Below are 57,671 nucleotides of genomic sequence, written 5' to 3'. Positions count from 1 at the left end.
AATCAAAGAAGCGATGGAAGGCCGTCATCACCTTCCGAACTACTTGGAATTCAACGAGGCTGCTCTTGAAGGCAAGTACATCCGCCTGCCAGAGCGCGGAGAATTGTCCCAAGAGATCGACGAGAAGCAAATCGTCGAGTTCTACAGCCGTTAAGATTCTCATCTTGAGGCAGCGAATCGCCGTTCCTTATGGACGGCGATTTTTTGTTGTCTTTTTTTCTTGGCGCTGCGGAATTGCCCATCGAAGCCACATAGAAAGCTTTTCAACAAGTGCAAAACTGCAGCAATTTCAACTATATCATTTCAAATAGGAAAAAACAGGCGAAAAGGATGCAGGTTTCAGGCTGTTGAGAAAGAAGTTTTGAGTAGGAAAATGGATATTTCCACCATCCTGAAAACTGCACCATTTCCCTAGACACGCCCATCCGGCAGGCGAAATCCGCAAACTCCACGATTTTTCCAGGCACGCCGATTCGGTAAGCGAAATCCTGCAGAAATACAGCAATTCGATATGGACGACGATTCCAGAAAGGGAATCCTGCAAAATTACAGGAATTTCCCCCGTTTCGCTTCGGTTTGAAGCAAAAGGGCCTAAAATGATGTAGATTTGCAGCAATTCCTCGGGATGGGGACTCATTAAGCTGAAATTCCTGTAAAATAGCAGCAATTTCCTCCGCACGTCCAAGCCCCAGGAGGCAGCGATGCTTCCAGCAGGCCGGATAATGCTTCCAGCAGGCCGATAGTGCTTCCAGCAGGCTGATAGTGCTTCCTGAAGGCGATGATGCCCCCAGCATCCGACGCGGTCGGTTGGATCCCGTAAAATCAGGCCATTGAGTAGTCTATGGGACTTTTCACCTGTGATGTGGATCTCTTCTCCCGGTAGAAAAAAATCGATTTAAAACGCTCTAAGAGCCAAAGTTTGGATGAGGAAAATGGACCTTCTCCACCCCTTCACAAAAAACAGGGGTTTTCCAACAGCCTGAGGTTTGCAGCAATTTCATCTAAAATGATCCCGGCAGGCAGAACATACTGTATAAACGCAGGATTCCGCCTAACCTATAGAAGATGGGAACCTCATTCCATGGAGAAGCAAGAAAAAGCCTCCAACACTACTCTCTTCGCGGCCATCTGCTGATTCTGTCATCGTTTTATCATATTCGTGCTTTGGCGAGATAAATTAACTAATAACAAAACCGCTCCCGGTGTCAAAATCATTTGCTTCGCCTTCCTCCTATTATCTACTTTCATTTTGTAAGCGGCTAAGAAAAGTAGCATCTACCAAATCAACTTTTGTGGTATAATGGAAAGCGCTGCAATATAAGGAGGAAAAAATGCATGGTAGATGAGAAACTGACGGAAAAGGACGATAAACCGAGGCCGAAAAAGTCGGTTGGACGTCGAATCTGGACCGTCACGAAGTGGCTCATGCTGCTCGGTATTCTATGTTGCTTATTCGTAGGCGGTGCTGGCATCGGCTACGTCACTTCCCTTGTGAAGGATGAACCGATTCGTTCCCGGGAATACATCGAGCAGAAGATTCAGGAAAATGCATTCACAGGTTTTGTATATTTTAATGACGGCTCTCCTATCGGCCAGCTTCGCACCGACGAAGACAGGCGGCCGGTCACGATGGACGAGATTCCGCAGACTGTTATCGACGCGCTTATCGCAACGGAAGACAACCGTTTTTTCGAGCATATGGGCATTGATATCCGAGGGCTGTCCCGGGCTGTTATGCAAAAAGTGCTGAACAAGCCGGTGCAGACAGGCGGGAGCACCTTGACCCAGCAGTTGGCGAGACAAGTGTTTTTGACCTTGGATCGAACCGACAGCCGGAAAGCCAAAGAAATTTTTCTCTCTCTGCGCATTGAGCGCATGCTGTCGAAGGAAGAAATATTGACCGCCTACTTGAACAAGGTCTCGTTCGGCAACGGCTCAAGCGGTTATAATCTGTATGGCATCAAGGCCGCGGCCAAAGGAATCTTCAATATCGACAAGCTGGATAAGCTGAATATCGCCCAATCGGCGTATTTGGCCGGTCTTCCCCAGCTTCCTTCCGCCTACTCCGCGTTCACGGGCAAGGGAGAAGTCAATGAGGAAGGCATCGAAAGAGCCATCAAGCGCCAGAAGCTGGTTCTGAAACGAATGCTCGAAGAGCATAAAATTACGCAGCAGCAATATGACGAAGCATTGGCATTTGACATCCGGGGCTCCATCGCCAAGCCAAATGCAAAGGCATATGCGATTTATCCATACCTGATGCTGGAAGCCGAACGGGCTGCCGCGGAAGTGCTTGTCCTGCAGAAGTATCCGGAGTTCACGAGGGCGGATCTGCGCAAGCGCGAGAATGCGGAATTGCTGCAGAATGCCCGGGAGCAGCTGCTCCACGGCGGGTATAAAGTCTATACCACAATCGACAAGAAAATTTACAAGGCCATGAAGAACGTGGCGAACAACAAGGACAACTTCTCTCCTTACAGCGAGACGAAGGGCTTGGAGCAAGTCGCCGCAATGATGATCGACCATCGTACCGGGGCGATCCTTGGCATGATCGAAGGCCGGGATTTCTATGAGGAGCAGATGAACTTCGCCACGCAGATGCTGCGCCAGCCTGGCTCGACGATGAAGCCGTTGGCCGCTTATTTGCCAGCTCTGGATCAAGGCTTGATTCAGCCGGCCTCTATCCTGGATGACGCGCCGATGGTGTTGAAGGACGGTTCCAAGGGCTACCATATTCCCGGCAACGCGAATATGAGATACCAGGGGCTCGTAACCGCTAGAAAAGCGCTCAATGAATCGCTTAACTTGCCGGCGCTCAAGATTTACATAGAAAAGCTGGGCGTCAAGCAGGCGCTTGACTTCGTCCAGAAGCTCGGAATCACGACGATTCAGCCGGAGGATTATTATGCTCAGACCGGGGTCATCGGCGGCCTCCGCTATGGCGTTACCGTCGAGGAGATTACCAATGCCTTCGGTGTTATCGCGAACGGCGGGAAGTATAACGATCCGTATATGATATCCAAGATTGTCGATTCGAACGGCAAAATCATATACCAGCACAAAGTCGATCCGAAGCCGGTCGTGTCCGAGCAGAGCGCGTATCTGATGACGGATATGCTGAAAACCGTCATTACCGATTCACGCGGTACCGGACGCCGGGTGCAGTGGGAGTTCGATCTGTTCGGCAAGGTGGAAGTGGCCGCCAAGACCGGTTCGACCCAGAACTATGCCGACACCTGGTTCATCGGCTACACGCCGGATGTGACGATGGGCGTATGGGTCGGCTACGACCAGCAGATTCACGTCTTGAATCGGGATGCTTATTCCCGTTCCACCGAGATCTGGTCCAAAGTCATGAACGAAGTGAATAAGCTGAAGCCGGAATTGTTCGAGACGAAGCAGTTCAGCCAGCCTGACGGCATCGTGCGGATGACCGTCTCCGGATTGAGCGGGAAGCTTCCGAACGAGCTGACGAAGCAGGCCGGCCGCTACGTAACGGATCTGTTCAACCGCAAATTCGTGCCGACAGAGACCGAAGACGGGCTGCAAAAGATGAAGTACATCACCTATGACGGCGTCAACTATATCCCGCAGGATACGACGCCAGACGATATGACCCGCGAGAAAGTGGTCATCAAGCGCGAGAAGCCGATCCAGGAGCTGATCGAGGAGCTGAAGCAAGCGCTGAACCATCTGTCTTCCAGCAGCCAGCGGCGTTCGCTGTCCTCCTATTTGCCGGAGGACGCCAACACCGATGCGCCTGCGAAGGTCGATCCGCGCAAGGATGACGGCAAGCCGCCGGCTCCGCCTTCCGGCGTAAGTCTGGAGGAAGTGGGCGATACGGCGCTGCGCATTTCGTTCGGTCGGAACGGCGAAGCGGATGTCGTCGGTTATCGTCTGTACCGCTCCTTGGACGGCGGTCCGTTCAAGCGTGAAGAAGGAACGGTTCTCACGGGAGAGGAGCTTCAATTCAAGACGTATTTCTCCAATTCGCATCAGTACGCTTACTATGTGACGGCTGTCGATGTGGCCGGCAATGAATCGGCCCCATCTCAGACCGTGACGCTGGGGGGCGCGAACGTGGAGCCCGTTCCGGATGGTTCCGGCACCGATGCCCCCGATGCCCAGAACCCCGGCTCGACGGGAGAAGGCAGCGCGGGAGAGGGCGGACAGGATCAAGGAACAGAGACGGATGCTCCGGATGAGGCGGACAGTCCGCCGAGCACGCCGGGCAATCCGCAAGCTTCCTTGACGGACATGGGCTTGAAGCTGACCTGGAGCGCCTCGTCCAACAATCCGAGCGAGTACGCAGTTTACTATAGCTCTGACGGCGGTTCGTACGAACGCATCGGCACGACGCCGACGGCACAATTCGAACTGATCACGATCTCGCCGGCAGGCTGGTACCGGGTCACGGCCGTGAACAGCGCCGGAGAATCGAGCCCGACCTCCGCCGTTCAAGTCAAAAATCCATAACGCATCGCGCGAAGCCTTGCACGATGCGAACGAACAACAGCGATGGCATGCGTAGCCATCGCTGTTGTCTTCTATGATCCGCCCAGCATAAGAGGAGGCCCTCCACGGCCTCCTCTTCGTTATGCGGCATCAATCTTCAATTGTCGACAGATCGCCTGTCGGGAGATTCAGCTCCCATGCCTTCAAGACACGGCGCATAATTTTCCCGGAACGCGTCTTCGGCAGCTTATCCTTGAATTCAATCTCGCGCGGCGCGGCGTGCGCAGACAAGTTCTCTTTCACGTAGCGGGAAATATCGGCCTTCAACTCGTCCGAAGGGCTATAGCCTTCTCGCAGCGAGATGAATGCCTTAATAATCTCGCCGCGGACCGGATCCGGCTTGCCGATGACGCCCGCTTCCGCGACCGCCGGATGCTCGACCAGCTTGCTCTCGACCTCGAACGGCCCGACCCGCTCGCCGGACGTATTAATGACATCGTCGATGCGCCCCTGGAACCAGAAATAACCATCCTCGTCCCGATAGGCCGAGTCGCCTGAGATATACCATCCGTCCACGCGGAAATACTCCTGGAACTTGGCAGGGTTGTTCCATACTTGGCGCATCATTGAAGGCCATGGCGTACGGATGGCCAGATTGCCCATCCGGTATGGCGGCAGCTCGTTCCCCTGATCGTCGATAATGGAAGCCTCGACGCCGGGGACCGGACGTCCCATCGATCCCGGCTTCAGCGGCATCGCCGGATAATTGCAGATCAACTGTCCGCCCGTCTCCGTCATCCACCACGTATCATGAATTCGCTGACCATATACTTTCATGCCCCAGCGGACAACCTCCGGATTCAGCGGCTCCCCGACGGACAAGACGTGCCGCAGGCTGGACAGGTCATATTGGGCGATGACATCGTTCCCCGCGCTCATCAGCATGCGGAACGCCGTCGGCGCGCTGTACCATACCGTAACTTTGTATTTCTGAATCGTGCTGTACCAATCCTGCGGGCTGAACCGTCCCCCGCGGACTACATTCGTTACGCCGTGCAGCCACGGCGCAAAAATACCGTACGATGTTCCGGTAACCCAGCCCGGATCGGCCGTGCACCAGTAGATGTCATCTTCCTTCAAATCCAGCACGACATTGCCTGTATGATAATGTTGAATCATTGCATTTTGCACATGGTAGACGCCCTTCGGCTTCCCGGTCGATCCGGATGTGTAGTGAATAATGAGGCCGTCTTCGCGCCCCAGCCACTCCAGCTCCGCTTCCTCGGACGCTTCCGCCATCTCGGCGTGGAAATCGATATAGCCATCCTGCGTATTCACGTCTTCGCCGACGAGAATGACATGCTTCAGCTTCGGAAGGTCGGCCCGCGGAACCCGGTGCGCCAGGGCCGGGGTCGTCACGATCGCTACAGCCTCGCTGTCCTGCAGGCGATCCTTGACCGCCGTCTCCATGAACGCTTCGAACAGCGGTCCCACGACCGCTCCCGCCTTCAGGATGCCGAACACGCTCATATAGAGCTCCGGCGTCCGCGGCATAAAAATAAAGACCCGCTCCCCCTTCTGAATGCCGAGCGAGCGAAGCACATTGGCGAATTGGTTGGACTTGCGCTTCAGGTCCGCGAACGTGTATGACTCGTCGCGCTGCGCGTCGCTATAGAGCAGAGCCACCTTGTCTCCCCGGCCCTGATCGACATGCCGGTCAATCGCCTCGTAAGCCATATTGATCCGGCCCGTCTCCGCCCAGGAGAAGCTCTGCTCCACGCTCTCCCAATTGAAGTTGGCAACCGCTTCTTCGTAATTTTTCAAGTTCGGATTGGTTGCTGATGGGGTAATGATTTCTCCTTGCACGTTACTCATTGTCGCTTCATCCTCCTGTTTCCTAACTTCATGAATGTTCATGATTGGTTGCTTGGTCATGCCAGCATTTGCCTCATCCGCAAATAAAACCGTTTTCAGGAGCTCGCAAAAAATTTTGACTTTGATGTGAATCGTGCTGTCAAGGGGAGATTTCATGAATTATTTAAAAGCTTGATTTATTATAGCATATGTTTTTCTTTTAGCCTATTCTTTTCCTTTTCAAACCGGCCTTTTTTTGCTATAACCAAGGGAAGAGACGAAAGGAGCTGCTGGGTGTGGAGCATCGAAAATGTTATCACGCGCAAATCATCCCTTACGAAGATCGCGTCATCGTCGTGGAAGGGCCTGTCAAGCCGGAGCTGCTTAGCACATGGGACATGCACCCGAACCTGAATGCGTTCCGAAGGCCGAAGGAACAGCAGGAAGCGCTGATTGAGATCGCCGGGCTGCCGGAAGGGCGAATTATTGCGGCCCGGGACGGCCAGACCATCGTCGGATACGTTACCTTTCACTATCCGGACGAACTGGAGCGCTGGTCGGAGGGCGGCATGGAGGATCTCATCGAGCTGGGCGCCATCGAGGTCGCCAACGAGTACCGTTCGCTGGGGCTCGGCAAAAAAATGATTACGACCGCGTTTGAAGACGATCAGATGGAGAGCTATATCGTATTTACGACCGAATATTACTGGCATTGGGATTTGGAAGGCACCCGGCTCAATGTGTGGGATTATCGGAAAATGATGGAGCGGCTGATGGAATCGGTCGGCATGGTATGGTATGCGACGGACGATCCGGAGATCTGCTCGCACCCCGCCAACTGCCTGATGGTCCGCATCGGCAAGGACGTTCCGCTCGCCTCGCGCGAGCAATTCGATCGCGTGCGCTTCCGCCAGCGGTTCATGTACTGAATCATTCAATTCATTTCAATATGGCAAAAGGGAGGGATGGTGCTCGAATGGCCGACACAGCCCTATATTTCATGCATGATGATGCGCTTCGGTACCGGTTCAACGCCGATCACCCGTTCGATCAGCGCCGCCTCGTCATGACCAACGATTTATTGACGCGCATCGGCGCCCTCTCCGACGATCTCATCGTTCGGCCTGCCACCTCGATGGCAGATTGGGAGGCGTGGATCCGGTACATACACAGGGAGGACTACATCGAAGCCGTGAAGGGGTTAAGCGAAGCCGCTCCCGCGGAGGAATGGGTCGCCCGCTCGGATCAGTACGGCCTCCATACGGAAGACACCCCCTACTTCGCGGGGATGCATCAGGCCGCCAGCGCGATTGTAGGGGGCTCCGTCGCAGCCTGCGAGGCCGTCATGAGCGGCCGCTCTCTCCACGCTCTGCATCTGGGCGGCGGGCTGCACCACGCCTTCAGCGAGAAAGGGGCCGGCTTCTGCGTATATAACGACGCCTCTGTCGCCATCTCCTGGCTGCGGAGGCACTATAATGTCCGCATTCTCTATATCGATACCGACGTCCATCACGGCGACGGCGTCCAGTGGAGCTTCTATACCGACCCGAATGTGTTCACCTATTCCATTCATGAGACGGGCAAATTCCTGTTCCCCGGAACCGGCTTCGTGAACGAGCGCGGCGCCGGGGAAGGATTCGGCTCTTGCGTGAACGTGCCTTTGGAACCGTATACAGAGGACGAATCGTGGCTGCGCTGCTTCGAGGAGACGATCGGCCAGGTCGCGCGAAGCTTCCGTCCGGACATCATCATCAGCCAGCACGGCTGTGACGCCCATGCGTTCGATCCGCTGTCTCACATGCATTGCAGCATGCGTATTTATGTGGAGATGCCGAAAATGATCCACCGGCTCGCGCATGCGTGCTGCGAAGGAAGATGGGTGGCGCTCGGCGGGGGCGGCTATGACATCTGGCGAGTCGTGCCGCGTGCCTGGAGCATGCTGTGGCTGGAGATGAGCGAGCATCCCATGAAGGACAAGCTGGCCCGGGAGCCGCTGACCCCTCTGCCCGACGCCTGGGTTGCGCGGTGGTCCGGGGAGGCTCCGGTCCCGCTTCCGTCCACCTGGCTCGATGACGTGGGGCGATGGGCCCCGATGCCCCGGCGATCCATTATCGAAGCGAAGAACGCGCAAGTGAAGGAGATGGCGCTGGAGTATGTGAGGTAAATCAGCAAGCCGGACGGGAACGCGCCGCCTTCCCGCCCGGAACATCGCTGCGGACATGCATGATCACGAGGATTGGCTGACCATCCGCTCAATAATTTGATAGGAGTGCAAGGCGGCTTCGACCGTGAATTCCGCGAAATTGACATGCGCCGAACCGTCTGCCTTGTCCGACATCGACCGGATAACGAGGAACGGGATCGCATGGATATGGCATACTTGCGCCACGGCCGCGCCTTCCATTTCCGTGCAGGCCGATCCAGGGAACGTCTCGTACAGCGCCTTGACCTTGTCGCGGCTGGCAATGAATTGATCCCCGGACAGCACCCCGCCCTTCAGATATCGCCCCGGGAACAATTCGGCGCATACCTGCTCGGCCAGCTGAATCAGGGCGCTATCCGCCTCGAAGCGGGAGGTCTCCTGGAATGGAATGACCCCTGGCTCGAAGCCAAGCGCAGTCACATCCATATCATGATGCATGCAGTACGTCGAGATGACGATATCGCCGATATTCAGCTCGGGGTGAATCGCGCCGGCGACCCCGGTAAAGAGCACCTGCTTGGCCCCGAAGCGGTCAATCAGCACTTGTGTCGTGACGGCGGCGTTCACTTTGCCGACGCCCGATTTGCATATGACGACCGGACGCCCCTCGAGCTGCCCCTTATAAAAAGTCATTCCCGTTACATTCACTTCTTCAACGTCCTGTGCAGCCTGCAGCAGGCGCTCAATCTCTTCGTCCATCGCGCCAATAATTCCGATTACGGCTTCGTGTGCCATATCGCCTTCCTCCTTCATTCCTTCATGATCGGATATGTTGCGCCACGGCAGGCTCGGCACACAAAAAGCCCCAAAAATAGGGGCTCTTCATATGCCGCCGGCATGCTGCGGCTTACTCATTCACCTGGCTGACCGACAAGCGAAGAATCGTCTCGTGAGGCAGAACGACCTGCGAATTCTCGACGTTCTCCTTCTTCATCAGCTTGGTCAGCAAGCGCATCGCCACCGCGCCGATATCATACATTGGCTGGGCTACCGTCGTCAGCTGAGGACGAACCATCGAAGCCATGCGGATATTGTCAACGCTGATGACCGAGAAGTCGTCAGGCACCTTCAACCCGGCGTCCTGAATGCAATGAATCGCGCCGATCGCCATTTCATCGGTGGCCGCAAAAATCGCCGTCGGGCGCTTCTTCAGACCGAGGAAATATTTCATGGCTTCCACGCCGGATTCATACCGGTAATTCCCGATACGGACCAAGTCTTCCTTGTATTCGATGCCTGCTCCCTCTAAAGCCTTCTTATAGCCTTGGAAACGCGCGAATCCGTTCGCCGGATCCTGAAGCGTGCCGCTAATCATCGCAATATCGCGGTGACCATGGCGAATCAGGGTGTTGACCGCATCGAATGCGGCCCCTTCATGATCAATGTCTACCGAAGGAATGGAGGCATGCTCGTCCGTCGTCGCGCACAGCACGATCGGAACGGATGCGGTACGGAACGCCTGGATATGATCCTCCGTTACGACACCGCCCATGAACACGAGCCCGTCCACTTGCTTCTCCAGCAGCGTATTGATGACGCGAATTTCCTTCTCTTTCTTCTTGTCTGCGTTGCACAAAATGATATTGTAGTGGTACATGTTCGCAATATCTTCAATTCCTCGTGCGACCTCAGCAAAAATAGAATTGGAAATATCCGGAATGACGACCCCAACGGTTGTCGTCTTTTTGCTCGCAAGTCCGCGTGCGACTGCATTCGGGCGATAACCTAAACGCTCAATCGCTTCATACACCTTTTTTCGCGTTTGCGGCTTCACGTTCGGGTTGTTGTTCACAACCCGGGAAACGGTGGCCATCGAGACGCCCGCTTCTCTCGCTACATCATAAATAGTTACCGTCACGAATCTTCTCTCCAATTACCGAAAATTTGTTACGACCCTTTTATTACATTTCATGATACGATATTTTCAGAAAATTCGCAATGTTACAACTGCAATCGTCTGAAAATGAGTCATTTAGCGGGTGGAAGACGTCAACTCCGTGCTTACATTGTCAAATGTTATCGCATGATGGGAGTCGTGCCAGACGACCTGCCCCTCTTTCATTACAATGACTTGAGGCGATTCATGGCGGATGCCCAGCTTGTCTGCGCAGGCAAGCGACACATCGCGATGCTCGACGACAAGAATTCGTCCCATGGCGATTCCCCGGGGCTCGAATTCCTCCGCCACCTTGCCCATCTCTTCGTTCGCCCGGGCGCTAATCGGACAGCGGGTGCTGTGCTTGAATAAGACGGCGGTCTGCTCCGTGGTGGAATCTATCCATTCCTGCAGCGCTTGCTCCGTATCTATCGATCTCAATCGGGAATCCTCCTTGTTCCCGCCGGAATCTTTTTCCGAGGGAGTGCAGTAGGCAAAGAGCCTCTTAACTTATTTTAACCCGATCCGGATAGAAACTAAAACCGGAAATCTGTTTTAAGCGCTCCTGGAGCTCGGACATCCACTCCTCATCCTCCAGCGTCTTGGCCAGCAGGTACATGTCCAGAAGCTTATTAATCCGGTCGTTCATCACTTCCTCAGCGTACGGAAGCAGATCGCCGGGCCCGATCGCGTCCGCGCATTCGGCCAGCACGCTCGCCGCCTCGTTCATTTCCTCGAAAAAATAATGCCGCGGCACGAAATCGCCCTCCTGCTCCCCGCCGTGCAGGTCCTTGCTCTGCCCGGCCTTGCGGCAGCGAATCATATCCGTGATCTCCTGCTTGATCGCCGGGTACAGCTCCGAGCGTTCACAACGCGGGCACGTCAACACAGGCACATGGTGAATGTGTATCGTCCGGTCGTGGATAACCGTGCGCAAAGCAAGCCGCATCTCATGGCCACACTTACATTGTTTGTTCATACAACCACCCCTACATCACAGTTTCTCTCTGTCTGACCCCTATGCCGGACCTGGTGCCATATCGCATGGAATGCGCTTCGATATGTATCATTAGTCTCTATCTGCCCTCACGTTCCGTCCGGGCGCTTCCGCCCCTGCTGCCGGGCCGGGCTGGAGAGCAGGCCGCGGCCGGAGGGCCGCTATCGTTTGACAGCTTCATCCGAATGACGTTATGGTAATGAATAGATAAGGATCTATTCCATCCGCAGAACGAATTTCCCTCTTAAAATCGTAGGCCATTCCGCCCCAAGACTCAATAGGCTTCATTATGGAAATAGAGCCGTTATGATGCAATCCGGGCCGGTTCGCGTTCGATTGCGCGGGAGGTTTGTTCTTCGATACACCGTACGAAGGAGTTGAGATATTTATGCGTTTAAGCGGCAAGCGCGTCATCGCGCTCGTTGATGACGAATTCGAGGATTTGGAATTATGGTATCCGGTTCACCGCGTCCGCGAAGAGGGAGCGGAGGTGCATCTGGTTGGCGATAAGGCCGGCAAGACGTATATCGGGAAATACGGCGTTCCCGCCACGTCCGACTTTGCTTTCGAGGACATCGATGCCGAATCGTACGACGGCGTGCTCGTACCGGGGGGCTGGGCTCCCGACAAGCTCCGCCGCTATGAAGGCGTCCTCTCGATAATCCGCGGCATAGATAAGGCGGCCAAGCCGATCGGCCAGATTTGCCACGCAGGCTGGGTGCTTATCTCCGCCAAAATTCTTCAGGGCCGGACCGTAACATCGACGCCGGGCATCCGCGACGACATGGAGAACGCGGGCGCGACGTGGCTCGATCAGGAGGTCGTCGTCGACGGCCACCTCGTATCGGCCCGCAGACCGCCGGATCTTCCCGCTTACGGGAAAGCATTTTGCGACAAGCTGGCGGAACGCTGAGCAAGTCCAGAGCAAGCAGAAAGGCATGGCCCCGTATCCGGGGGCCATGCTTCAGACTGTCGACAAAGTCCTGTCGACAGTCTTTTCTTTTTGTTAGGGATGGCGGGGGCTGGGAAGGCAGGACAGCTTAGGTTAGGGCAAGCTGGTCTGCGCTTGCAGCGAGCTGGTCTCGCATGAGCTGCTCTCGCATGAGTTGGTCCCGCATGAGCTGGTCCTGTATGAGCTGGTCCTGTATGAGCTGGTCCCGCATGAAAATGCTGCACAGGTGCAGCATTTTTAGCCTCAAGAGGCGAAATTTCGAGAAAATCCTGCAAAACTGCAGCATTTCACCACTTTACACGCTCTCTACGCCTTGCCGTATAGGAATTGCTGTATTTTTGCAGCAATCCTATTTTTCGCAACCTCGTGACAATAGAATTGCTGCATTCTTGCAGGATTGGTAGAGTAAGATGAACAGAGGTGCGAGAAATGTTGCAGCTTTTGTGGAGCAAGGAGCTAGAGTGGTGGGTGATACTGCAGCTTTTGTGGAGACAAGGAACTAGAGTGGAAAGTCATACTGAAGCTTTTGCGGAGACAAGGAACTAGAGTGGTGGGTGGTACTGCAGCTTTTGTGGAGACAAGGAACTAGAGTGGAAAGTCATACTGAAGCTTTTGCGGAGACAAGGAACTAGTGTGGAAGGTGGTACTGAAGCTTTTGCGGAGACAAGGAACTAGTGTGGAAGGTGGTACTGCAGCTTTTGCGGAGACAAGGAACTAGTGTGGAAGGTGGTACTGCAGCTTTTGTGGAGTCAAGGAACTAGAGCGGAAGGTGATATGCAGCTTTTGCGGAGACAAGGAACTAGAGCGGAAGGTGATACTGCAGCTTTTGCGGAGACAAGGAACTAGAGTGGAAAGTCATACTGAAGCTTTTGCGGAGACAAGGAACTAGAGTGGAAGGTGGTACTGCAGCTTTTGCGGAGACAAGGAACTAGAGTGGAAGGTGGTACTGCAGCTTTTGCGGAGACAAGGAACTAGAGTGGAAGGTGGTACTGCAGCTTTTGCGGAGACAAGGAACTAGAGCGGAAGGTGATACTGCAGCTTTTGCGGAGACAAGGAACTAGAGTGGAAGGTGGTACTGCAGCTTTTGCGGAGACAAGGAACTAGAGCGGAAGGTGATACTGCAGCTTTTGCGGAGACAAGGAACTAGAGTGGAAGGTGGTACTGCAGCTTTTGCGGAGACAAGGACTAGAGCGGAAGGTGATACTGCAGCCATTTCGTGAAATAAGGAACTAGAGGGGGTGGGTGATCCTGCAGCTTAGTCGGAGTGAATGCCCCGGAACTGCAGACGTTCTCGCCGGGAACGACGGAAGAATAATGGAGATGTATTGGCGAACCGAGCCTCTCAGACCTTGAACGGCGTCTTGGAGCGGCTGCGCATCGGCACGCCCGGGCGGCTCATCGCCATTGGCCCGCTGCGGTTCAATGATGAATTTTTTGGGTTCTCCGCAGCACCGTCTTTGCCGGACTTCATTCCGCTTCATTTCTAGCGCATGACCATATCGAGAAGATGCTTCACGCCGATCTGGGCGCTCCGCTACGGCTCCCGTTGCATCCATACCACCGAATTTTAGCGGGGTTCATGCGGCTTTCTCCGAATCCGGATGATTTGCGGGACATGGAAAACCGGCCGACCATCCCCTAATTTTGTAAAAATGAAAAGCACGCCCTCGGTTGCCGTATTTCGCGGGAGTTTGTCTGCAATCTCAGGCATGGCCCCGTTATCCAGGGACCATGCCTTTTCTGGTTTGGAGACAGGCCCATCTCCATAGGAAGAGGCCGGGAGGCCTTACCGAATGGAGGTCACGACGAAAAATGCCGTTCGATCAGCTCATCGATCTCGGCTTTGGAGCGGGCCGCGAAAAGACGTTCCGCCAGCTGCTCGCTCCCGGTTCGGGTCGCGCGGTGGATAGCCGCCTTCACCCGTGGAATGAAGCGCGAGGACATGCTCAGCTTGGTGACGCCCAGCGCGATCCAGAGCGGGACGGCCCGCGTATCCCCCGCCATCTCGCCGCAGACGCTGATGCCGATGCCGCGCGCCTTGGCCGCCTCGATCGTATGGCGGATGAGACGCAGCACCGCGGGATGGAACGGATCGTACATATGCGCAATCTGCTCGTTCATCCGGTCGACGGCCAGGGTATATTGCACCAGATCGTTCGTGCCGATGCTGAAGAAGTCAACCTCTTCCGCGAGACGATCGGCGATCAGGGCCGCAGCCGGAACCTCGATCATAATGCCTACAGGCAGCTTCTCGTCAAAAGGCAGCCCTTCGTCCCGCAGCTCCGCCTTCGCCTCTTCCAGCACCGCCTTGGCCGCGATAATCTCCTCCACGGACGAGATCATCGGGATCATAATCGCGATCGGGCCAGACGCGCTCGCCCGGAGAATGGCGCGGAGCTGAGACTTGAACAGCTCCTGCTGATCGAGGCAGATGCGAATCGCCCGGTAGCCGAGGAACGGATTATCCTCTTCCGGAAGATTCAAATATTCCATCGGCTTGTCGCCGCCGATATCGAGCGTGCGGATAATGACCTGCGAATCCTTGTAATGCTCGGCGGCATCCCGGTAGACCGCCAACTGCTCCGCTTCGGACGGCGGGTACGAACGATCCATATACATGAATTCCGTCCGGAACAGCCCGACGCCCTCTGCCCCGTTCTGATCGGCGATCTCCAGTTCGCGCGTGGAGCTGATATTGGCCGACAAGGTGATCGTCAGCCCATCCTGAGTGACGGCAGGAAGCTTGACCAGCTTCTTCAGCTCGTCCATCTCCCGGGCATACGCTTCGTGCCGGGCCTCGTACTGCTTTATGACCTGCTCCGGCGGCTCAATATGGACGATGCCATGCTCCCCGTCCACGATGACCAGATCGCCCGTCTGGACAGGCCTTGTAATCTTCCCCTCCAGTCCGAGCACGAGCGGAATGCCAAGCGCCCGGGCCATAATCGCCGAATGGGACGTCTTCCCCCCCATCAGCATGACGATGCCAAGCACATTTTTCGGATTGAGATGGACGAGCTGCGACGGCGACAGCTCCTTCGCGACCAGAATATACGGCTGCGTGTCGGTCGGCAGCGTAATCTCCGGCGCGCCCAGCAAATGCTTGAGCAGACGGTTGCCGACATCCTTGATATCCAGCGCCCGCTCCTTCATATACTCATCGTCCAGCAAATCGAACATCGTGACGAAGTGATCGATAGCCTCCTTGACCGCCACTTCGGCCGCCTTGTATTGCCGCTGGATAATGCCTTGAATCTCATTCATAAATATCGGATCGTCCAATATGGCCAGATGCGCGTCAAATATCGAGGACTCTTCATTTCCGACCATCTCGCGAATCTCGCTCTTAATGAACTCGATCTCGTCCTTTGACGAACGGATGCCTTCGTACAGCCGCTCGAACTCGCGGGCCAGATCGGACGGATCCATCTTTTCCTCCGGCACGTCCCATTCCCATGTCGGAAGCACGAACGCCTTGCCGATGGCGATTCCGCTCGAAGCCCCGATTCCCTGCACCTTCTGCGTCATCGTCTACCACCCCCGTTAGCCTGCTCCTTCAGCACGACCGACATGACGGAAGTCTGCCCCCGCTTGACCGCCGCGAACGGCGCGAAGCTCCAAGAAGCGACCGTATCCGAATTCGTAATGACCATCGGGGTCGCGAGCGATGCGCAGCGCTTCTTCACTTCGTTGTAGTCGAATTTAATCATAAGCTGTCCTGGTCTCACTTCATCACCTTCCTGTACAACTGCCTGAAAACCGGCGCCATTCAACGATGACGTCTCGATTCCGATGTGAAGGAGGACTTCCAACCCTTCCGGCGTCTCGATGCCTAGCGCGTGCATAGTAGGGTAGACATGGCGCACTCGGCCATGTACGGGCGAGACGAGCTCGCCTTTGTCAGGCAAGAAGGCGACTCCTTGTCCGACAAGCTTTTGCGCGAAAATGCGGTCCGGCACCTCTTCAATCGGGATCATTTTCCCTTGCACCGGAGCGACAAACCAGACCTGCTTCGAATTGCGCTGCAGCCGCTTGACCATCTCATCCTTGATCAGCTCCGAGTAGGTGCCGAAGACGACCTGTAAATGCCCCCCGCCAAGCCGAATGACGCCCGCCGCTCCAAGCTTGCGCAGCGTATGGCGATCGACCAGCTTGTCATTGTTGACGCGCAGCCTGAGCCGGGTAATGCAGGCCTGAATGTCCGCTATATTATCCTTGCCCCCGAGCGCCTGCATGATGAGCGGCACCCGATGCAGCAGGTCGCTTGCCATATCGTCAAGCAGCGAGCCTTCGACCCGGCCCGGGGTCGGGATCTGGAACTTCTGGATGGCGAAGCGGAAGACGACATAATAGATGAGCGCGAACGCGATGCCGACAGGGATAATCCACAGCGCTCCCTTCGACTGGTGAAAATTGACGACATAATCTATCGCTCCGGCCGAGAACGAGAAGCCGTGCCGCACGCCGAGTTCGGCCGTAATCCACATCGCGGCCCCGCTCAACAGCGCATGGACGATGAACAGATACGGTGCGGCGAACAGGAACGCGAATTCAATCGGTTCGGTAATTCCCGTCAACAGCGAGACCAAGGCCGCCGTCATGTATGTCTTGCGCACTTTGGGGCGCAGATCCTCCCGCGATTCATGCACAATAGCCAGCGCCACGGCCGGCAGCGCGAACATCATAATCGGATACAGACCGGCCATGTATACGCCTGCCTCCGGATCTCCCGCAAAAAAACGGGGCAAATCGCCGCTGTACGTCATCCCTTCGGCATCGGTAAATGTGCCTACCTGGAACCAATACAGATTGTTCAGGAGATGATGAAGGCCGAAAGCGATCAGCACCCGATGCAGGACGCCATACAAAAAAACGCCGAATCCGCCCATAGCCAATATTTCCTGCCCTAAAAACTGGATGCCCTGCTGCATGAAGGGAGCCAGCATTATCATCACCCAGGAAAGGGCGATCGAGCACAGCGTCGTAAGGAGCACCGCAAATCGCTGGCCTCCGAAAAATTGCATATATTCCGGAAAGCGCACATCCTTGAAGCGTTGATGGACGAGTCCCGCCAATATTCCGAAGATGATGCCGTTCAATACGGTCGGCTCGAAGGCCGATCCGCTCCATTGATTCAGCAGCTGGCGGAAAATAAAGATGCCGAGCAGCGCCGACAGGGCGGCGATTCCGGCATTATTGGCCAGCCCCAGCGCGACCCCCACCGCGAAAATGTAGGGGAGCACATAAAAGATCGTCCGGCCGGTCAGCTCGAACAGCGAAGCCGTATCCTGGAAGCCCGCCCCCGCCAGAAGATGGCCAAGCGCCAGCGCCAGCGCCGCTGCGGGCAGCGCGATCAGCGGCTGCATAAGCGCCCGCGATAACTGCTGAAGAATCCCTAACTGATTCAAGGACATCCTCTCCTTCTACCAAGAATGGTAAGGGCTTCGCGGAGCTTTGTCAAAATAAAATAAAGTACGTGCTCAAAAAGAACTGTTTTTTGGCACGGGAAGGGGACAAGAATTCAGGCTGTTGAGAAAGTCCAAGGGATTTTGTGGCACTTCATTTTTTCTGTGGTGGATCTCGTCTCTCCGTTGAAAAAATCGATTTAAAACGCTATGAGTGCCAAGTTATGAGCAGGAAAATGGACAATCTCCACCCCGAAATTAAAAAACAAGGGTTTTCCAACGGCCTGAAAACTCCCCATTCCCTAGACCCGTCTATCCCGTAGGCGAAATCCGTAAAACTTAAAACTGCACCATTTCTCAAGACACGCCTATTCGGTAGGCGAAATCCTGCGCAAATACAGCAATTCGATATGGACGACTTTACCGGAAAGGGAATCCTGCAAAACTGCAGGACTTTCACCCTTTTCGCTTCGGCTTGAAGCAAAAGGACCTAAAATAATGTACATTCGGCTAGGCCCCCTATATCTGGAGTCATGTCCACCAAAAAAGATGCGTTCTTAGAATTGCTTCCTATTTCGCGTGGTTACACGGCCCGATGATATTTTGATCGGTCCTCCAGCGTCATGACCCACTTTGAGTATTCCGATGGTGACATGCTCTTTAGGCTACCATGCATTCTGCGGTTGTTGTAGAAATCCATGTAACGATCAAGTGCTTCATAGGCCTCTTCAAATGTCATAAATTCCGTCAGGCTGAACAGATCACGTTCGAGTAAGCTATGAAATGACTCAATGTAGGCATTCATATTCGGACTGCGTGGCGGGATGCGTTCATGGACGATCTCCAGACTCTCGCACGTATCACCAAACAACTTGCTGACAAACTGAGGCCCGTTGTCGGTGCGGACGGTGGGCAACTCATCGCCGGGATTCAGGCGTTCTTGTAGCGCCCGGCATAGTGTCTGTACGACGTGCTTGGCCTCACACACGGAACCCCGGTATTGTCCGACGACGACGCGGTCAAATACATCGATGATACTGAGCACGAAAAAGAAACGCTGGCGCCCAATCACGTACCCATATTTAATATCAATTTGCCATAGCTGGTTCACCCCGGTTACCGTCCGGTTTCTCGGTACTCTTCGAGGATGTTTGCTTGTTTTCTTCCGTTGTTTCTGAAGAATTCCTAACTCTTTGCAAATGCGGTACGCCTTTTTCTTGTTTAGAATCAATCCACGTTGTCTGCGGAGGCACAGCGCCAAATTCTTATACCCATAAATGTGCTCTTCTCCTTCCAGGAGTTCGAGCATCCATTCTTTAATCTGTTCATCTGAAACTTTCCGGCCCGTATTCGTAGAGGAAAATCCAGGCACAGGACGCCCTTTTAGAGCGCATGAAGCCTGTTCTTCGGTACTGGATGCCTCTCGTTTCTTCCGGCCATAGTACGTCGATTCGCGAACTTTCAGGATACGCAGAACTTTAGCTGCTGCATGCCCCCGCTTAATAAACGGTTCTGCTATTTCAAGTCTTTCAGATAAGCGGGGTTCTTCTTTTTTACGACTTCTCGTAGGATCTCGATCTCAAGCTCTTTTTCACCCAGGAGCTTTTTTGCCTGCTCGAACTTTGCCTCTACCTCTTGAAGTCGACGGAGTTCTTGCAGATGCTCGTCTGCTGCGGGTATCTCCTCTTGGCTAATTTCGTCACGGTGGTCTCTAACCCAAACACGTACCGTCTCCGGATGGACACCGTACATTCGGGCAAGTGTTCCCACCTTAATGCCGGCCATTGCTTCCTTTACAATTTGCAGGCGTTTTTCCTTGCTAAAGTGCTTTCCCATACTAGTTGTCCCCCTCTGATAACAGCTTATAATATTGGAGCCGGAAGCTCCAGTTTAATTAGGGGGCCTAGGAGCATTTGCAGCAATTCCTCGGGATGTGGATTCATTCAGCCAAAATTCCTGTAAAATAGCAGCAATTCCCTCCACACGTTCAAGCCCACGAGGCAACGATGCCAGGCTATAAGTGCCAAGTTTTGAGTAGGAAAATGGACATTTCCACCCCTTCGTAAAAAACAGGGTTTTTCCACCAGCCTGAAGAATTCGAAGCATATGCTTTTGAACAGCCCTAATAAAGACAGAAGCCGGGAGTTCTCAATCGCCCTCAGACGAGAACCCCCGGCGATCTGCCCGGTATTGGTTAAGATACGGTCTTCCCCTGCGGGAGCAAAATCGAATCCAGCACTTTGATGCACAAGTCCATGACGCAGAACATGCCGTTATCCGCGGCGATGCGGGCCGCTTCTTCATTCACGATCCCCTGCTGCAGCCATAGGGCCTTCGCCTTGACCTCCGCCGCCTCCCGCGCCACATCGGCGCAATATTCGCTGCGCCGGAACACGTTCACGATATCGATCGGAACCGGCACGTCCTTCAACGAGGGATAGCAGGCCTCGCCAAGAATGCGGTCCGCCTTCGGGTTGACCGGAATAATCCGGTACCCCTTCTTTTGCATCGCTTCGGCCACCATATAGGATACCCGCGTCGGGTCATCAGACAGACCGACCACGGCTATCGTCCCGCTCTCGTTCAGCAGCTTGCGGATCTCTTCTTGGGGCGGGTGCTCGTAGCTCATTTGCATTCACTCCTTTCCATGTGCTAAGCGGGATAGGCTCGGTTAGCCTTCCACCCATTCCACCTGCGCGCCCAATGCCTTCAAATGGTCAAAATATTGAGGGTACGATTTGGCGACATGATGGGCATCGCGAATGCGAACCGGCTGCTGCGCCCGCAGCCCGACCACCGTGAGCGCCATAATGACCCGGTGATCGTAGTGCGCGTTGATCTCGACGCCGCCGGCTACGCCTTGCGGCTTCCCGTGCACGATAATCTCCGCCTGCCGCTCCTCGACATCCGCGCCGGCCTTCCGGAGCTCGGCCACATAGTCGGTGATGCGGTCGCATTCCTTATACCGCAAGTTCTCGACATTATAGAAGCGCGAGGTTCCGTCGGCGAAGACGGCGGCCGCCACCATCGCGAGCACGGCATCGGTCGCCGCGTCTCCGTCGAACTCCACCGCCTTCAGCGGACCGCCCCCCTGGATGCGAACCGTCGCGTTCGCATGCTCCAGCGGCACGTCCATCATGCGCAGCACATCGACAATCGCGCGCTCTCCCTGCTTGCTGTCCTCGGTCAGACCTGTGACGACGATGTCGGATGGAACGACGGCCGCCGCCGCCAGCACCGCGGCCGAACCCGGATAATCCCCCTGCACGACATAGGTCTTCGCTTCATAGCTTTGGTTGCCAGGCACCCGAAAATACATCAAATCTTCCCGGGCGTCGATGCGAATCCCCGCCTGAGCCAGCACTTCCAGCGTCTGGCCGACGACAACCTTGGACTTGAGATCGTCCACGACCTCGATGACGCTGTCCTCCTTCAGAAGCGGAGTGAGGAAGAGCAAGGCGCTAAGGAACTGCGAGCTGACGCTTCCCGATACGCGGATATGTCCGCCCTTCGGCTCGCCTCCGCGAATGGTGATCGGCAGCTTGCCCTCGCGATGCGACACTTCCACCCCCAGCTGGGTGAGCGCCGCAATCAGATCGTCATGCGGCCGCTTCCCTAGCGAGTCCGGATAAGCATTGATGAAGTTCGCCTCCGGCAGCAAAGCGGCCACGGCCATCAAAAACCGCAGCACCGCTCCGGCATTGCCCACATTCAGTTCATGTGCCGGACCTGCCAGCTGCGGACGGGGTCCGAAGCCGGTAATGACCAGCTTCTCGTCGTCCTCCTCCAGCACCGCGCCAAGATCGCGCAGACAGCGGCGCATGGCATCGCTATCTTCACTGTGGGCCGGATAGTATATCGTGCTCGTTCCTTCCGCCAATCCGGCGGCAAGCAAGTACCGGGTCGTATAATTTTTGGATGACAATGCCTGAATCTCACCTTGCAGCCGGGATGTCGGCCTTACGATAACGTCCATGCGCTTCCACTCCTTTAAATTTAAACGTATAATATTGAATATATTCCATTGAGCGCCCGGTATCTGGAACCGGACGACTCAATTATTTCCGTCGAGAAAGGATGCTTGTTCCCGAATGAGACCCATCAAGACCATTGAAGCCGCGGAGCTGAGAAGCCGGCTGCAGCGCGGCGAAGCGTTAAACATGATCGATGTGCGCGAGGACGAGGAAGTTGCCCTAGGCATGATTCCCGGCGCCAAGCATATTCCGATGAACGAGATTCCGGAACGGCTTGAAGAGATCGATCCGGCGGAAGAGACCGTCTTCATCTGCCGCAGCGGCTACCGCAGCGAGCGTGTGTGCGAATATTTGCAGCACCTTGGCAGGGACAATGCCGTGAATCTGGAAGGCGGCATGCTCTCCTGGGCCGAGTTGGAACCCGAGGACTAATCCCGTTCCATATAAGCGAGGATTCGGGCGCATAATTGTTCCACGGGCTCGCCGTCCGTCGGCACGCACAGATGAGCGAAGTCGTACAACCCGCGGCGCTCTGCCATCAAGCGGCGAACCCGCTCCTCTACATCGCCCTGCAGCAGCGGACGGTTCCGGTCCTGGCGAACCCGATCCACGATCGTCGCCTCCTCTGCTGTCAGATGAATCACGGTAGCCCGCTCCTGCATAAGCTTCCGGTTGTCGTCCCTCAAGACGGCCCCACCGCCGGTAGCGATAATCTGAGGATCCTGCTCCTCCAGCAGCAGAGAGAGAATTCGTCCCTCCTGTTCCCGGAAATAAGCCTCTCCCCGCTCCGTGAAAAGTTCGGGAATCGACTGTCCCGTCCGGCGGACAATCTCCTCGTCCAGATCGCGGAAGGGAAGCTGTAACCGTTCGGCCAATCGTGCGCCGACGGTTGATTTGCCGGTTCCCATAAATCCGATAAGTACAATCGAGCGGTTGCTCATGCTGATATCCCCCGTCCTGCTGGCGTAAACTTCCCATATGATAGCATACGAGTCTTCCGTTCGACAATGGCGCCATGTATAAAATCACCGCCTTCGACATAAAGATGATGATTATAAGAATGTTGTGCGCCTTGCGCCGGTGCGAAGCCTGATGCCTGATAAGAAGGTACAAGCATCGCCGGAAGCGATGAGGCCGCGTAGGAGTGAATCGGCATGTCCACCCTGCCCTCCCCGGATTCCCAATCCGCACAGCGCAGCGTATCCGCCCGAATGGCCCGTATTATGGACACGCAGCATCCGCTGTGCAGAGAAGATATCGTGTGGGTACTGAATTTCGTCAAAAGCAAGCTTACCGAAAAGGATGAAGCCTGGGCCCGTCTCGGTCCGGAACGGATTCTGCAAAACTTCCGCTACTTCGCTGAAATCTCCCTGCTGCTTGTTCGCGGTGCAAGCTTCAGCGAGAGATCGGAGCATATCCGCCAATATTTGGCCGAAGCCACATACGGGCTTCTGGACCGGGAAGGCCATCCGTAAATAACGCCGGGCCCACGCGGGCCCGGCGTTATGATGCCTTATTCGGACAACCAGTTATAGTGGAAGGTGCCTTCCTTGTCGACGCGCTTGAACGTATGGGCGCCGAAGTAGTCGCGTTGGGCTTGAAGCAGGTTCGCAGGCAGCCGCTCCGTGCGGTAGCTGTCGAAGTACGCAAGCGCGCTCGCGAAGCCCGGCACCGGCACGCCGTAAGCGACTGCCGCGGCAACCACTTGACGCCATGCCTCCTGGTAGGTTTCCACAATATTTTTGAAATAAGGATCAAGCAGCAAATTTTTCAGCTCCGGATCCTGATCATATGCTTCCTTGATGTTATGCAGGAAGCGGGAGCGAATGATGCAGCCGCCGCGGAAGATCATGGCGATGTCGCCGTAGCGCAGGTTCCAGCCGAACTCGTCGGATGCGGCGCGCATTTGGGCGAAGCCCTGGGCATACGATACGATCTTGCTCGCATAGAGCGCCTTCCGTACATTCTCGATGAATTCGGCCTTATCGCCCGTGAACGGCTTCGTTGCCGGTCCTTGCAGCACCTTGCTCGCGGCGACGCGCTCTTCCTTCAGGGCGGACAGGAAGCGGGAAAATACCGATTCCGTAATCATCGACAGCGGCACGCCAAGATCGAGCGCGCTTTGGCTTGTCCATTTGCCCGTGCCCTTTTGCCCTGCGGAGTCAAGAATGACGTCCACCATCGGCTTGCCGGTCTCTTCGTCATACTTCGAGAAGATGTCGGCCGTAATCTCGATCAGGTAGCTGTCAAGCTCACCATTGTTCCATTCCTTGAAGATCGAATGAAGCTCCTTCGTATCGACGCCAAGCACGGTCGTCAACAGATGGTACGCTTCGCAGATCAACTGCATGTCGCCGTACTCGATGCCGTTGTGAACCATCTTCACATAGTGGCCCGCACCGTCAGGACCGATATACGTGCAGCAAGGATCTCCGTTAACCTTGGCCGAGATCGAGGTCAGAATCGGCTCTACCAGCTTATAAGCACTCTCCTGGCCGCCTGGCATAATCGCAGGCCCCTTCAGCGCTCCTTCTTCCCCGCCGGATACGCCCGCTCCAATGAAGCGAATTCCCTTTCCTTCCAAATATTTACTTCGGCGCTGAGTGTCCGGGAAGTGGGCATTCCCGCCGTCAATAATAATATCCCCTTGATCGAGATGAGGCAGAAGCTGTTCGATCGTCGCATCGGTAGCTTGTCCCGCTTGAACCATAATCAGGATCTTGCGCGGCACAGCCAGGGAGTCCACGAATTCTTCAATGGTATATGTACCTGTCAACTGCTTGCCTGCCGCCTCTTGCAGAAGCGCATCCGTCTTCTCGCGCGAACGGTTGTAGACAGATACGGCGAATCCGCGGCTTTCGATATTAAGCGCCAAATTTTTGCCCATTACGGCAAGGCCGATGACACCAATTTGATTCTTCGTCATATGGTCCTTCCACCCTTTATCTATAATTTGATATAGCCTAACATTACGCCTATTGTACCGCACAGGAATACACCCTGCAACATTCCGCCCCATTTAAATCTTGCGGAAGGAAGGGTGTATCGGGGTATTGGATGACCGGCCTTCGCATACTGCAGCGCATCATTACCATTCGAGCTGAATCATTTCCCGGCGCAGAAGCTCGAGACTCTTTTTACACTCCTCCGCCTTCTCCGCATCATTCGTTCGCATCGCTTCATGCAGCTCCGACAGCGCATAATCAATCTCGAGCCGAAGCTCGCCTATCCGCTCCTCCGCCTGCGTGGACGCGAAAGCCTGCGCCATCTCTTCCATTGTAATAATGGGCCGCTTCTGATACAGCACCCGCTGCTCGGGTCCGCATATTTCCACGAGGCGAATCCGTTCGCCGAACATAATATTTTCGACCAGCACCTGTCTGTCCTTGCATCGGCGCACGACCGCATGGCCGCGCACATGCCCGATCAATCGCTCAATGAATTCGGATAACTTCTCGTCGCGGATCGTATAGTCGCCTACCAGCTTGAACCGATCCTGCAAGCGCTGAAAACGCAATTTGACCAGCTTCCGCCCCGTTCGGATAGACACGATAAACAATGTCTCATTCTCGCTCCAGTACAAGGAGTATCCTTCCTGTATCAGATCCCGAATGAGGTTTTGGATTTGCCGGCGGTCAAAGCGCAGCTCCAAATTCCGGTATTCGACCTCATCACTGCGGTTCACGGCAATCCCTCCTTACGATATCGTATACTTCATCATATGATTCGGTAACTTGGTTATTGACTCGAATTGCTCGCGCCAATCAAGTTGGTGCATAATATGGTATAATCGGCTTACAACGGCACGAAAGGAACGATAACGATGAGCACGTCATTTACCGGATTTAACGCAACCGACTTCCAGGTTTTCCTGACCGAAGGACTGGAAGCCCGGATGGAAGGAATCCGCGAACATATCCAGCCCAAGTTCCGAGCGATTGGCGAAGAGCTTGTCGGCGATGCCGCTGTGCAGAGCGGCCAAGAGATGTTTTTACATATTGCGAAGCATGCCCGGCGCACGGTCAATCCGCCGAAGGACACATGGCTTGCCATCGGTCCGAATAAGCGCGGCTACAAGTCGCTGCCCCATTTCCAGGTCGGTCTGTTCGATGACCATGTGTTCATCTGGCTGGCCTTCATCTATGAAGTGGCGAACAAGCGCAATATCGCGAGCATGATGCTGAACGATACGAAGCGGTTCCGCTCGCTTGTGCCGGCCGACTTCGTGATCTCGATGGATCATATGCAAAAAGACAACGTCCGCCTCAGCGATATCAACGATGAGGAGTTGAAGAAAATGCTTGTCCGCTTCCGCGACGTCAAGCAGGCGGAATGGCTCGTCGGGCGGAACATCGCCGCCCACGATCCGGTGCTGTCCGACGGCGAAGCGTTCATGGCGCTGGCCCGCCGCACGCTGACGGCGCTCATGCCGCTCTATAAGCTGGCCCTGGAGGCGTAGCTTCCGCACGCGTTCGCCGGCCCCACGGCGCGACAGGTAACCGGACAAGCCGCAGCGCAGACAAAAGGGTGATTCCCCGAGAGTACCCGGGAGAATCACCCTTATTTTGTGCTTGCCTCCAATCTTATGAGCCGTCCAAGACGGAGGGACTATATGGAAGTTCCGGCCGAAGCCTTCGCCCGTTCCGCCGCCGCGAAGCGAACGAGCAGGCCGATGGCCGCCAGGCACAGAATGCCGCCAACGATATAAGGCAGATTGGCGTTCCATTTGAAGATGGCCACGGCCAGCAGCGGTCCGGCGATCCGGCCGAAGCTGTCCATGGAGGAATTGAGACCCGATGCGACCCCTTGGCTGACCGTCGTCTTCTGTGTGATGAGGGAGGTCACGCATGGCCGGATCAGCGCGTTGCCGATTCCGAAGACGCATAAAAATATCGTCGCGTTCACCATATTGGACGACAGCAGCAGGAGGAAAAAGCCGAGGGCCGAAATGACCAGCCCGGCGCCAATCGTCTTCTTTTCCGCTCCGTTCTTAATATAGCGTCTGACGATGCCGCCCTGCACAAGCGCGCCGGCGAGGCCGCAGTAGAAGAACATGAAGCCGATGTCCACGGCCGTAATATCCGGAATCCGTACCGCCTGGAAATAGAGCAAGGTGGACTCCAGCCCGGCCAGCGTAAAGGTCACGAAGAAGGACAGCACGTACAAATATTTCATCATGCCGGTGAAGGCCGTCCAGCGGGAAGGCGCCGCCTCGCGCGGCTGCATCCGCTTCTCCTTCGGCAGCGATTCCTGCAGCAGTGCGAAGCCGAGCAAGCAGGTCAGCAGCGTCAACGCCGACGCGGCAAAAAAGGGCGCGTTATGGCCGAGCTTGCTGATAATGCCCCCGAATGCGGGCCCGAACGTGAAGCCGAGACCAATCGCCATGCCGACCATCGCCATCCCCTTCGTCCGCCGCTCCGGCGGCGTAATGTCGGCTACATAGGCGACGATGACGGCAGTCACCGCTCCGGAGAACAAGCCTCCGAGCAAGCGCGAGGCATACATCATCCACAGCGAGCCGTCCGCCAATCCGAACAGCGCGTAGCTGGCGCTGAAGCCAAGCGTGCCGATGAGGATGATCGGACGTCGGCCTACTTTTTCTGATAGCGCTCCCCACAATGGGGACAGAATAAAGGAAACGAGCGAATACAGCGAGAGCATCAGCCCCAGATGCACTTCGTTCGCTCCAGCGTCGGTAATCATCATCGGCAGGACCGGAATGACGATGCCGAATCCGATAAATACCATCATCAGCATGAGCACGACGACAGTCATTTGTTTTTTCATGACACAGTTCCCTCCTATGTATACGTTCATCCTAACATAATTGGTTAGCAACGAAAATGACTAAAATGCGACAAATGTCACACTCTTCGGCGCCGCCGAAAAACTGCTTGCATTCCGAAACGTTTTTGTTAAACTTATCATTGTTTGCGTCAAGATGCGCAAACCTATCTGCATTTTCAGCAAGAAAGGTTGTGATTACGGCGATGAACCACCATCGGACGCCTCTTTTTTCCGCTTTGAAGGAGCATGCCGCCCGGAACCCGGTTCAATTTCATATTCCGGGACACAAAAAAGGCGCCGGCAGCGATGCCGAATTCCGGGATTTCCTCGGAGATAACGCCTTCTCCATAGACTTGATCAACATTGCTCCGCTGGACGATCTGCACCAGCCGACAGCCGTCATCGCCGAAGCGCAAGCCTTGGCTGCGGATGCCTTCGGCGCAGATTATACCTTCTTCAGCGTGCAGGGCACAAGCGGGGCCATCATCACGATGATTATGTCCGTCTGTTCACCCGGCGACAAAATTATCGTGCCTCGCAATATTCATAAATCGATTATGACGGCCATTATTTTCGCCGGGGCTCGCCCGGTGTTCGTATCGCCGGCAAGGGACGCCAATCTCGGGATCGATCACGGCATCACGACCCGATCGGTCCGCCGGGCGCTGGAGAAGCACCCGGATGCGAAGGCGGTTCTGGTCATCAATCCAACCTATTTCGGCATTTGCGCCAATCTGAAGGAGATTGTCGATCTCGCCCATTCCTACGGCGTGCCGGTGCTGGTCGATGAAGCTCACGGCGTCCTGATCCACTTCCACGAGAAGCTGCCGATCTCGGCAATGGAAGCAGGCGCGGACATGGCGGCGACCAGCGTTCACAAGCTGGGAGGCTCTATGACCCAGAGCTCGGTTCTCAATGTCAATGTCAAGAACGGGCTTGTCAATCCATACCGGGTCCAGACCATATTCAGCATGCTGACAACGACCTCTACTTCCTACCTGCTGCTCGCTTCGCTGGATACGTCCCGCCGCAATCTGGCGCTGAACGGCCACGCGATCGCGGAACGCACCATTGAACTGGCCGAGGAAGCAAGAGTGCAGATCAATGCAATTCCGGGCTTGTACTGCTTCGGGGAGGACATTCTTGGCGGCGAAGCGACCTATGACTTTGATCCGACCAAGCTGACCATTCATGTGCGCCATCTTGGGATCACCGGCTATGAGACGGAAAACTGGCTCCGGGAGCATTACCAGCTCGAAGTCGAGCTCAGCGATATGTACAATATTTTGTGCCTGGTGACGCCGGGCGATTCCCGGGACACGATTGAGACGCTCCTGACGGCTCTCCGGGAGCTGTCTGCAACGCATTTCGAGAAGAACGAGGTGCAGGAGCTTATCGTGAAAATACCGGAAATCCCGCAGCTCTCGCTCATTCCGCGGGATGCGTTCTACGCCGACACGGAAGTCGTTCCGTTCAAGGAGTCTGCTGGACGCATTATTGCCGAGTTTATTTATGTTTATCCGCCCGGAATTCCGATTCTCCTGCCGGGCGAGGTCATTTCGCAGCAAAATATCGACTACATCCGGGAACACGTCGACATCGGATTGCCGGTCAAAGGTCCGGAGGATCGAAATATAGAGTACGTCAAAGTGATCGTGGAAGAAACCGCGATATTTTAAAAGCGGCAGGCCGTCCAGCTATGGGCGGCCTGTCCTGTATCCACAGGCGCAGAGCGGGATGTCCTGCTGCGCCATGAAAATATTGCCAACGGGCGGGCGCGATGATATGATGAGGATGATCCGACGTTGCATGGAGGTGGAAGGATGACCCAAAGCGCATTTATTACGTTTGTGGAAGGATCGGCCGTACCATCCGTCACACTGGATGAACTGAGAGAACAGCTCCTCAGTTACCGACACCAGACCAGCTTGACTGGAGAGCAGTTGGGGTGGGAATACGCCGATGCCGCGTTCCCCTATACGATCGAGACGAAGCCCGAACACGAAGAGGATTGGTTCTACCTGAAGGGAACCTCTCCCCAATACCATTTTATCGTGTTCGGTTCCGGAACCAAAGAAGGAGATCCGCCCCGTTCCCGCGTCCAGGTCGTCCTGCCGGAAGGAGCGACCCATGGCGACAAAGCAAAAGGAAACGAGCTATGCAAATATTTGGCCAAGAAATGGAAGGCTGAGTTGACCTTGTTCAACGGCAGGACCATGTACTTCAATCCGCGGAAATAATCCGGCGGCTACGGCAGTTTACATAAGTGACAGCAGCTAAAAAGCTCCGAGCGGCCGCTCGGAGCTTCATCGTCTTCAACCATATTCCGCTGAAGAGCTGCTTTGTTCGGATTAGTCTTCCTGGGATGCCACCAATTGATCGTAAGCTTGCTGGACGCGTTCCCATTCCTCGTCGTCTTCAATCGGATTCAGAACCATATCTTCATCCTCTTCGTCTACGCGCACAATGATCCCATCCGCTTCCGGATTGTTGCGTTCCAGCAACAGAGCATATACTTGCTCGCCTACATTGAACGTCTCGACGAGGGCCATATCGATTTCATTTCCTTCTTCATCTACCAGGGTGACGACCAATTCGTCGTGTTCGTGGTCATGTCCGCAGCCACAGTCATGGTCATGATTATGTTGATGTTCGCTCATGCGTGAATCTCCTTTGTTTTCAGGTAATGGGTTGGTTACACTTCCGTATCGTACCACTTTCTGAAGGGCAGGTCAACGAAGCAGGAGCGATGTCACCTATGTAGGCGGAAGCTGATCCGTTCATAAGTTCACATTTCCCTGACACGGAATCGATGTACGCGCTCAGATGGCCGGCAGCTTCTTCTGGGACACGAGTGTAAATTCTCCATCCTTTTGCTTGAGATAGCAAGAGATCAGGTAATCGCCCTTCGATTTGAAGTCGTACTTGAAGTCGTCCGTACGCAGCCAGAGAGGGTCATCTTTTTTCTCCTCGACGTTGAACTGCTGAATCTGAGTCGCATTCCCTTTCGGGTCGGTAATCGTAAATTTTACGGCCTCCAAGGAAGAAGGAAAATTATCAACTTGGGCAAATATGGAAAACGATGCTTTGCCTGTCTGAACTTTACCGAACGGGGAATTGTCTTTGGATAAAAGGATATCTACGTTCGGCTTCTCGATAATGACTTTTTTATTGGCATCGTCCCATGTGACGAATGCTTGCAGCGTGTCACTCAATTGGCGGACGGACAAAAACGCTCGTCCATCGACCATTAGCCCCCCGTCCTGAATCGTGTTTCCGTTTACGACGACCTGTACTTTTTCTCCTACTGTAGCCGTCGATGCTGCCTCTTGCGCCGAGACTTGTACCGTTGCGAACGTTCCGCTCAAGATGGTACCGAGCAGAGCCAGTGCTGCGATTCTTCTTCTGCTTGTCATCGCGATACCTCCAACTGCTTAGTTGTTAAGTTATACTCAGCTAAGCATGGAGAGTTGCGGAAAAAACCTTTCGTTTCCGGTGTTTTTGCGACCTGACATTCCCGCATGCGCTCTTCCCGTCCGCCCGTTCACTTGTGAATTCCAGATGCAGGTGTTAGAGTAAAAGCAAAATCATGCCGACAATTTGTTGATGAACCGTGACGGAGGGATTGGATGACACTGCGCATACAAATGATTGGCACAGGAAGTGCCTTCGCCAAAAAATATTTCAACAATAATGCGTTACTATATACGAACACCGGCAAGTTGCTCGTGGACTGCGGGATCACGGCGCCGCAAGCGCTATACCAGTTGGGCGTCTCGTTCGATGAATTGGCCGGCGTCCTGATCAGTCATATACACGGCGATCACGTGGGCGGCCTGGAGGAGTACGCATTTCAGATGAAATTCCGGTACCACCGCAAGCCGAAGCTGTTCATCGCCGCTCCGCTCGTCGTTCCGCTCTGGGAGCATACGCTCAAGGGCGGGCTGACGCAAGAGGGCTTGACCTGCCTGGAGGATGCTTTCGATGTGCACCCGCTCGAGCCTTCCCAGACCTCGGAGCCGCTGCCCGGTCTGAAGGTACAGCTGCTGGAGACGCCGCATATTCCCGGAAAACGAAGCTTCTCGTTTCTGTTCAATGATACGTTCTTTTACAGCGCAGACATGCAGTTCCAGCCCGAGCTGCTTCGCCGGCTCGTTCAAGAGCAAGGCGTAACGGCCATCTTCCACGACTGCCAACTAAGTGGTAAAGCCGAAGTGCATGCGGGGCTTGATGAACTGCTCACCCTGCCGGATTTCATTCAGGAAAGATTGTGGCTGATGCATTACGGAGATGAACGGGAGGCCTTCGAGGGCAAGACCGGGCGAATGAGGTTCGTGAAGCAGCAAGAACAGATGGAGATTCAATAGCAGACACAACACCGGCAAGCAGCGCAACCGCGCACCGCTTGCCGGTGATCTATTCTCTGATGCCGGCCATTCCTCCGTGTCAAAACAGCGGCAAATTATCCAGATTGTTCGTCGGGTCCCCGTCTGCGTCGCCGCGCAGATACATCCCTCCGTCTCTTCCTTTGAAGACATTGACTCCGGCTATGTTCCCCGCCTGAACCTCGTTTAGAGCTTGCTCGTAGGACAGCTGTCTTCCTGTGCTTGTCTGGAATGCGGTCAAATCGCCATCCCCGTTCTTTTGCACGGCCACGATCGTCTCTCGGTTGTCCATTCGTTTCGCCTCCTGAAGAAGATGTTCTGCATGAAGCAGACCCTCTTAGCTTTCCCGGAGAGCTGGTGAATATTACAGCTTCTTCTCCATGCGGACATGCAGAATGCCCGCATCGTAGAACGGCTCTTCCGATACGGTCGTATAGCCGAGCGAGTGATAAAAGCCTTCCGCCTGGCACTGCCCGTCCAGCACGCTCTTCTCCGCTCCCATGGAACGGGCAAGCTGCTCCAGCGCCACCATGAGCGAACGGCCGATCCCGCTCCCGCGGAACGGCTTTAATACAGCGATGCGCTGCATTTTGGCGGTCGTCTCATCCAGCCATTTCATGCGACCGGTCGCCGCTACTTGTCCGTCTACCGTGATAAGAATATGATTGCTGTCCGCATCAAGGCTATCCAGTTCATCGATTTCTTCCTCCAGCGGCACCTTCTGCTCTTCCACAAATACTTCCTTGCGAATCTCCAAACATTGTTGAAGCTGTCCTTCGGATTTGACTTCAATCACTTCTGCTGCCATTGCTGCACCTTCCTTGTCAATCAATTGTCAAAATTATGCACAACTTTTTGGTTTTAGATAAGATATCATTATACAAAAAATTAGATTTCATGTATAGTTAGATGTGATCCATCTCACAGTAGACTTGAAGGAGGGAACGCATTGAATTCAATAATGGTCACCATTATTGTATCGGTCATTTTCTTCATTCTAACCATTTGGCTATGCCTGTTCGTCACCAAGAAGGCCTATTCCCGCAGATGGGAAGAGGAGACGACATTCCTTGATACCGATCAAGCCCGTGAAGAAGAGCAGGGCGGCCGTGCCGTCGCCAAGCCCTAATCATCACAATAACGGCCTTGTTCCCGTGCCGCAGAAAGGTTGAATTTCTGGGCAGGAACAAGGCCTTCAGTCAGGCTCTCGATTAAGGCGCGTATACACGGGCCGGGACACCGGCGCCGTACACGTCCTGTTGAATAACGGGCGTAGACGGTCCAAGACGATCAGGCTGTGGCAAGGGAGCCGCGCCACGCGCCCAGGATGTGTACCCCACAGCAACCAATAGGACACTCAGCAGCGCGGCCACAAAGACCAGCCACTGTATGCGACTATTCATCCCTAATCCCTCCGAATGCTCGCAACTTCAAAATCACTATTGGCATTTTCCCCTGAACCCCATGCTTTTAAACCTGATCGGCCGAATAGCGGGCCTTGCATTCACTCTCGGATGACACACTTTCCCTCACCGACTTGAAAAGCCGTTCCGCCTTTTTAAAGACTCTCCCCTTCGCTTCCTATTTTCTCGTTACGATTCCTTCGTTCATTCTCTCGCTGGCTCAGTGAGAACCATACTGCCGCTCTGTTGTGCGTTCTCCCTTTGGCGCAGGACAGTCCCATAAATCTCAAATTCCCTTTACCTCTTTTTACCTCTGTCCAACTCACCTGCGTTGTCGGGATACCGAGCATAAGAAAAAAAGACCTTACCACATCCATGCCAATGTACGCATATTCCCGGAAGGTTTGTGGTTGGCCCGAAGGATAAAAAAATATAAAAAAGCCCTTGAAAGTTCAAGGACGTCGTCGTTAATAGTATGGTGTTCTGAGACGGGCTCGAACCGCCGACCCCCACCCTGTCAAGATGGTGCTCTCCCTACTGAGCTATCAGAACACACCGATAGATATAGTATACCATCCGACAATGGTCTTGTCAACACATTATTAGCACCAGGCCCTTCCGTTCCTTCCATAAGGTTGCTCAGGTGCTTCCGCCATGGCGAGAAGCCTCTCTGTCCGTTGCATTCCGCGACCGGCACAGACAGAGGGCTTTCGTCACTTCTAGGCGTTCTTATCCATCTGCGGCAATTCTTCCACAGGAATACCGGAAACGGGAGGAAGCTGCCAATCGATCTCGGTCTCTCCGCGTGAGCGCAGCCATTCATTGACTTGCGAGAACGGGCGGCTGCCAAAAAATCCGCGATGAGCCGACAACGGGCTCGGATGCGGGCCTTTGACGATGCCGTGCCGTCTCGTGTCGATCATGGCTTGCTTCGCTTGGGCGAAGGATCCCCATAGCACGAAGACAACCGGCTGCTCCCGCTCATTCAACAGCTGAATAATGCGATCGGTGAATCGTTCCCACCCCATGCCGCGATGGGATGCCGCTTGCCCCTGACGCACGGTCAGCACCGTGTTCAGCATCAGCACGCCCTGCTTTGCCCAAGGGATGAGACAACCATGCTGCGGCATTGTCGTGCCGATATCGCTTGCGCTCTCCTTCAGCATGTTCACAAGCGAGGGGGGAATACGAACGCCCGGCTGTACCGAGAAGCTTAGTCCATGCGCCTGTCCAGGTCCATGATACGGGTCTTGCCCTACGATAACGACTTTCGTGTCTGCATACGAAGTATAATGTAGCGCAGAGAAGATAAGATCGAATGGCGGATATACCACCGTACGCTCATACTCCTGCTTCAGCCATCCCCATAACTGTTTGAAATAGGGCTGCCTAATCTCGTCATGAAGCAATGCTGCCCAATCCTCTTGAATCTGTATCGCCATAGCCGTTCCTCCCCTTCCTTCACATGAGTCAAGCGATATGAAGCGTGCGTCAGCCTTCTGCCCATACCGGTAAAAATAAAAAAAGCTCTGCCAATGACCGCTGTCATCCAGAACTCTCTATGTACAGGCATTTCAATTAATGGTGCCGAGGACCGGGATCGAACCGGTACGGTAGTCACCTACCGCAGGATTTTAAGTCCTGTGCGTCTGCCAATTCCGCCACCCCGGCACATACAGTGTGCGAACACTATGAATCTTTGAAAACAACGGTTTTGGTGGGCCCTGAGGGACTCGAACCCACGACCAATCGGTTATGAGCCGACCGCTCTGACCAACTGAGCTAAGGGCCCCTACGCCATTGCTTTATGCAAAAATATTGGTTGCGGGGGCAGGATTTGAACCTACGACCTTCGGGTTATGAGCCCGACGAGCTACCGAACTGCTCCACCCCGCGACATTTTTTATAATCTTGCTTTCGCAGCGACAAGTATTAGTATACTATATCAGTACATGAACAGTCAAGATAAATGTATAAAAAAATGATATTTTCTTACGTTTCCGCTTCAGAGAACGAAGCGGACTCCGTACTTTCCTTTGCGGGAGCGGAAGACCTCAACCTCATATGGCGTGTCATACCCATATATCCATGCATCCTGCTCCAGCCGTTCCTGGAGGCATCGGGCCTGGAACTTCGTATTGTACAACTTCCCCCAATATATCCAATGCATTGCCATCCCGGCTCCTTTCTTCGTCAGTCGGTACTATTGTGTTCGATATACCCGACAATCATGCAGCCATGTGATGCGGACGGCGCGGGACGGTAACGGCGGCGGCGGCCCGTAGAAACAGCGCCGCAGCAGAGGTTGCCGCAACGTAAAAAGACCGGCAATGCCTGAGCGGGCCTGCCGATCCTTATAGATGATTTATTCGCTATGGACAGGAGCAAGCTGCTTCTTTTTCAAAATCTGGTTGCCCTTCGTCTCCCATTCCTTCAACGCATCGCTAACACTCTTCTTCTTGTCGATCACTTCCTGGAACAAACTGCGGCCGATTTCTTGCACTTCCCACAAATTCGAATACATCATGAATAACTCTTCATCATTATGTTCTGTAGGCAGGACGGGCTTCATGGTGTAGAAAGCCGCTATATTGAAATCTGTCCCCTCCTTTGGCTTAAGGTACTTCTGGCGGGACACCAGTTCACCGCCGTTGCGGGAACGGAGCTTCGCCCATTCGTCACTTGATACGAATTTGACGAACTCCCAGGCATCCTCCGGATTCATCGCCTTCTGATTGATGGCAAAAATCTGGTGCAATGAGACGAAGCCGGATATTCCAGGGGCTTCCGCATGGGAAGGCACCGTCACGACATCCCAATCGAATTTTGTGAAGCCGTTGATTTTGTCCCCGTACTTCATCGCTTCCAATAGACTGGAATCGATATACCAATAATCCGCGAGCACCATAGCCGCGCGTCCGGACAAGAAGTCGTCATAATGGAACGGATTGTAATGCTCATCCTGCATCTCCGGCAGTTCCCTGTCATCGCCTGGAATAATCTTCTCATTAACCAGCTTCGCGAACATCGTCCATACATTTTTCCACATCGGCGTATTGACAGTCATAGAATCTGCTGTGTCATCGAACCTGCGAAGATTAAGCGGCTTAACATAGCCATCCATGCCCGAGTACGGATCAGTTTCGTAATTATTGAAAGAGAAGCCGTAGATGCGCTCCTTGCCCTCGCCCTTCGATATAAGCTTCGCCTTGTCGAACACTTGCTCCCAAGTCATATTGTCTGTCGGCGGCTCAACTCCCGCTTCCTTGAATAGGGTCTTATTATAAAATAAAGCCTGTGAGCTAAATGTCGGCGTTAGGCCGTACAGATTATTGTCTCCCATCGCCTTCAGCCCGTCAATGACCGTCGGCACGAATTCGTTCGTATCGATTTTATCCTTCTGAAGGAGCGGATCGATCTGCTTGAGCAGACCGTCTCGCGCAAACGCTTGGTATTCGCTCGCATCAAGAACGACCACATCCACCGGATTGGCTCCGGTCAACAGCTTCTTAAGTAATTCCGTATAATCTGGCTCCTCATACTCCCCGTTCGAGCTCCTGCGATTCCATTTCATCTCCTTCCAATCATTCGCAGAGACGATTTCAATGCTGACGGCCCCCTGCTTCGAAAACTCGAATAAGTCGGTATATTCCGAGCGGAAATAACTCTCGTAACCATTCCCTCCGCTCACTACGCCGATACGCAGCACACGCTCCTGGCCTGGCTTACCTTCATCTGTTGTCGTACAAGCACCCAGCATCGGGATGATCATCGCCACGGGGATCGTCGCCATGAACAGTTTTCGGACCCATTTTTTTGAACGCACGGGTTCCCCCCCCTCTAACTCTTTCCGGTGTGCGGATAATAATCTTATCTTCGTCTATTTTCCATCGATGCGTTATCTGTAATGTGAAGAGCCTGCAGGTACGGGTACCTGCAGGCGTCCAGCGCAATCGGCAACAACATACGTTTTATGATGATTCTGCAGGCCTTTATTTGCTGTAGACGGGATTGGCCTGTTTCTTTTTCAAGACCTGATTCCCCTTCGCCTCCCATTCCTTCAACGCATCGCTTATGCCTTTCTTGTTGTCCATAACCTCCTGGAACAAGTTGCGCCCAATCTCAACCAATTCATATAAACTATATTTTGCCAACAACTCTTCCTCTTTCTGCGCTGAAGGCGGAGTCGGCTTCATGGTGTAGAAGGCGGAAATATTAAAGCTGAGCCCATCCTTAGGCTGGATATACTTCTTCCGCGCTACCAGCTCATAGCTGCTGCGGGAGCGCAGCTTCGCCCATTCATCGCTTGACACGAACTTGACGAAATCCCAGGCATCTTCGGGATTCGCCGCCTTCTGATTGACGGCAAAAATTTCTCTTAAATAGACGGAACCGGAAATGCCCGGAGCTTCCGGATGGGAAGGGAACGTCACGACATCCCAATCGAATTTCGAGAAGCCTTTGATTTTATCCGCGTTTTTCATCGCATCCGACAGATCGGAATTGATGAACTGATAATCGCCGAGCACCATCGCCGTTCGCCCGGACAGGAAGTTGTCATACTGGAACGGATTGAACTGGCCTTCCGGACTTTCAGGCATTTCCGCGTTTGGACCCGGAATTGTCTTTTCAGCGACCAGTTTGGAGATTGTCGTCCATACTTTCTCCCACTGTGGACTGTTGACTGTCATATAATCCGCCTTATCATCGATCATCCGAAGATTAAGCGGGGAAATATACGTATTTATCATATCCCAATACGGATCGCTGCCGAAGTAATGATTGAAGGAGAAGCCATAGACGCGATCTTTTCCTTCGCCCTTGGACACAAGCTTCGCCTTATCGAAGACTTGATCCCATGTCATATTGTCCGTCGGCGGCTCGACCCCTGCTTCATTGAATAACGTCCTATTGTAGAATAAAGCCTGGGAGGTGAATGTAGGGGCTAAACCGTACAAATTATTGTCACCCATCGCCTTCAACCCGTCGATGACCGTCGGCACGAATTCGTTCGTATCGATTTTATCCTGCTGAAGAAGCGGATCGAGCTGCTTAAGCAAGCCCTCCCGGGCAAGCGTCTGGTATTGCGAGGCATCGAGGACGACCACATCCACCGGGTTGGCTCCGGTCATAATCTTCTTCAACGCCTCTACATAATCCGGCTGTTTATATTCTCCGTTCGATTCCCATCGATCGGACTGATCCACAGCAGGGACGATCTCAATGCGAATGGCCCCTTGCTTCGAAAATTCAAACACGTCCGTATACTGGGAACGGAAATAAGTATCATCATTCCCTCCGTACAGGACGCCGATGCGAAGAACACGCTCTTGGCCTGGCTTCACTGCATCTGTCTTCGTGCAAGCTGCCAGCATCGGAATAATCATCGCTATGGCCATGGTCGCCAACAACAGCTTTCGTACCCATTGTTTTGAACCCACAGGTTACCCCTCCAACTCTTTCGGTGTGCGGATAATAATTTTATCTCCGTCTATTTCCATCGATGCCTTATCTGTAATGTGGAGAGCCTCCAGGTACTCCTTCGGCACCTGCAGGCGCCCAACGCGGTCGACGACGACATACGCTTCATGATGATCCTGCAGTCCTTGCCCTGCAACCCCTTGATCCTCCTCCCCGTTCAGATTCGGATTTCGCTTGATGAACTCGGTGCTTGTCAAGCCGTCGCGAATGGCAACAACCCGATCGACCTTGCCCGCCAGCGCCAGATCGTGGGTAACAATGACGACCGTTACTCCCATTTCCCGGTTCATGCGCCGGAAAATATCCATAATCATATCGGACGTCTGCGTATCTACCGACCCCGTCGGTTCGTCCGCCAATAATAATTGGGGACGATTCGCCAGCGAGATCGCGATGGCCACCCGCTGCTGCTCCCCGCCCGAGAGCTGATGCAGCTTGTTGTTCATCCGGTGACCCAGTCCGACCGCCTCCAGCAGTTCCTTCGCATAAGCGCGGTCCATCTTCCCTGCGAGCATCATCGGCACTTCCACATTTTCCAGCGCGGTCAAATAAGGCAGCAGATTGCGGGCATTGTTCTGCCAAATGAAACCAACCGTATCCCGCTTGTATTCAACTAGCTGCTCATCGGTTATCTTCAGCAGATCCCATTTGCCGACCCGCACGGTGCCGGCCGAAGGGCGGTCCAAGCCGCCCAACGTATTCAGCAATGTCGATTTGCCGCTGCCGCTGTTCCCGATAATGGCCATCAATTCTCCTTGCTTGACGGTCAAGTTCAAGCCTTGCAGGGCCACGACTTCGATATCATCTGTCTTGTATATTTTGACAAGGCCTTCACAATGAATCATCGCTTAACGCTCCTCTCCCATCTTCACGGCTTGATGAACCCGCAGCCTGCGAATCTGCATGAACAGCAGCGTCGCGCCCGTCAGAATCATGACCGCGACCACGGCATACAGCTGCATCGTATCTTTCGCATCGAAAATGATTCGGAACGGCGGCACCTGCATCTTCGCATTTTCCGCCGATTGCAGGAACGGAAGGAACAGGCGGCTAGCCAGCTTGCCAAGCAAAATACCGATGCCGATCGATAAACCGGCGGTGAAGATTTGTTCCAGCAGCAGCATCCCGGTCAGCTGCCGGCGCGACAGACCCATCGCCCGCAGTATGCCGAACTGCACGACGCGGCTCGATAAGTTGAAGAACCAGTAGAGCAAATAGCCGATAAGCGAAATGATAACCGAAATCAAGAAGCCCATGCTCAGAATGCCGAAGATGCCTCCGCGAGTCGGATGCTTGCTCAGTCGTGCCAATTCGCTCCGCACATCCTTGTAGGTGACAATCTCGATGTTTGCTTTTTGAAGTTCTTTCAGTGCCGGCGCAAGCGGCGCTTTCTCCTTCATCTTCAGCCATACATCGTATTTCATGAGAGGCACCTGATCATAAATATATTCCAGATTCGTAATAAAGAACGGCGTCTGATCCGGATATTGACTCGGCCAATACGGGAGTATCGCCGCGACGACAAACTCCACCATTTGATCCTGAAGGGAGATCGAAATGACATCCCCCGGTTTCAACTCATACGTCTTCGCGATATTGGTCGGAATAATGACGGCGGCGCCCTCATAATACTTCCCTAATGCATCCAAATATTTAAACGGGTGTTGAGGGAACAAATCGTTCCGGAACCAGGCCACCTTCGCGAACTCGTCATTATCGATGCCGACGACCATCCCCTGGCCGATAGAACGTCCGGAGACAACGACATTCCCCTTCGCCTGCATCACTCTGGCGGCCGCCTCGACGCCCGGCAGCTTGCGGAACACTTCGAATGGCGGTTCGTTCAGAATTTGCTTCCCTTTCGGAGGCTGCTGCCCGCCAGGCCCGCCCGGGCTTCCCGGACCTCCGCCACCGCCCCCTCCATTATTGCCTCCGTTGTTGCCGCCTTTATTGCCCCCTTGATCCTTCCGATCCACGACGAGCGTGCTCTCCCATACCGTCTCGATGATGGCATCGGCGCCATATTGATACAGCGTCCGTTCGGTTGAATTCGTGTCGATCGTCCGGGCGGCCGACGCATTATATACGCCAAGACCAAGCGTCAGAATAAGCAAAATCATTAGCGGATAATATGATTTCGCGGATCGGGAGAGCTGCGTCAGCGTCAAATACAGCGGAACCGGCAGCAGCTTGCCGCCAAGCCACTGGAACAGACGCAGCAGCAGCGGAAACAGCCGCAAAAAGAACAGGCCGCAAGCGAATATCGCCAGTGCCGGGATAAAGAACAGAAACGGCTGCACTTGCAGCTGATCCGAGGTCATCCCCGTCTTGAACGACAGAAGCTGCTGCTGGTTCAGCATATAATATCCATATCCTGCTGCGGCAAGAAGCAGAACATCAAGGAACCATTTTTGCCAGACCGGACTCTTGTCTTTGCGTGCCAGCTTCTGCTTCAAATTAACGATCGACTGGCGCGCGAACAGGACGGCCGGGATGACGCTGGCCATGAGCGCAATCAGAACCGCGACCGTACCGAAAATGACCGCGTCGGACGTGAATCCGACCGGAATCGATTTGCGGTTGACGAATTCAAGGAATCCGTTGGCCGATCCGATCGATTTGGCCATGAACCAGCCGATGAGCGGCGCAATCGCAAGCGCGGCCGCCCCGAGAATAAGGCCCTCCAGCAAATAGAGCCATATAATTTGCCTCGTGCTGGCGCCGCGGCTCCGCAGAACCGCAATGTCGCTCTGCTGCTTCTCCAATGCCTGATTGGCATTCATCGCTATGTAATAGAACACCATGGCGATCATTGGCGCCGCCAGCGTGAACAGCATCATCTGCAACTGGATGCTCTGGCTGCGGAATTCGTCCAGCACCTTCGCGAACGAGATTTCCACTTGCGTCCCGGGCAGCTTCTGATACAGTTCGATGCCGAGACGATTCAGCGTCCGATCCAACGGCGCCAAGTGACTGGTCTGCACCTCTCGCAGATCAAAAGCATAATACCAGCTTGACTGCTGAAGAGCGACTTTGTGCTCGCCCATAATCGTCTTGTCGAAGGTCTCCGGCGAGACGATGAGCGAGCTCATCAAGCCTTCCAGTCCCTGGAACCAATACGGGCTCGTCTCGTCCTTCGGCTTGAAGGTGCCGACGATTTTGATGCGCAGCGTCGTCGGATTAGGACCACTGATCGGATACTCCAGTTCCGCGCCGACATGAAGGTCGTTCCGGTACATCGCTTCCTCGAGCATCACCGCTTCGATGACGCCTCCGGATTCTCCGTCTCCATACAGCTTGCCGTTCGTCCATTCGACCTTATCGTCCAGATCCGACAGGGAGCCTAACGTCATCGATCGGACCCGGCTCGCATCGACCTTCGTCGGATCGACCGGATAGACTTCCGTCGTGCGGAGAATCCGCAAGTTGACGAATTCCTGAACGGGGAAGCCGATCTGTTCCTTGACGTCTTCCCGGATATACCGGTCGACTTCCTGCAGCGCGTTCGGATCAAGCTTCGCTCCACTTGCGCCTTGATACCTCATCAATAGCGAACCCGCCGGCAATCCCCCGCCGTTCTCCTGCAGCGTCTTCGTTACGACACGCTTTAACGCCCCGTCGGAGTACATCGGGATGCTGACCGTAAAAGAGACGGCGACGATAAGCCCTACCAACGAGCTCACCGTCAGCCAGCGGGTATTCCACATTTTACGGAACAAAAAACGCAGTAACGGAATTCCCATCTTATCGGCCCACTACTTTCTGACCCGGTTCAAGTCCGGCTTTTATTTGAATCTCGGTCGGCAGCTGCACCCCAACCTCGACGTCGACTTCCCGCTTCCCGTTCTCGTCGGCGACTTGCACGTAGGTCCGTGAACCGATCGTGCGCAGGGCGGAAGGAGGAATGACGATCGCGTCCTTGATCCTGTTCGTCACGACGGTGACGCTAAGCATGGTGCCCCGGGTGACTCCCTTCGGCAGCTTCTCCACCTCGATCGTCATATACTTGTCGATCCGGTCCTGCTCCGGCTGCTCGCCCTGGCCGCCTCCATTATTATCGTTCGATGGCTGCGGAAGCGCCTTGACCTTGCCCTTAATCACGCCTTCAACCGAGTTGATGCTGACCTGGGCTTCCATCCCCGGCGTGATGCGCTTCAGATCATCCTTCGACGGCTGCGCGGCGACGGTCAGCCGGGTCGTATCCGCGACGATCGCCACCGGATCGTACTTCTTCGACATCGCGCCCTTCTTCGCCGTCACCGACACGACCGTGCCCGTGAACGGAGCGGTAAGCGTCGCCTTGTCGATATCCGTCTGGAGATCGACAAGATCCTGCTGCTTCTGTTCGAACAAGATCTGCGCTTCCTCGAACTCGACCGGATCCATCTCGTCTTTTTTGCGCAGCGTCTCCTTCATCTTCACTTCTTCGGCCCGCAGCTGCAGACGCTTCTGGCGCAGATCCTTTTTCAGATCGTCCACGTCAAGCTCCGCGATGACCTGGCCTTTTTTGACCGAATCGCCGTTCTTGACATAAATGTTCTTGATCGGCTTGTTGTCCAGCGTAAAGAACAGGATATCTTCCTGTTCCGACATTAATTTGCCCGTCATGGAGACAGGGACCACCATATCCTTCCGAACCACTTCATATTCCGGCTTCTTCGATACCGAAGGCGGCGTGATGGTCGGTATCACTTCCTCTTCCTCTTCATCCGGCAGAAGCGAGCAGGCGGACGTGAACACCAGCATCCCGCACATTAGCGCCAGTGCGGCACGGCGCCATTTGCGCCCGCTTCTAGGTGATGAATCTTCCGTCGACCATTTCATAAACATGATCAGCTACCTCCAAAATTGTGGGATCGTGGGTGGTCATGCAGATGGCGATTTTTTCCGAACGAATGATTTGCCGGAATACGCCCATGACCTGAGCCCCCATTTGTGAATCCAATTCCGCTGTCGGCTCGTCGGCCAATAACAGCAGCGGCTTATGAGCAATCGATTTGGCTATCGCAACCCGTTGCTGCTCTCCCCCCGACATTTCGAAGGGACGGTGGCTCATGCGCTTGCCCAATCCAACCATCTCAAGGCAATATTGGACCCGCTCCTTCCATAGATGGCGGGGCACATTAGCCATCCGCAGCGACAGTTCAACGTTCTCATAAGCGGACAATAGCGGCATAAGCGCATAAGCTTGGAAAATGAACCCGATCTCGCTGCGCCGCGTCATCGTGCGCTTGTCATCGCTCCATGTCGAGAACGGTTCCCCGCGGAACCGGATCTCGCCCTTCGTGGGCAGATCGAGCCCTCCAAGCATATTCAGCAGTGTCGTCTTCCCTGACCCGGATCGGCCCTTCAGCATGACCAGTTGGCCCGGGTGCACTTCCATCTCGATTCCTTTGAGCACATGCAGCTTCTGGCTGCCGACCTGGAACGTGCGCTCCACCCCGCGAACTTCAAGGAGCGGTTGATCCGGAGAGATCGGATGGGCCCGGGCAGGCCATGCTGCAGCTTGGGTCTTGTCCTGTATGTATTCCGTCTTCTCTTGCGCCACTTCTTCCTGCTGGTTCGCCGCGAGAGCCGGGGATGCCTCGGCACGGTCTGACTTCTTCCGTTTGCGAAGCCATTTCATTGCATTATTCGCCCCTTTCTCGGACATATCGTCAAAAACTCATCCTAAGTATAAACGATTGGAAAGAAAGAAAAGTTACAATCTTTGTAATGCGATACCGTCATTTCCCTTAAATATTGCTTAAATATTAAAGATGTCCCGGCTTCCGTTCGTTTCCTGTTTATACCTACTACGTTATACTAGATTTATTGTTAATTGTTTGCCGGAAAAGAAAAAAAACCTAACCATTATGTCGGTTAGGCTCAACTTATGCTCTCCTCCGCTATTTGCCCCAGCCTGCCGGATTGACGCGCCACGATGCCAGTACATCAAGGTCCCGCGCTTGGATGACGCCTCTCTCCAGAGCCGTCTCGATGAGGGCGGTATAGCGGGACAGCGTGTGCAGCGGGATTCCGGCTTCCCGGAACGCCTGCTCCGCTTTTTCCAGCTCATAGCTGAAGATGGCGAATACGGCAAGCGGCTCCGCCCCGGCTTCCTTGACGGCCATCGCCGCCTTGAGCGAGCTGCCCCCGGTCGAGATCAGATCCTCGATCACGACGACCTTCTGCCCCGGCCGAATCAAGCCCTCGATCTGATTCTGCTTCCCGTGTCCCTTCGCTTTGTCGCGAACGTAAGCCATAGGCAGCCCCAGCTTGTCCGCGACCCAGGCCGCGTGCGGAATGCCGGCGGTCGCCGTCCCGGCGATGACTTCGGCATCCGGCGCATATTCCTTGACCAAGGAAGCGAATCCTTCGGCAAGGGCTCCCCGAATCTCAGGGTAAGACATCGTCAAGCGGTTATCGCAGTAGATAGGGGACTTGATTCCGGATGTCCAGGTGAACGGCTCATGCGGCCGCAGCGCCACCGCTTCTATGGATAACAAATGTCCGGCAATCTCGCGTTCTCTCTTCGTCGTGGTCATCGTTGCATCAACTCCTCGATAATGGATAGTAAGGCTGCCCTTGGATCCGCCGCTTCCGTAATCGGACGGCCGACGACGATAAAATCCGTGCCATGCCGCATCGCTTCCGCCGGGGTCATCACGCGGGACTGATCCTGGAGCGGAGCTCCCTTCGGCCGGATGCCCGGCGTAACCGTGCGGAACGAAGCGCCGCAGGCCGCCTTGATGCTCTTCACCTCATGCGGAGAAGCGACGACTCCGTCGAGTCCGGCTTCCTGCGTCAGCTTCGCATAGCGGACGACGGTCTCTTCGACCGTGCCGGGAATTCCGATCTCTTCATTCATGACCTCGGTATTCGTGCTCGTGAGCTGCGTAACGGCGATAATCACCGGACGCGGCAGCGAACGGTCGGCCGCGCGGGCCGCCTCGACGCCCTCGATGGCCGCCTGCATCATCTTTTTGCCTCCGGCCGCATGAACGTTGAACATGTCGACGCCCAGCTTCGCAATGCTATTCGCCCCGCCCTTGACCGTATTTGGAATGTCATGCATTTTCACATCCAAAAACACACTGTACCCGCGCTCCTTGAGCTCGCGGATGAAGGAAGGACCGCCCGCGTAGAACAGCTGCATGCCTACCTTCATATAGCAAGGAATGCCCTCCAGCCGTTCAATAAGACTCTGGGCCTCCGCCGTCCCGGCATAATCCAGCGCGACCATCACCCGGCTCGCCGCCTGTTCAAATGATACCGTATGACTCATATTCTTCCCCCCGCTATCATACATACTTTCCTCTCCATGCGCATCCCGCCAATCGGGGAGGCCCGCAGGCCTCCCCGATTGCTTGTCGCGCATCTATATCTATTCGTTTAGCTCCGGATGGCCGGCATCGGACGCGAAGAGAAATTAATCTGCTCCAGCATCTCGAGCAGCGCGCGCACCGTATCCAGCGAGGTCATGCAGACGACGCCATTCTCCACCGCCTCGCGGCGGATGCGGAAGCCGTCCCGTTCCGGAGTCTTGCCCTTCGTCAGCGTATTGACCACGAAGTGCGCTTCCCCGTTCCGGATCAGGTCAAGAATATTCGGAGTGCCTTCCGTCAGCTTGTTGACGCGCTTGACGTTCAGCCCCGCTTCCTCCAGCGCCGTGGCGGTGCCTCCTGTCGCTATCAGCTTATAGCCGAGAGCGGCGAAGCCTCTCATCAATTGCACCGCTTCTTCCTTGTCCTTATCCGCCACCGTGCACACAATCGCTCCGGTTGCCGGTATTTTCATACCCGAGCCGATAAGGCCCTTGTACAGCGCCTTGGCATACTGCTTGTCACGGCCCATTACTTCCCCGGTCGACTTCATCTCCGGTCCGAGCGTCGGCTCGACCCGGCGCAGCTTGGCGAAGGAGAAGACAGGAACCTTCACCGAGACATGGTCGTCTTCCGGCCACAGGCCTTCCTGATACCCGAGGTCGTTCAGCTTCGCGCCAAGAATGAGCTTCGTCGCCACGTTCGCCATCGGGATATTGGTCACCTTGCTCAAAAACGGCACCGTGCGGGACGAGCGCGGGTTGACCTCGATAACATAGACTTGATTTTGATAAATTACGAACTGGATATTGATAAGTCCAATCGTCTTCAGTTCCTTGGCGATACGAATCGTAATGTCGACCACCTGCTGCTGCAGCTCCCCGGACAGATGCTGCGGCGGGTACACCGCAATCGAGTCGCCCGAGTGCACCCCGGCGCGCTCCACATGCTCCATAATGCCCGGAATGAGCACCGTCTCGCCGTCGCAAATCGCGTCGACCTCGACTTCCTTGCCCAGCATGTAGCGGTCGATAAGGACCGGATGCTCCGGATTGATTTTAACGGCATATTCCATATAGTTGAGCAGCTCAGAATCCGAGTAGACGATTTCCATCGCGCGTCCGCCGAGGACATAGGACGGGCGGACAAGCACCGGATACCCGATGCGCTGTGCCGTACCGACCGCTTCGTCGACCGAAGTGACGGTGCTGCCGGTCGGCTGCGCGATGCCGAGACGCGACAAGAGCGCTTCGAACTTTTTGCGGTCTTCCGCTTCATCGATGCTCTCGAGGCTGGAGCCGAGAATCCGCACCCCGGCCTTCGCCAGCGGAGCCGCCAGGTTAATCGCGGTCTGGCCGCCGAACTGGACGATGACCCCGACCGGCTTCTCCTGCTCGATGACATTCATCACGTCTTCGAAGAAGAGCGGCTCGAAGTAGAGGCGATCCGATGTGTTGAAGTCCGTCGAGACCGTCTCCGGATTATTATTGATGATGACCGCTTCGTAGCCTGCGTCTTGGATGGCCCACACCGCATGCACGGTCGAATAATCGAATTCAATGCCTTGCCCAATCCGAATCGGGCCGGAGCCGAGGACAAGAATCTTCTCCTTCCCGGTAGAGAGGACTTCATTCTCTGTCTCATAGGTCGAGTAATAGTAAGGAGTGGAGGCCTCGAATTCGGCCGCGCACGTATCTACCATCTTATAGACCGGACGCAGACCGAGCTCCTTGCGCAGCGCGGATACCTCCGCTTCCGTCGTATGGGCCGCCCCTGGATGACCCGCATGACGAAGCTCCGCAATGGCGCGGTCCGTGAAGCCCATGCGCTTCGCTTCATACAGCGTCTGCTCGCTCAGAGCCGGCTCCTCCCGAATCCGCGCTTCAAAGGCAATCATGCCTTCGATTTTATGCAGGAACCACCAATCAATCTTCGTGATATCATGCAGACGCTGCAGCTCATAGCCGCGGCGGAAAGCTTCCGCCAGCAGGAACAGCCGCTCATCGTCCGGCGATTTCAGGCGCGCTTCCAGCTCGGCATTGTCGAGTTGAGCGGCTTCCGGCAAGCAAAGTCGATGGAGCCCGATTTCGAGCGAACGCACCGCTTTGTGCATCGACTCCTCGAACGTCCGGCCAATCGCCATCACTTCCCCGGTCGCCTTCATCTGGGTGCCGAGCTTCCGGTTCGCTTGCGTGAATTTATCGAACGGCCAGCGCGGGATTTTGGATACAATATAGTCCAGCGTTGGCTCGAAGCATGCATAGGTCTGTCCCGTCACCGGGTTCACAATCTCATCCAGCGTGTAGCCGACCGCGATTTTGGCGGCCATCTTCGCAATCGGGTAGCCCGTTGCCTTGGACGCAAGCGCCGACGAACGGCTTACCCGCGGATTCACCTCAATGACATAGTATTGATAGCTGTGCGGATCCAAGGCGAACTGCACGTTGCATCCGCCCTCGATGTTGAGCGCGCGGATGATTTTGAGCGAGGCGGAACGGAGCATCTGATACTCCCGATCCGACAGCGTCTGGCTCGGCGCCACGACGATGCTGTCGCCCGTGTGGACGCCCACCGGGTCGAAGTTCTCCATATTGCAGACGACAATGCAGTTGTCATTGGCGTCGCGCATGACTTCGTACTCGATTTCCTTCATGCCGGCGATGCTCTTCTCAATCAGACATTGGCCGATTGGGCTGTAGCGGATGCCGGAGGCGACGATGTCGCGGAGCTCCTCTTCGTTATCGCAGATGCCGCCGCCTGTGCCGCCGAGCGTGTAGGCCGGGCGGACAATAATCGGATAGCCGATGCTGTTGGCGAACTCGACCGCTTCCTCCACCGACGTCACGATGGTGCTCTCCGGCACCGGCTGCTCCAGCTCCCGCATCAGCTCGCGGAACATATCCCGGTCTTCGGCGCGTTCAATCGCATCGAGCTGCGTGCCGAGCAGCTTCACGTTTTCCTGCTCCAGCACGCCTGCCCGCGCCAGCTCGACCGCCATGTTAAGGCCGGTCTGGCCGCCGAGCGTCGGCAGCAAACCGTCCGGACGCTCCTGGCGGATGATTTGCGTGACGAAATCAAGCGTAATCGGCTCGATATAGACTTTATCCGCCATATTGGTATCCGTCATAATCGTAGCCGGGTTGCTGTTGATGAGCACCACCTCGATGCCCTCTTCCTTCAACGCCTGGCAGGCCTGCGTTCCGGCATAGTCGAACTCTGCCGCCTGGCCGATGACGATCGGCCCGGAACCGATGACGAGAATTTTTTTGAGGTCTGTGTTCTTCGGCATATTAACGCGCTCCTTTCAGCTGTGCGGCCAGTTCCGCCTGACGCGGCACCGATGTCCGATTGCTCTGATGCTCCCGGATCATATCGAGGAATTGGTCGAACAGATAGCTGCTGTCATACGGTCCCGGCGAAGCTTCCGGATGATACTGCACCGAGAAGGCAGGCGCCGTCGCATGCTTGAGTCCTTCGATCGTCTTGTCGTTATTATTGATATGGGTAACCTGCAGGTCCGTGTCCTTGACGGATTCCTCCAATACCGCATAGCCATGATTTTGCGATGTAATATAGCAGCGGTTCGTCGCCAGTTCTTTGACCGGGTGATTGCCGCCGCGGTGTCCGAATTTGAGCCGGCCGGTATCCGCTCCGCAAGCGAGCGCGAAGATTTGATGGCCAAGGCAGATGCCGAACAGCGGGAACTCGCCGATAAGCTCGCGGACCGTAGCGACCGCATGCGGCACATTCTTCGGATCCCCAGGCCCGTTGGACAATTGAATGCCGTCCGGTCGAAGGCGCCGGATCTCATCGGCCGTCGTATCATGGGGCACGACGACGACATCGCAGCCGCGCTTCGTCAGCTCTCTGAGAATGCCGGTCTTCGCGCCATAGTCAACCAGCACGATGCGCGGGCCATTGCCGGGGCTGGAGTAAATATGCTTCGTTGAAGTCAGCGCGACCTGGTCCGTGCGCGATTCCGTGCCGGCAAGCCGCTCCATCAGCGCTTCGACCGGCTCGCTTCCCGTCGTCAGGATTCCCTTCATCGTCCCGTAGTGACGCAGCTTGCGCGTAAGCATCCGCGTATCGATGCCGCTGATGCCGACAATGCTATATTCCTTCAGCAGGCGGTCGACCGAATATTCGGCGCGCCAGTTGCTCGGCACCAGCTCATGCCGGCGGACGACGAAGCCGTGCACATGCGGGCGAATCGCTTCGAAGTCGTCCCGGGTAATGCCGTAATTGCCGATAAGCGGATAGGTCATCGTTACGATTTGACCGCAGTAGGACGGGTCGGACAGCACCTCCTGATATCCTGTCATCCCAGTGCTGAACACGACCTCTCCCGTCGTCTCGCCTTCTGCTCCGAAGCCGGCCCCCGTGAACAGCGTGCCATCCTCCAATAATAATCTAGCCTGCATATCTCTCACTCCTCGCTCTCTGCCGGTCCTTGCGGGACGGTCATTCTATTATGTCGGTATCCTGACAGCCAGAATACGATGTCTCTGTTTTGATTATCAAAAGGTAAAGCTCTCTTGAGATGATGTATAAAATACAGCCTCAGTCCCCATTATGGCTTGCTCCATACGACGCGTCCGTCGACCAGCGTCATGACCGGCCAGCCCTTCAGCTTCCAACCCGTGAACGGCGTATTCCGTCCTTTGGACAAGAACTCTTCCGGGTTCACCTCATGCTCCGCTTCCAGGTCAATCACCGTAATATCGGCAGGCGCTCCCGGCTCCAGCCGTCCGGCCGCGAGTCCGAATACGCTGGCCGGATCCGTCGTCATCCGCCGGATGAGGAAGGACAGCGTCCATTTCCCGGTAGCGACGAAGCGGGTGTAGAGCAGCGGGAAGGCCGTCTCCAGTCCGACGATGCCGAACGGCGCCAGCTCCATTCCTCTGGCCTTCTCTTCTTCGCTATGCGGCGCATGGTCGGTGACGAGAATATCAATCGTTCCATCCTCCAGCCCTTCGATGCAGGCGGCCACGTCGCGAGGCGAGCGCAGCGGCGGGTTCATTTTCCAGTTCGCATCCATTCCCGGAATATCTTCATCCGAGAGCAGCAGATGGTGAGGGCATACTTCCGCCGTAACCCGGATGCCCAATTGCTTCGCCTGCCGGATAAGGCGTATCGATTGCTCCGTGCTGACGTGGCACACATGATAATGGACACCGGTCGCTTCCGCGAGCAGAATGTCCCGCCCGACATGAATGGCTTCCGATTCATTCGGAATTCCCTTCAATCCGTGCTTGCGGGCGAATTCCCCTTCGGTGACCGCCCGCCCCTTGACGAGCGAGTCATCCTCGCAGTGAGCGATAATGGGCATGTCCAGCTCCTTGGCCAAGGTCATGGCGTCCTTCATCATCTGCGCATTCTGGACGCCGACTCCGTCATCGGTGAAGCCAATCGCGCCGGCTTCTTTCAACGCGGCGAAGTCTGTCAGCTCCCGGCCCAGCTCATTGACCGTGATGGAGCCGTACGGAAGCACCTTCACGATGCCTTCCGTCTCCGCCTTGTCATAGATGGAGCGAATCGACTCCGGAGTGCCCAGGACCGGGCGGGTATTCGGCATGCAGGCAATCGTGGTAAATCCGCCTCTGGCAGCTGAACGCGTCCCGGTAGCGATCGTTTCCTTATGTTCGAAGCCGGGCTCGCGCAAATGCACATGCATATCGATGAAGCCCGCCGAGACAAATTTGCCCTGCACATCGCATACTTCGGCCGCTCCGGCCGGTTCCGAGCCGGCAGGAATGATTTTTTGGATGTGTCCATCCTCTATCCATAAGTCCGCAAGCTGAAGTTCCTCTGCTTCATTTAATATATTTGCATTCGCAATCACTAGCATGATGACGATCCCCTCTCATCTCTGTACTTGATTCCGACTCTCTCGCAACCTGGCCCCGCCGCGGCAGGTTACGCCATGGCCCGCTCCATGACCGCCATCCGCACCGGCACCCCGTTAGCCATCTGGTCAAAAATCCGCGCCTGTTCGCATTCCACCACGGCGTCATCGATTTCGACGTTGCGGTTGACCGGAGCCGGATGCATAATGATGCTATGAGGCTTCATTCCTGCAACGCGTTCAAGTGTCAATCCGTACTGGGCCCGATATTGCTCCGCCGGCCCCGCCTTATCTCCTTCGTGCCGTTCCAGCTGGAGGCGCAGCATCATGACGACATCGGCCTGCACCGCTTCTTCGATGGAGATGTACGGGGCATCCAAGTCGTTCGCCCGCATATGCTCCGGGGCGCAGAAGCTGACGTTCGCACCGAACTTCCGCAGCGCCCACAGATTCGAGCGCGCGACCCGGCTATGCTGAATATCCCCCACGATAGCGACGTTCAGACCCGACAGCTCTCCGAAATGCTTCCGCATCGTATACATATCCAGGAGCGCCTGCGTCGGATGCTCGTTGTTGCCGTCCCCGGCATTGACCAAGGGCATTTTGACCCGCTCCGCTATTTGTTCCAGGAGACCTACCGGCTTCAGGCGGATAACGCCCGCATCCATCCCCATCGATTCGAGCGTCCGCACCGTATCATAGATGGATTCTCCCTTTTCCACACTGGAAGCCTGGGCCGTGAAATTTATGACTTCCGCGCCGAGCCGCTTCTCGGCCACCTCGAACGAACAGCGGGTTCGGGTGCTGCTCTCGAAGAACAGATTCGTGGCGAATTTGTCCTTGAGCACATGGCTTACTTTGATGGGCTGGCGATTCCAGTAATCGGCACGGTCCAGAATGGACTCCATTTCCTGCTTGCTCATCTCCTTCAAACCAAGCAAGCTCCGTTCTTTCAGTGAACGCTCCAGGTGAACTACCGCCATGTTGATTACCCCCTGTGATGTATGATTTTCACTTCATCTGAACCATCGACTTCCTTCAAGGCCACTACAATCTCTTCGGTTCTAGAGGTAGGAACGTTCTTGCCCACATAATCCGGTCGTATCGGCAGCTCGCGGTGGCCGCGGTCTGCCAGGACAGCCAATTGAATCATTTGCGGCCGGCCCTGGTCCATAAGAGCATCCATTGCCGCCCTTATGGTGCGACCCGTATACAGGACATCATCACACAGAATGATTTTCTTGTCGTGAATCGGGAAGGATGCGCCTAGCTCGCCGTTCTGCTCCGGCTCGCGCTTGGCGTCGTCGCGATAGCGCGTAATATCCAGCTCGCCGACCGGGATATCCACATTCTCAATCTGCCGGATTCGTTCGGCAATCCGGTGCGCCAAGTAAATGCCGCGCGTGCGAATGCCCACCAGCACACAGTTGTCTATCCCCTTGTTCCGTTCCAGAATCTCATGTGTGATGCGGGTCAAGGCTCTTCGTATCGCTATCTCGTCCATAATGATGTTCCACTCCGCCGTACTCATGAATGCATAACTCCCTTCGCTAATACGTTGCATTTGGCATGTTCCACAGAGGCGTTATTATTACCATTCACATCGCGGGGCACAAAAAAACTCCTTGCCCACAGGCAAGGAGTCCATTACTCGACGACAGCGCAGAAGGCCGCGACATTCAGCAAGAGATAGGATGATGAAGAGTACTCTGCTCACAGGCAGACCGCACCCCTCGTTCTCTCGCGTCACGAATCTTCTCGTTACGAACGTTACCTTGCCAGCCTCTCGGGACTGATTTAAAGGTTCAATATTTGGTTCGCTATGAATTATCCCACTTTGCCCTCGACTTGTCAATACGTTTTGTTGAACCGCTTAGAATATGTTCTCCGATTCCGTACTACCGGTTGCGCAGCATGTACAGGAGATGCTCCATATCGTCCGGCAGCGGAGCCTCGAACTGCAGCAACTCACCGCTGACAGGATGAACGAATCCCAAGGTGGCCGCATGAAGGGCTTGGCCATCCATCGTTAGGCCGCGCACGCCGCGCGTATACATCGGATCGCCGACGAGCGGATGTCCGATATATTTCATATGGACGCGAATCTGGTGGGTTCTGCCCGTCTCCAGTTGCAGCTCCACCAACGTGACATCCCCGAACCTCTCGGCTGCCTGGAAATGGGTCACGGCCCGCTTGCTGTTGCGGTCGGTCACAGCGAACATTTTGCGGTCATGCGGATCCCGGCCGATCGGCGCATCGATTGTGCCTTGATCATGGGCCAGATTGCCGTGAACGAGCGCCTTATATTTCCGCAGCACCGTGTGCGCCTTCAACTGCGCAGCCAGCTCCGCATGGGCCCGGTCGTTCTTGGCGGCCATCAGCAGCCCGGACGTGTCCTTGTCGATGCGATGCACAATGCCGGGACGAAGCTCGCCGTTAATGCCGGACAGATCGCGGCAGTGGTGCATAAGGGCGTTCACCACCGTTCCCGACAGATGTCCCGGCGCGGGATGAACCACCATCCCCCGCGGTTTGTTGATCACGATAACATCGGCATCCTCATAATAAATATCGAGCGGAATCGCCTCCGGAACAATATCCGTCGAGGCCGGCTCCGGAATCCGGAGTTCGATCTCGTCGCCGGAGCCGACCTTGTAGTTCGGCTTGACGCTTCGCCCGTTCACCAGCAAATGAGCATCCCGAATCCAGATCTGCACCTGCGATCGGGATACCGGTTCCTCCAGCGCTTCGGTTATGTATTTATCGATGCGCTCCCCGGCGTCCGCTTCGGTAACCGTCCAATGCAGCGCATCTTGCTCCAAGCCTTCTTGATTTTCTTCCTCTGAAGATGGGATTCGTAAGTCTGTCATTGCGTCGATCCTTCCTTCGATTGTCCGTCTTCTGGACGGCCTTGCCCGGCTTCAAGCTGCTGAATTTCGGCCTCAAGGGCCTTTTCCCGCTTCACGGACAGCATTGCGTCAAGCAGCACCAAGCCGACGCCGATTGTAATGCCCATGTCGGCGACGTTGAAGATCGGGAAGGTATACGATCCGAAATTAAATTGAAGAAAATCGACAACCTCCCCCGTGAGCAGCCGATCAAGGAAATTGCCGAGCGCTCCCCCGAGGATAAGGCTCAGTCCTACAGGCAAAATATGCCCTTGCTGATGCCGGATTTTGTACATATACCAAATAATTCCGCTAGCGACAATGATCGTGACGATGACGAAAAACCAGCGCTGATCTTCAAGGATGCTGAACGCGGCTCCGGTATTGCGATGCGACGTGATTAAGAAAAAATTGCCGATTACCGGAATTTGCTCATATAGAGTCAATCGGGTCGCGATAACCCATTTCGTGCCTTGATCGATGAGGAACACGATCACAGCGATAAGGTAGTACCACACAGACAATTGTCACCTCATTTACAGGATGTAAGCTCTTCTCAAAAATGGGACCCCAACGGCATGAATCCCCCGCTCATTGTATCACAGGTTGAAAAATAACGTCCAATACCACCCAATCCGTCACCGTTTTTCCACGTAGTTTTTCCGCCCGATCGCACATGCTATAAAGCAGACGACACCTTAAGGAAGGAGTACGGCTGCCATGAATTCATTAACATCACAGCAATTGGAGTCGCTCAAGCAGATGCTGCGCGACAAAGAGGCTCAACTTAGCCGCAAGCTGGCCGATAACAACCATTACGGACTATCCGGATCGCTCCGGGAGAATACCGGAGAATTGTCCAATGTGGACAATCACCCGGGGGATGTCGCCACCGAACTGTATGAACGGGGCAAGGACATCGCCTTGAACGAGCATGATGAATTTCTGCTCAACCGCATTCACGGCGCCCTGGAGATGATCGACAAAGGCACTTACGGCATTTGCGCCGTCTGCGGGCGTCCGATTCCTTTCGATCGGTTGGAAGCCGTGCCTTTTACGATGTACTGCATCGAGCATGAGCCGCAGCGCCAAGTATCCGATCGCCGGCCGGTGGAGGAACAATTCCTGATGCCGCCCTTCGGCCGCACGAGCCTGGATGAATTGGATACCCAAAACGGCTTCGACGGAGAGGACGCATGGCAGATTGTCGAAGCGTGGGGCACGTCGAACACTCCGGCCATGCAGGAAGACGGCAATATCGATGACTATGACAACATGTACATTGAAGCATCCGACGATATCGACGGGTTCGTCGAATCGTTCGAGAGCTTCGTCGCCACCGATATGACCGGAAGCGATGTGTACATCGTGCGCAACCGGCGTTACCGTCACTATATGGACAGCGGGGAAGGAGAGCCGCTGCTCGAGCCGGATGAGACAGGCTATTCGCTAGACGGCTCCGATGAAGCCGGCGACGCTTATCATTAAGTTGGCTCCCCCGGCTCAATAAATCTTCGTATCCAGCTGGCGCTGCACGATGCGGACGAGATCCGCAATGAAATCGCCGATAATCGGCAAATTCAAGGCGCCGAGAAGCTGTAAAATATAGGCGATCAGTGCGGTGAACAACGTGACCCCGATAGCGATCCCGACTCCCCGCGCGACGCCGCCCACCAGATTCACCCAGATCAGCCTGCGCGGATTGAAGAGCAATGCCGTATACTCGTCAAGGCGGGATTTCTCCATTTTCTGAGCCAGACTGATCGTATAATCATGAATCGTCTTCATCATTTTTCGTTCTTCCCACTCATTTTGCGGCACATCGGCAGGAACTTCCGTACAAATTTTCTCCTTCTCCCGCTCGATGTCCCGCTTGGCCTTCTCCTCTTGTTTGCGCATGCGAATTACGCCTCCTCGTACAAGCCGAATGGGAAAAAAAGAGCGTGACCTTTTCGGTTCCCCGCAAGGTCCACGCTCTTCTTCCATCCCACATTTCGGATTCAAGCGCCTGTCTTATTGTTGCCACGAGTCAGGCAGCTCATTCCGCACTGAGTCGATCCGCCAGAAAGGGCATTACGATATCCGCACCCGGATCGTCTTGGAACCGACTTCGATCGCATCCATGCCTTCAACTTCGCCGAAGGAGACCGACGCGACGAGCACATTCTCGCGAAGCGTCGCATCGAATGCCTGAATCGCCGCGGTAAGCTCCGCATCGGCGTCAATGACGAGATCGACCCGCTTCTCAATCGGCAGATCCAGCTTCTTGCGCGTATCCTGAATGCCGCGGACGACCTCCCGCACCCAGCCTTCTTGTTCCAGCTCCGGCGTGATCTCGGTGTTGAGCGCCACCGTCATCTGGTAGCCCGAAGCGGACGCAAATCCGGCCTTCGCCTGCTTCTCCACGAGCAGTTCATCGCGCGTTACGGTCATTTCCTCGCCATCCGCTGCCGTGAATGTCCACTGTCCCTGCTCGACGATGCGGCGCGTCTCGTCGGCTGTCATCGACTTCAAGGCGTTCTGCATCGGGCCGACGTTTTTGCCGTACTTCTTGCCCGCCACCTTCAGGTTCAGCTTCAAGACGAAATCGACAAACCCGCTGTCGCTCGTCTCCAGACGAATCTCCTTCACATTGATCTCGTCCTGGATGACCGCTTCATAATCCGCCAGATGGAACGGACGGTCAAGGGAGATGATCAGCTCGGAGAGCGGCTGTCTCGTCTTGATTCCGGTCTCGTTCCGAACATTGCGGGCCAGCTCGACAATCTGGCGGGCCGTCTCCATATCCTGCTCCAGCTCCGCATCGATAAGCGACGCGTCTGCCTGCGGATAATCGTCCAGGTGTACGCTCTCGCGTTCACC

General features: G+C 55.1%; 54 protein-coding genes and 4 tRNA genes (2 of these 58 running past the window's edge). 14 read left to right on the top strand and 44 right to left on the bottom strand.

The features are described 5' to 3' along the window. Positions 1-154, top strand: partial view of a 30S ribosomal protein S4 gene (gene rpsD, locus L6439_RS09140; protein ID WP_168182818.1) — the 3' portion only. The gene continues 449 nt to the left of window position 1, outside the view; only the last 154 of its 603 coding nucleotides appear in the window; the start codon falls outside the window, past its left edge; it ends in the stop codon at positions 152-154. A gap of 139 nt (positions 155-293) precedes the next feature. Here the strand turns inward: rpsD and L6439_RS09135 are convergent, their stop codons facing one another. Next, the gene (locus L6439_RS09135; RefSeq protein WP_237096796.1) at positions 294-794 is read right to left on the bottom strand and encodes a hypothetical protein; all 501 of its coding nucleotides are present in this window, start codon (positions 792-794) and stop codon (positions 294-296) included. A 541-nt stretch (positions 795-1,335) separates the two neighbouring features. Between L6439_RS09135 and L6439_RS09130 the strand changes: the two genes are divergently transcribed. Beyond that, positions 1,336-4,476, top strand: coding sequence for a penicillin-binding protein 1A (locus tag L6439_RS09130; RefSeq protein WP_213470181.1), 3,141 nt, complete (start codon positions 1,336-1,338; stop codon positions 4,474-4,476). A 129-nt stretch (positions 4,477-4,605) separates the two neighbouring features. Here L6439_RS09130 and acsA read toward each other — a convergent pair whose 3' ends face one another. After that, positions 4,606-6,330 carry an acetate--CoA ligase gene (acsA, locus tag L6439_RS09125; RefSeq protein WP_213470179.1) on the bottom strand — a complete coding sequence of 575 codons (1,725 nt, stop codon included), beginning with the start codon at positions 6,328-6,330 and terminating at the stop codon, positions 4,606-4,608. Between the two features lie 275 nt (positions 6,331-6,605). On the opposite strand from acsA, the gene L6439_RS09120 reads away from it, so the two are divergent. Next, positions 6,606-7,238 (top strand): GNAT family N-acetyltransferase, encoded by a 633-nt coding sequence (locus L6439_RS09120; RefSeq protein ID WP_213470177.1) that lies wholly within the window; start codon positions 6,606-6,608, stop codon positions 7,236-7,238. Positions 7,239-7,285: 47 nt separating this feature from the next. Next, positions 7,286-8,473: an acetoin utilization protein AcuC gene (locus L6439_RS09115; protein ID WP_213470175.1), complete on the top strand. Its 1,188-nt coding sequence runs from the start codon at positions 7,286-7,288 to the stop codon at positions 8,471-8,473. 63 nt (positions 8,474-8,536) lie between these two features. Here L6439_RS09115 and L6439_RS09110 read toward each other — a convergent pair whose 3' ends face one another. From L6439_RS09110 to L6439_RS09095, 4 genes are all read right to left on the bottom strand, one after another. Continuing rightward, positions 8,537-9,247 carry a 5'-methylthioadenosine/adenosylhomocysteine nucleosidase gene (locus L6439_RS09110; RefSeq protein ID WP_168181304.1) on the bottom strand — a complete coding sequence of 237 codons (711 nt, stop codon included), beginning with the start codon at positions 9,245-9,247 and terminating at the stop codon, positions 8,537-8,539. A gap of 112 nt (positions 9,248-9,359) precedes the next feature. Continuing rightward, positions 9,360-10,370 carry a catabolite control protein A gene (gene ccpA / locus L6439_RS09105; RefSeq protein ID WP_087442890.1) on the bottom strand — a complete coding sequence of 337 codons (1,011 nt, stop codon included), beginning with the start codon at positions 10,368-10,370 and terminating at the stop codon, positions 9,360-9,362. Between the two features lie 114 nt (positions 10,371-10,484). Next, on the bottom strand, positions 10,485-10,829 hold the full coding sequence (gene ytxJ / locus L6439_RS09100; RefSeq protein WP_168181303.1) for a bacillithiol system redox-active protein YtxJ: 345 nt from the start codon (positions 10,827-10,829) through the stop codon (positions 10,485-10,487). A gap of 64 nt (positions 10,830-10,893) precedes the next feature. Continuing rightward, positions 10,894-11,367, bottom strand: a complete 474-nt coding sequence (locus L6439_RS09095) for a hypothetical protein (protein WP_237096795.1) — start codon at positions 11,365-11,367, stop codon at positions 10,894-10,896. Positions 11,368-11,773: 406 nt separating this feature from the next. On the opposite strand from L6439_RS09095, the gene L6439_RS09090 reads away from it, so the two are divergent. Then, complete coding sequence (locus L6439_RS09090) at positions 11,774-12,298, top strand: type 1 glutamine amidotransferase domain-containing protein (RefSeq protein ID WP_213470173.1); 525 nt, start codon at positions 11,774-11,776, stop codon at positions 12,296-12,298. 1,364 nt (positions 12,299-13,662) lie between these two features. Further along, complete coding sequence (locus tag L6439_RS09085) at positions 13,663-13,824, top strand: hypothetical protein (protein ID WP_213470171.1); 162 nt, start codon at positions 13,663-13,665, stop codon at positions 13,822-13,824. 313 nt (positions 13,825-14,137) lie between these two features. Here the strand turns inward: L6439_RS09085 and ptsP are convergent, their stop codons facing one another. The 7 genes from ptsP to aroA form a co-directional block, all read right to left on the bottom strand. Then, positions 14,138-15,865 (bottom strand): phosphoenolpyruvate--protein phosphotransferase, encoded by a 1,728-nt coding sequence (ptsP, locus tag L6439_RS09080; RefSeq protein WP_168179773.1) that lies wholly within the window; start codon positions 15,863-15,865, stop codon positions 14,138-14,140. Beyond that, positions 15,862-17,751, bottom strand: a complete 1,890-nt coding sequence (locus L6439_RS09075) for a glucose PTS transporter subunit IIA (protein WP_168179774.1) — start codon at positions 17,749-17,751, stop codon at positions 15,862-15,864. Before L6439_RS09075 ends, ptsP begins: the two co-directional genes overlap by 4 nt. 359 nt (positions 17,752-18,110) lie before the next feature. Next, the gene (locus tag L6439_RS09070) at positions 18,111-18,248 is read right to left on the bottom strand and encodes a hypothetical protein (RefSeq protein WP_213470169.1); all 138 of its coding nucleotides are present in this window, start codon (positions 18,246-18,248) and stop codon (positions 18,111-18,113) included. 77 nt (positions 18,249-18,325) lie between these two features. Beyond that, positions 18,326-19,207 carry an IS3 family transposase gene (locus L6439_RS09065; RefSeq protein WP_237096883.1) on the bottom strand — a complete coding sequence of 294 codons (882 nt, stop codon included), beginning with the start codon at positions 19,205-19,207 and terminating at the stop codon, positions 18,326-18,328. Between the two features lie 50 nt (positions 19,208-19,257). Then, positions 19,258-19,578 (bottom strand): transposase, encoded by a 321-nt coding sequence (locus tag L6439_RS09060; RefSeq protein WP_172879205.1) that lies wholly within the window; start codon positions 19,576-19,578, stop codon positions 19,258-19,260. Positions 19,579-19,936: 358 nt separating this feature from the next. Beyond that, positions 19,937-20,371: a CoA-binding protein gene (locus L6439_RS09055; protein ID WP_168178899.1), complete on the bottom strand. Its 435-nt coding sequence runs from the start codon at positions 20,369-20,371 to the stop codon at positions 19,937-19,939. 42 nt (positions 20,372-20,413) lie between these two features. Further along, positions 20,414-21,718 carry a 3-phosphoshikimate 1-carboxyvinyltransferase gene (aroA, locus tag L6439_RS09050; protein ID WP_213469110.1) on the bottom strand — a complete coding sequence of 435 codons (1,305 nt, stop codon included), beginning with the start codon at positions 21,716-21,718 and terminating at the stop codon, positions 20,414-20,416. A 115-nt stretch (positions 21,719-21,833) separates the two neighbouring features. Here aroA and L6439_RS09045 point away from each other — a divergent pair, with 115 nt between their 5' ends. Further along, a complete protein-coding gene (locus tag L6439_RS09045; protein WP_168178901.1) occupies positions 21,834-22,148 on the top strand; it encodes a rhodanese-like domain-containing protein in 315 nt (104 codons plus the stop codon). Here L6439_RS09045 and L6439_RS09040 read toward each other — a convergent pair. Next, a complete protein-coding gene (locus L6439_RS09040; RefSeq protein ID WP_213469109.1) occupies positions 22,145-22,657 on the bottom strand; it encodes a shikimate kinase in 513 nt (170 codons plus the stop codon). The genes L6439_RS09045 and L6439_RS09040 overlap by 4 nt on opposite strands. A gap of 213 nt (positions 22,658-22,870) precedes the next feature. On the opposite strand from L6439_RS09040, the gene L6439_RS09035 reads away from it, so the two are divergent. Further along, positions 22,871-23,191 carry a methyltransferase gene (locus tag L6439_RS09035; RefSeq protein ID WP_168178903.1) on the top strand — a complete coding sequence of 107 codons (321 nt, stop codon included), beginning with the start codon at positions 22,871-22,873 and terminating at the stop codon, positions 23,189-23,191. A 38-nt stretch (positions 23,192-23,229) separates the two neighbouring features. Here the strand turns inward: L6439_RS09035 and gndA are convergent, their stop codons facing one another. Then, positions 23,230-24,642, bottom strand: coding sequence for an NADP-dependent phosphogluconate dehydrogenase (gene gndA / locus L6439_RS09030; protein ID WP_213469108.1), 1,413 nt, complete (start codon positions 24,640-24,642; stop codon positions 23,230-23,232). A gap of 162 nt (positions 24,643-24,804) precedes the next feature. Beyond that, complete coding sequence (locus L6439_RS09025) at positions 24,805-25,401, bottom strand: hypothetical protein (RefSeq protein WP_168178905.1); 597 nt, start codon at positions 25,399-25,401, stop codon at positions 24,805-24,807. A gap of 138 nt (positions 25,402-25,539) precedes the next feature. On the opposite strand from L6439_RS09025, the gene L6439_RS09020 reads away from it, so the two are divergent. Beyond that, positions 25,540-26,175 carry a YktB family protein gene (locus tag L6439_RS09020; RefSeq protein ID WP_213469107.1) on the top strand — a complete coding sequence of 212 codons (636 nt, stop codon included), beginning with the start codon at positions 25,540-25,542 and terminating at the stop codon, positions 26,173-26,175. A gap of 149 nt (positions 26,176-26,324) precedes the next feature. Here the strand turns inward: L6439_RS09020 and L6439_RS09015 are convergent, their stop codons facing one another. Continuing rightward, positions 26,325-27,503, bottom strand: coding sequence for an MFS transporter (locus L6439_RS09015; RefSeq protein ID WP_168178907.1), 1,179 nt, complete (start codon positions 27,501-27,503; stop codon positions 26,325-26,327). 203 nt (positions 27,504-27,706) lie between these two features. On the opposite strand from L6439_RS09015, the gene L6439_RS09010 reads away from it, so the two are divergent. Together L6439_RS09010 and L6439_RS09005 are read left to right on the top strand one after the other, a co-directional pair. Further along, complete coding sequence (locus tag L6439_RS09010) at positions 27,707-29,182, top strand: aminotransferase class I/II-fold pyridoxal phosphate-dependent enzyme (RefSeq protein ID WP_168178908.1); 1,476 nt, start codon at positions 27,707-27,709, stop codon at positions 29,180-29,182. Between the two features lie 144 nt (positions 29,183-29,326). Continuing rightward, complete coding sequence (locus L6439_RS09005) at positions 29,327-29,743, top strand: DUF1885 family protein (protein ID WP_168178909.1); 417 nt, start codon at positions 29,327-29,329, stop codon at positions 29,741-29,743. A 111-nt stretch (positions 29,744-29,854) separates the two neighbouring features. Here the strand turns inward: L6439_RS09005 and L6439_RS09000 are convergent, their stop codons facing one another. Both L6439_RS09000 and L6439_RS08995 read right to left on the bottom strand, forming a co-directional pair. After that, entirely contained in the window at positions 29,855-30,163 is a 309-nt protein-coding gene (locus L6439_RS09000; RefSeq protein WP_168178910.1) for a DUF1292 domain-containing protein, read from the bottom strand. 162 nt (positions 30,164-30,325) lie between these two features. Next, a complete protein-coding gene (locus L6439_RS08995) occupies positions 30,326-30,919 on the bottom strand; it encodes a stalk domain-containing protein (RefSeq protein ID WP_168178911.1) in 594 nt (197 codons plus the stop codon). 213 nt (positions 30,920-31,132) lie between these two features. Here L6439_RS08995 and L6439_RS08990 point away from each other — a divergent pair, with 213 nt between their 5' ends. Next, positions 31,133-31,870 (top strand): MBL fold metallo-hydrolase, encoded by a 738-nt coding sequence (locus L6439_RS08990; protein ID WP_168178912.1) that lies wholly within the window; start codon positions 31,133-31,135, stop codon positions 31,868-31,870. 79 nt (positions 31,871-31,949) lie between these two features. On the opposite strand, the gene L6439_RS08985 is transcribed toward L6439_RS08990, so the two are convergent. Both L6439_RS08985 and L6439_RS08980 read right to left on the bottom strand, forming a co-directional pair. Continuing rightward, the gene (locus tag L6439_RS08985) at positions 31,950-32,180 is read right to left on the bottom strand and encodes a DUF3892 domain-containing protein (RefSeq protein ID WP_087442190.1); all 231 of its coding nucleotides are present in this window, start codon (positions 32,178-32,180) and stop codon (positions 31,950-31,952) included. A gap of 72 nt (positions 32,181-32,252) precedes the next feature. Further along, positions 32,253-32,696: a GNAT family N-acetyltransferase gene (locus L6439_RS08980; RefSeq protein WP_213469106.1), complete on the bottom strand. Its 444-nt coding sequence runs from the start codon at positions 32,694-32,696 to the stop codon at positions 32,253-32,255. 141 nt (positions 32,697-32,837) lie between these two features. Here L6439_RS08980 and L6439_RS08975 point away from each other — a divergent pair, with 141 nt between their 5' ends. After that, positions 32,838-33,017, top strand: coding sequence for a hypothetical protein (locus L6439_RS08975; protein WP_168178898.1), 180 nt, complete (start codon positions 32,838-32,840; stop codon positions 33,015-33,017). A 750-nt stretch (positions 33,018-33,767) separates the two neighbouring features. On the opposite strand, the gene L6439_RS08970 is transcribed toward L6439_RS08975, so the two are convergent. The 21 genes from L6439_RS08970 to lspA form a co-directional block, all read right to left on the bottom strand. Further along, positions 33,768-33,843 (bottom strand) — tRNA-Val (locus L6439_RS08970). 167 nt (positions 33,844-34,010) lie between these two features. Then, positions 34,011-34,733 carry a uracil-DNA glycosylase gene (gene ung / locus L6439_RS08965; protein WP_213469105.1) on the bottom strand — a complete coding sequence of 241 codons (723 nt, stop codon included), beginning with the start codon at positions 34,731-34,733 and terminating at the stop codon, positions 34,011-34,013. 140 nt (positions 34,734-34,873) lie between these two features. Further along, positions 34,874-34,962: transfer RNA gene (locus tag L6439_RS08960), tRNA-Leu, on the bottom strand. A gap of 44 nt (positions 34,963-35,006) precedes the next feature. Further along, positions 35,007-35,083, bottom strand: a tRNA-Ile gene (locus L6439_RS08955). Between the two features lie 27 nt (positions 35,084-35,110). Further along, positions 35,111-35,187 (bottom strand) — tRNA-Met (locus L6439_RS08950). Between the two features lie 109 nt (positions 35,188-35,296). Continuing rightward, positions 35,297-35,461 carry a hypothetical protein gene (locus L6439_RS08945; RefSeq protein ID WP_164776213.1) on the bottom strand — a complete coding sequence of 55 codons (165 nt, stop codon included), beginning with the start codon at positions 35,459-35,461 and terminating at the stop codon, positions 35,297-35,299. A 195-nt stretch (positions 35,462-35,656) separates the two neighbouring features. Continuing rightward, a complete protein-coding gene (locus L6439_RS08940; RefSeq protein ID WP_213469104.1) occupies positions 35,657-37,117 on the bottom strand; it encodes an ABC transporter substrate-binding protein in 1,461 nt (486 codons plus the stop codon). A 166-nt stretch (positions 37,118-37,283) separates the two neighbouring features. Further along, complete coding sequence (locus L6439_RS08935) at positions 37,284-38,732, bottom strand: ABC transporter substrate-binding protein (protein ID WP_213469103.1); 1,449 nt, start codon at positions 38,730-38,732, stop codon at positions 37,284-37,286. 3 nt (positions 38,733-38,735) lie between these two features. Beyond that, on the bottom strand, positions 38,736-39,617 hold the full coding sequence (locus tag L6439_RS08930; RefSeq protein WP_168178918.1) for an ABC transporter ATP-binding protein: 882 nt from the start codon (positions 39,615-39,617) through the stop codon (positions 38,736-38,738). Between the two features lie 3 nt (positions 39,618-39,620). Further along, positions 39,621-42,515 (bottom strand): ABC transporter permease, encoded by a 2,895-nt coding sequence (locus L6439_RS08925; protein ID WP_213469102.1) that lies wholly within the window; start codon positions 42,513-42,515, stop codon positions 39,621-39,623. Between the two features lies 1 nt (position 42,516). Continuing rightward, a complete protein-coding gene (locus L6439_RS08920) occupies positions 42,517-43,602 on the bottom strand; it encodes an efflux RND transporter periplasmic adaptor subunit (RefSeq protein WP_168178920.1) in 1,086 nt (361 codons plus the stop codon). Continuing rightward, entirely contained in the window at positions 43,565-44,398 is an 834-nt protein-coding gene (locus L6439_RS08915) for an ABC transporter ATP-binding protein (protein ID WP_237096794.1), read from the bottom strand. Before L6439_RS08915 ends, L6439_RS08920 begins: the two co-directional genes overlap by 38 nt. Before the next feature lie 262 nt (positions 44,399-44,660). Beyond that, positions 44,661-45,299, bottom strand: a complete 639-nt coding sequence (gene pyrE, locus L6439_RS08910) for an orotate phosphoribosyltransferase (protein ID WP_168178922.1) — start codon at positions 45,297-45,299, stop codon at positions 44,661-44,663. Continuing rightward, positions 45,296-46,039 (bottom strand): orotidine-5'-phosphate decarboxylase, encoded by a 744-nt coding sequence (pyrF, locus tag L6439_RS08905; RefSeq protein ID WP_213469101.1) that lies wholly within the window; start codon positions 46,037-46,039, stop codon positions 45,296-45,298. The genes pyrE and pyrF overlap by 4 nt, the downstream gene beginning before the upstream one ends. Positions 46,040-46,146: 107 nt before the next feature. Beyond that, entirely contained in the window at positions 46,147-49,365 is a 3,219-nt protein-coding gene (gene carB, locus L6439_RS08900; RefSeq protein WP_213469100.1) for a carbamoyl-phosphate synthase large subunit, read from the bottom strand. Position 49,366: 1 nt separating this feature from the next. Then, a complete protein-coding gene (locus tag L6439_RS08895; RefSeq protein WP_213469099.1) occupies positions 49,367-50,497 on the bottom strand; it encodes a carbamoyl phosphate synthase small subunit in 1,131 nt (376 codons plus the stop codon). Between the two features lie 149 nt (positions 50,498-50,646). Then, the gene (locus L6439_RS08890) at positions 50,647-51,924 is read right to left on the bottom strand and encodes a dihydroorotase (protein WP_213469098.1); all 1,278 of its coding nucleotides are present in this window, start codon (positions 51,922-51,924) and stop codon (positions 50,647-50,649) included. Positions 51,925-51,992: 68 nt separating this feature from the next. Further along, positions 51,993-52,904 (bottom strand): aspartate carbamoyltransferase catalytic subunit, encoded by a 912-nt coding sequence (locus tag L6439_RS08885; protein ID WP_168178927.1) that lies wholly within the window; start codon positions 52,902-52,904, stop codon positions 51,993-51,995. A gap of 5 nt (positions 52,905-52,909) precedes the next feature. Further along, a complete protein-coding gene (gene pyrR / locus L6439_RS08880; RefSeq protein WP_168178928.1) occupies positions 52,910-53,452 on the bottom strand; it encodes a bifunctional pyr operon transcriptional regulator/uracil phosphoribosyltransferase PyrR in 543 nt (180 codons plus the stop codon). A gap of 367 nt (positions 53,453-53,819) precedes the next feature. Further along, positions 53,820-54,791 carry an RluA family pseudouridine synthase gene (locus tag L6439_RS08875; RefSeq protein ID WP_213469097.1) on the bottom strand — a complete coding sequence of 324 codons (972 nt, stop codon included), beginning with the start codon at positions 54,789-54,791 and terminating at the stop codon, positions 53,820-53,822. Continuing rightward, positions 54,788-55,327, bottom strand: a complete 540-nt coding sequence (gene lspA, locus L6439_RS08870; RefSeq protein WP_213469120.1) for a signal peptidase II — start codon at positions 55,325-55,327, stop codon at positions 54,788-54,790. The genes L6439_RS08875 and lspA overlap by 4 nt, the downstream gene beginning before the upstream one ends. Before the next feature lie 202 nt (positions 55,328-55,529). Here lspA and L6439_RS08865 point away from each other — a divergent pair, with 202 nt between their 5' ends. Continuing rightward, positions 55,530-56,297, top strand: coding sequence for a TraR/DksA C4-type zinc finger protein (locus L6439_RS08865; protein ID WP_168178930.1), 768 nt, complete (start codon positions 55,530-55,532; stop codon positions 56,295-56,297). A gap of 15 nt (positions 56,298-56,312) precedes the next feature. Here L6439_RS08865 and L6439_RS08860 read toward each other — a convergent pair whose 3' ends face one another. Together L6439_RS08860 and ileS are read right to left on the bottom strand one after the other, a co-directional pair. Further along, positions 56,313-56,708 (bottom strand): DUF5665 domain-containing protein, encoded by a 396-nt coding sequence (locus L6439_RS08860; RefSeq protein WP_168178931.1) that lies wholly within the window; start codon positions 56,706-56,708, stop codon positions 56,313-56,315. A 174-nt stretch (positions 56,709-56,882) separates the two neighbouring features. After that, on the bottom strand, positions 56,883-57,671 hold the 3' end of the coding sequence (gene ileS / locus L6439_RS08855; protein WP_213469096.1) for an isoleucine--tRNA ligase. It continues 2,304 nt past the right edge of the window; the window shows 789 of its 3,093 coding nt (coding positions 2,305-3,093); the start codon falls outside the window, past its right edge; the stop codon is at positions 56,883-56,885.

This window comes from Paenibacillus dendritiformis, assembly GCF_021654795.1.
Taxonomy (GTDB): Bacteria; Bacillota; Bacilli; order Paenibacillales; family Paenibacillaceae; genus Paenibacillus_B.
This window is presented reverse-complemented; position numbering and strand designations above follow the sequence as displayed.

What these genes read in the sequence shown, in the direction of transcription:
- L6439_RS09110 (WP_168181304.1), bottom strand. Translation starts at nt 9,247, where the DNA reads ATGGCACACGAAGCCGTAATCGGAATTATTGGCGCGATGGACGAAGAG.
- L6439_RS08945 (WP_164776213.1), bottom strand. Translation starts at nt 35,461, where the DNA reads ATGCATTGGATATATTGGGGGAAGTTGTACAATACGAAGTTCCAGGCC.
- L6439_RS08920 (WP_168178920.1), bottom strand. Translation starts at nt 43,602, where the DNA reads ATGTTTATGAAATGGTCGACGGAAGATTCATCACCTAGAAGCGGGCGC.
- carB (WP_213469100.1), bottom strand. Translation starts at nt 49,365, where the DNA reads ATGCCGAAGAACACAGACCTCAAAAAAATTCTCGTCATCGGTTCCGGG.
- L6439_RS08930 (WP_168178918.1), bottom strand. Translation starts at nt 39,617, where the DNA reads ATGATTCATTGTGAAGGCCTTGTCAAAATATACAAGACAGATGATATC.
- L6439_RS09055 (WP_168178899.1), bottom strand. Translation starts at nt 20,371, where the DNA reads ATGAGCTACGAGCACCCGCCCCAAGAAGAGATCCGCAAGCTGCTGAAC.
- L6439_RS08925 (WP_213469102.1), bottom strand. Translation starts at nt 42,515, where the DNA reads ATGGGAATTCCGTTACTGCGTTTTTTGTTCCGTAAAATGTGGAATACC.
- L6439_RS09090 (WP_213470173.1), top strand. Translation starts at nt 11,774, where the DNA reads ATGCGTTTAAGCGGCAAGCGCGTCATCGCGCTCGTTGATGACGAATTC.
- L6439_RS08895 (WP_213469099.1), bottom strand. Translation starts at nt 50,497, where the DNA reads ATGCAGGCTAGATTATTATTGGAGGATGGCACGCTGTTCACGGGGGCC.
- L6439_RS09020 (WP_213469107.1), top strand. Translation starts at nt 25,540, where the DNA reads ATGAGCACGTCATTTACCGGATTTAACGCAACCGACTTCCAGGTTTTC.
- pyrF (WP_213469101.1), bottom strand. Translation starts at nt 46,039, where the DNA reads ATGAGTCATACGGTATCATTTGAACAGGCGGCGAGCCGGGTGATGGTC.
- L6439_RS08990 (WP_168178912.1), top strand. Translation starts at nt 31,133, where the DNA reads ATGACACTGCGCATACAAATGATTGGCACAGGAAGTGCCTTCGCCAAA.
- L6439_RS09115 (WP_213470175.1), top strand. Translation starts at nt 7,286, where the DNA reads ATGGCCGACACAGCCCTATATTTCATGCATGATGATGCGCTTCGGTAC.
- L6439_RS08885 (WP_168178927.1), bottom strand. Translation starts at nt 52,904, where the DNA reads ATGGCGGTAGTTCACCTGGAGCGTTCACTGAAAGAACGGAGCTTGCTT.
- aroA (WP_213469110.1), bottom strand. Translation starts at nt 21,718, where the DNA reads ATGGACGTTATCGTAAGGCCGACATCCCGGCTGCAAGGTGAGATTCAG.
- pyrR (WP_168178928.1), bottom strand. Translation starts at nt 53,452, where the DNA reads ATGAGTACGGCGGAGTGGAACATCATTATGGACGAGATAGCGATACGA.
- L6439_RS09035 (WP_168178903.1), top strand. Translation starts at nt 22,871, where the DNA reads ATGTCCACCCTGCCCTCCCCGGATTCCCAATCCGCACAGCGCAGCGTA.
- L6439_RS09045 (WP_168178901.1), top strand. Translation starts at nt 21,834, where the DNA reads ATGAGACCCATCAAGACCATTGAAGCCGCGGAGCTGAGAAGCCGGCTG.
- L6439_RS08865 (WP_168178930.1), top strand. Translation starts at nt 55,530, where the DNA reads ATGAATTCATTAACATCACAGCAATTGGAGTCGCTCAAGCAGATGCTG.
- ptsP (WP_168179773.1), bottom strand. Translation starts at nt 15,865, where the DNA reads ATGACGCAGAAGGTGCAGGGAATCGGGGCTTCGAGCGGAATCGCCATC.
- L6439_RS09040 (WP_213469109.1), bottom strand. Translation starts at nt 22,657, where the DNA reads ATGAGCAACCGCTCGATTGTACTTATCGGATTTATGGGAACCGGCAAA.
- L6439_RS09060 (WP_172879205.1), bottom strand. Translation starts at nt 19,578, where the DNA reads ATGGGAAAGCACTTTAGCAAGGAAAAACGCCTGCAAATTGTAAAGGAA.
- gndA (WP_213469108.1), bottom strand. Translation starts at nt 24,642, where the DNA reads ATGACGAAGAATCAAATTGGTGTCATCGGCCTTGCCGTAATGGGCAAA.
- L6439_RS08890 (WP_213469098.1), bottom strand. Translation starts at nt 51,924, where the DNA reads ATGCTAGTGATTGCGAATGCAAATATATTAAATGAAGCAGAGGAACTT.
- acsA (WP_213470179.1), bottom strand. Translation starts at nt 6,330, where the DNA reads ATGAGTAACGTGCAAGGAGAAATCATTACCCCATCAGCAACCAATCCG.
- L6439_RS09000 (WP_168178910.1), bottom strand. Translation starts at nt 30,163, where the DNA reads ATGAGCGAACATCAACATAATCATGACCATGACTGTGGCTGCGGACAT.
- L6439_RS09075 (WP_168179774.1), bottom strand. Translation starts at nt 17,751, where the DNA reads ATGTCCTTGAATCAGTTAGGGATTCTTCAGCAGTTATCGCGGGCGCTT.
- L6439_RS09015 (WP_168178907.1), bottom strand. Translation starts at nt 27,503, where the DNA reads ATGAAAAAACAAATGACTGTCGTCGTGCTCATGCTGATGATGGTATTT.
- L6439_RS09005 (WP_168178909.1), top strand. Translation starts at nt 29,327, where the DNA reads ATGACCCAAAGCGCATTTATTACGTTTGTGGAAGGATCGGCCGTACCA.
- L6439_RS09130 (WP_213470181.1), top strand. Translation starts at nt 1,336, where the DNA reads ATGGTAGATGAGAAACTGACGGAAAAGGACGATAAACCGAGGCCGAAA.
- L6439_RS09070 (WP_213470169.1), bottom strand. Translation starts at nt 18,248, where the DNA reads ATGTACATTATTTTAGGTCCTTTTGCTTCAAGCCGAAGCGAAAAGGGT.
- L6439_RS08995 (WP_168178911.1), bottom strand. Translation starts at nt 30,919, where the DNA reads ATGACAAGCAGAAGAAGAATCGCAGCACTGGCTCTGCTCGGTACCATC.
- L6439_RS08980 (WP_213469106.1), bottom strand. Translation starts at nt 32,696, where the DNA reads ATGGCAGCAGAAGTGATTGAAGTCAAATCCGAAGGACAGCTTCAACAA.
- L6439_RS08915 (WP_237096794.1), bottom strand. Translation starts at nt 44,398, where the DNA reads ATGAAATGGCTTCGCAAACGGAAGAAGTCAGACCGTGCCGAGGCATCC.
- L6439_RS08875 (WP_213469097.1), bottom strand. Translation starts at nt 54,791, where the DNA reads ATGACAGACTTACGAATCCCATCTTCAGAGGAAGAAAATCAAGAAGGC.
- L6439_RS08985 (WP_087442190.1), bottom strand. Translation starts at nt 32,180, where the DNA reads ATGGACAACCGAGAGACGATCGTGGCCGTGCAAAAGAACGGGGATGGC.
- ung (WP_213469105.1), bottom strand. Translation starts at nt 34,733, where the DNA reads ATGGCGATACAGATTCAAGAGGATTGGGCAGCATTGCTTCATGACGAG.
- L6439_RS09095 (WP_237096795.1), bottom strand. Translation starts at nt 11,367, where the DNA reads ATGAACAAACAATGTAAGTGTGGCCATGAGATGCGGCTTGCTTTGCGC.
- pyrE (WP_168178922.1), bottom strand. Translation starts at nt 45,299, where the DNA reads ATGACCACGACGAAGAGAGAACGCGAGATTGCCGGACATTTGTTATCC.
- L6439_RS09010 (WP_168178908.1), top strand. Translation starts at nt 27,707, where the DNA reads ATGAACCACCATCGGACGCCTCTTTTTTCCGCTTTGAAGGAGCATGCC.
- L6439_RS08860 (WP_168178931.1), bottom strand. Translation starts at nt 56,708, where the DNA reads ATGCGCAAACAAGAGGAGAAGGCCAAGCGGGACATCGAGCGGGAGAAG.
- L6439_RS09135 (WP_237096796.1), bottom strand. Translation starts at nt 794, where the DNA reads ATGCTGGGGGCATCATCGCCTTCAGGAAGCACTATCAGCCTGCTGGAA.